Genomic DNA, 57,671 nt, shown 5'->3' with positions numbered 1-57,671 from the left:
TTTTCCTCTACGGCACGGCTGCCGCCCTGATCTTCAACAAGATTTTTTTCCCTGCACTGGACCCGATCATCGGGGTGCTGGCGGCGTTCGCCACCTACGCCGTGGGCTTTCTCGGCCGGCCGCTGGGCGGCATCGTGTTCGGCCATTTCGGCGACAAGATCGGGCGCAAGTCCATGCTCTTGTTTACCCTGATGCTGATGGGCATTCCGACCATCATCATCGGCCTGATTCCCACCTACGAACAGATTGGCTACTGGGCCGCGGTGCTGCTCGTAGCGATGCGGTTTCTGCAGGGCATGGCCGTCGGCGGTGAATGGGGCGGGGCGGTGTTGATGGCGGTCGAACATGCGCCCGAAGGCCGTAAAGGTTTCTACGGCAGCCTGCCGCAAACCGGCGTTGGGGCAGGGCTGGTGCTGGCCTCGTTGGCCATGGGCATGGTCGCCAAATTGCCGGAGGCCGACATGCTCAGTTGGGGCTGGCGGATTCCGTTTCTCGCCAGCGTCGTGCTGTTGGGCGTGGGCTGGCTGATTCGCCTGAAAGTCCCGGAGTCGCCCGATTTCGAGAAGCTCAAGAAAGACAACATCGCCGTCAAAGTGCCGCTGTTCAAAGTCTTCCGCGACCATCCGAAAGAAACCCTGACCATCATCGGCGCGCGCACTGCCGAGAACGCCTGGTTCTACATGTCGGTGACCTTCGCGTTGGCGTACGCCGCCAATCAGTTGCTCATCCCCCGCGCTGACGTGCTGAGCGCGATCACCGCCGGCGCTGCGCTTTCTCTGGTGACCATGCCGCTGTGTGGGCACCTGTCCGACAAGGTCGGTCAGAAACGTCTGTATTTCGCCGGGCTTCTGCTGCTCTGCGCGTTCGTTTATCCCTTCTTCGCCATGCTTGGCACCCGCGAACCGCAGATGGTGTGGTGGGCGATGGTGCTGGCAGTAGGCGTGGTCTTCCCGATCCTGTATGCGCCGGAATCCCTGTTGTTCGCCCGGCAGTTTCCGGCGGAAATTCGATACAGCGGCATCTCCGTCTCGGTGCAGTTGGCGGGTGTTCTGGGCGGCGGATTTGCGCCGATGATCGCCACGCAATTGCTGGCCATGGGCGGCGGCAGTCCGCGCTACGTGATCGCGTACCTGATCGGCATGGCGCTGGTCGCACTGGTCTGCACCGCGCTGATGAAGCGTGATCCCCCTCGCCATCGCGCGGCCTGAAATCGACTTTTTTCAGCGCGCCCACGCCGGCGCGCTGCCTTGAATGGAGCAATGGGCAATGAACGTGTCGCTGAACAAAAACAACACCACCGTGGCCCGCGTGAAGCTGCTGATCGGTGGTGAATGGGTTGAGTCGCAAACCACCGAATGGCTGGACGTGGTGAACCCTGCCACGCAGGAAGTGCTGGCCCACGTGCCGTTCGCGACGGCCGCTGAGGTCGATGCCGCTGTCGCCGCCGCGCAGAAGGCGTTCACCACTTGGCGGCACACGCCGATTGGCGCCCGCATGCGCATCATGCTCAAGTTGCAGGCGCTGATCCGCGAACACTCCAAACGCATCGCCGTCGTGCTCAGCGCCGAACAGGGCAAGACGATTGCGGACGCCGAGGGCGATATCTTCCGCGGCCTGGAAGTGGTCGAGCACGCGTGCTCCATCGGCACCTTGCAGATGGGCGAATTCGCCGAAAACGTGGCCGGTGGCGTTGACACCTACACGCTGCGTCAGCCCATCGGCGTCTGCGCAGGCATCACGCCTTTCAACTTCCCGGCGATGATCCCGCTGTGGATGTTCCCGATGGCCATCGCCTGCGGCAACACCTTCGTGCTCAAACCGTCCGAGCAGGACCCGATGTCGACCATGCTGCTGGTGGAACTGGCGGTCGAGGCCGGCGTGCCGGCGGGCGTGCTCAACGTCGTGCACGGCGGCAAAGAGGTGGTCGACGGGATCTGCACCCACAAAGACATCAAGGCGGTCTCCTTCGTCGGCTCTACGGCGGTAGGCACTCACGTTTACGACCTGGCGGGCAAACATGGCAAGCGCGTGCAGTCGATGATGGGCGCTAAGAACCATGCCGTCGTGCTGCCGGATGCCAATCGCGAACAAACCCTCAACGCGCTGGTCGGTGCCGGTTTCGGTGCCGCGGGTCAGCGCTGCATGGCGACGTCGGCGGTGGTGATGGTCGGCGCGTCGAAGCAGTGGATTCCCGATCTGAAAGCGCTGGCGCAGCAGCTCAAGGTGAATGCGGGAAGCGAGGCAGGGACCGATGTCGGCCCGGTGATTTCGAAGCGCGCGAAGCAGCGAATTCTTGATTTGATTGAAAGCGGCGTTCGGGAAGGCGCCACCCTCGAGCTGGACGGGCGCGACATCACGGTGGCGGGTTTTGAGGAAGGCAACTTCGTCGGGCCGACGCTGTTCACGGGCGTGACTACTGAAATGCAGATCTACACTCAGGAAATCTTCGGGCCGGTGCTCGTGGTGCTGGAAGTCGACACGCTGGATCAGGCCATCGCGCTGGTCAACGCCAACCCGTTCGGCAACGGCGTCGGGCTGTTCACCCAGAGCGGTGCGGCGGCGCGCAAATTTCAGAGCGAAATCGACGTGGGGCAGGTCGGCATCAACATCCCGATTCCGGTGCCGGTGCCGTTCTTCAGCTTCACCGGCTCACGTGGTTCGAAGCTGGGGGACCTGGGGCCGTACGGCAAACAGGTGGTGCAGTTCTACACTCAGACCAAGACCGTTACCAGCCGCTGGTTCGATGACGACAGCGTGAATGACGGGGTGAATACGACGATCAATTTGCGTTGAGTTCGACGCCCTGTTTTAGGAGCGCGCTTGCCCGTGAAAACGATCTGCCTGTGACGGGTGGGTTGAGAGACATGACGCCATCGCGGGCAAGCGCGCTCCTACAAAGATCGTATTCCGTCAGTTGGTTTGAGCTGAGTTTTGAACAAGGAGAACAACCATGAAAATCGCATTCATCGGTCTGGGCAACATGGGTGCGCCGATGGCGCGGAACCTGATCCGTGCCGGGCATCAGTTGCATTTGTTCGACGTCAACCAACAGGTCTTGGCCGAGCTGGCCGAATTGGGCAGCCGCATCAGTGAGTCGCCCAAACATGCTGCTCAGGGTGCCGACCTGGTCATCACCATGCTCCCGGCGGCGGCTCATGTTCGCGCGGTGTACCTGAATGACGACGGCGTGCTGGCGGGCATCAGCGCAGGGGTGCCGGCGGTGGATTGCAGCACGATTGATCCACAGACCATCCGCGATGTGGCGGCGGCAGCGGCGAAACAGGGCGTGATGGTGGGCGACGCGCCGGTGTCGGGCGGCACTGGCGGGGCGCAGGCCGGGACGCTGACGTTTATGGTCGGTGCGAGTGTTGAACACTTCACGGTGCTCAAGCCGGTCCTCGCGCAGATGGGCCGCAACATCGTCCATTGCGGCGACGTCGGCACCGGTCAGATCGCGAAGATCTGCAACAACATGCTGTTGGGCATTTCCATGATCGGCGTGGCAGAAGCCATGGCACTGGGCAACAGCCTGGGCATCGACACCGGCGTGCTGGCGACCATCATCAACAGCTCGACCGGGCGCTGCTGGAGCTCGGAAATGTACAACCCGTGGCCCGGCGTCGTGGAAACCGCCCCGGCGTCGCGCGGCTACACCGGAGGGTTTGGCGCGGAGCTGATGCTCAAGGACCTGGGCCTGGCAACCGAGGCTGCCAAGGCCGCCCGCCAACCCGTGATTATGGGCGCGCTGGCGCAGCAGCTGTATCAGGCAATGAGCCTGCGCGGCGATGGCGGCAAGGACTTTTCGGCGGTGGTTGAGGGATACATCAAGAAGGAAAACTGATGGCGCACACCCCGGCCTCTTCCCGGCTAAAGCCGGTCCTACAATGTGCGCGCGGTCAGTCAGTGGGACTGGCTTTAGCCGGGAAGAGACCAGCGCGAACACTCGCGATTTCGCGGCGTGACATCCGACGCCTTCCCGGCTAAAGCCGGTCCCACAATGTGCGCGCGGTCAGTCAGTGGGACTGGCTTTAGCCGGGAAGAGGCCAGCACGAACACCCGCGATTTCACGTCGTGACATCCGACGCCTTCCCGGCTAAAGCCGGTCCCACGATGTGCACGCGGTCAGTCAGTGGGACTGGCTGCGCGCAATTAACCCCGCGGGCCGTTGTAGTCCTTGGCCCATTGCTCTTGCGCCACCAAGTGCTGTTTAAACCGCGCGATTTGCTCGGCCACCCGTACCGGCGACGTGCCGCCCCAACCGCTGCGCGCCGCCAGTGCGGCTTCCAGCGTCAGGCTCTCCAGCACCTCCGGCGTCAGGCGCGGGTCGGTGTCAGCGAGCATCTTCGGCGTCAGCTCTGGCAGCCCGATGTCCTGCGCCTCACACAGCTGAACCAGCTGCCCGGTGATCTCGTGGGCTTCCTTGAACGGCACACCGCGAACGGCCAGCCAGTCCGCAATTTCTGTCGCCAGGGTGAAACCCAATGGGGCCTGACGCAGCAACTCGTCCTTGCGTACCTTCATCGTGCGGACCATGCCGGCAAAGGCGGGCAGCACCAGATTCAGCGTGTCCAGGGCGTCGAAGATGGCGTGTTTGTCTTCGCTCAAATCCCGGTTGTACGACAGCGGCTGTGCCTTGAGCACCGACAGAATCGCTGTCAGCGAACCGATCAAACGACCGGATTTACCCCGGGCCAGTTCGGCGATGTCCGGATTCTTCTTCTGCGGCATGATCGAGCTGCCCGTGGCGTACGCATCGTCCAGCTCGACCCAGCGAAACTGCCGCGACGTCCAGATGCAGAACTCCTCGGCCATGCGCGAAATATTGATCCCCAGCATGCTCGCGCAGAACAGAAACTCGGCCACGTGATCGCGGCTGGCGACGGCGTCGATGGAGTTCTCACACGGCCCGGCGTAGCCCATTTCCGCCGCCGAACGTTGAGGGTCGCGGGCGATGGCTGAACCCGCTATGGCGGCGGCGCCGAGGGGCGATAGATTGAAACGCTGATCCCAATCCTGCAGGCGCTGGATGTCACGATGAATCGCCTGGGCATGGGCCATCAAATGGTGACCAAACACAATCGGCTGCGCCTGTTGCAGGTGAGTAAAGCCGGGCGCGATGGTCTCGATATGCGCTTCGGCCTGACTGACCAATGCCTGCTGCAGATCGAGAATTGACAGGGTCAGCACGCGAATCCTGTCACGGAGAAACAGCCGCATGTCATTGGCGGTCTGATCGTTGCGCGAACGTCCGGCGCGCAGCTTGCCGCCCAGTGTGCCGAGGCGTTCGGTGAGCAGGCGCTCGATGAATGTGTGCACGTCCTCATCGGCGGGAATGGGCTGAATGCTGCCGGCGGCAAAGTCCTCGTCGATCGATTGCAGCGCCTCGATGATGCGGCGGGTTTCGTCGGCATCCAGCAAACCGGCGCGCTCAAGCTCGTGGGCGTGGGCCTTGGACCCTGCGACGTCATAAGGCGTCATGCGGAAATAGACGGCGGGCGAGCGTGACAGGTTGGCCATCGCTTCAGCCGGCGCTGACTTGAAGCGCGCCCCCCACAGACGATCCGTTGCATCGGACATATGCATTCCCCCTCAAACACGTGATTGCTGGCGAGCCAGGCGTCGACGACGTCAGGGGATCCTAGAAAAAACCGGCTGCCGGTGAAACGTTACAAATGGCAAGTCGGGTTGGCAGAAATGGAAAGCTGCCTGGTTCGGCCTGCTGAGCAGAAGCGTGGTAGCGACTATTTTTCTGTTACCCCAGGTGCCTGAATGTGGTGAAGTGGCGCCGATTGCACAATCCGATGTTCCCCTCGTCGACCTATCGCAGGATGCGCCCATGGATGGTTTCCTATCGCTTTATCAACACCTCGGCTGGACCTTGTCAGTGCTGGTGATGCTGACGTTTCTGTTGGCGGGGACGGTCAAGGGCGTCATCGGCATGGGGTTGCCGACCGTGGCGATGGGCTTGCTCGGCGCGATGATGCTGCCGACCCAGGCGGCGGCGCTGCTGCTGATTCCCTCGACACTGACCAATCTCTGGCAGCTGGCAACCGGCGGGCATCTGCGGGGGCTGTGCGCGCGATTGTGGCCGCTGCTGCTGACCATCGTCATCGGCACAATACTTGGCTCCTACGCGCTGGGGCTTGGCAACGGGCACGGCATGGCGAAGGCGCTGGGCGGCGCGCTGTTTGTGTACGCGCTCTGCGGCCTGTTTCTGCCGACGCTCAAAGTACCGCCCGCTGCCGAGGGCTGGCTCGGGCCGTTGTGCGGATTTATCACCGGCCTGGTCACCTCGGCCACCGGCGTTTTCGTCATTCCGGCGGTGCCCTACATTCAGAGCCTGGGGCTGGATCGCAACGAATTGGTGCAGGCATTGGGGCTGTCGTTCACTGTCTCGACCCTGGCACTGGGTGCTGGTCTGTTCTGGAACGGCGCAGTCGGCAGCGCCGAAATGGGCGCCTCGCTGCTGGCGCTGGTTCCGGCATTGCTCGGCATGATGTTCGGCCAGTGGCTGCGTCAACGCATCAGCGCCATTGCGTTCAAGCGGATGTTCTTCATTGGCATGGCGCTGCTGGGCGCGCACTTGATGATTGCTGGCTGATTACGCGGTGTCCGGCCCGCATTCACGCGTTAGGCCAATCAACGTAAATTCATCAATAGCCGCCTGACTCGTGATTCAGGCGCAAATGTATTTTGCCCCTCTGCGGCTTATTCCCCTCTCGCCTGATCGATATTCTGCCGTCCATTCCAATTGAAGATCCTCAATCCGGCACCGCTAAACAGCGGGCTGCATTGACGACGGACGAGGCTTGATATGAAAAAAGTACTGTTTCTCAACGGCGGCAAACAATTCGCCCACTCCGACGGCCGCTACAACACCACGCTGCATGAAGCCGGCCTGGCGCTTCTGGATCGCGCCGGGTTCGACGTGCAGCAGACCTTCATCGACGGTGGCTACGACGTGGCCGAGGAAGTGCAGAAGTTTCTCTGGGCGGACGTGATCATCTGGCAGATGCCAGGCTGGTGGATGGGCGCGCCGTGGACGGTGAAAAAGTACGTCGACGAAGTCTTCACCGAAGGGCACGGCAGCCTGTACGCCAACGACGGTCGCACCCGTTCCGATGCCTCCCAACGGTACGGCAGCGGCGGCTTGCTGCACGGCAAGCAGTACATGATTTCCGCTACCTGGAACGCGCCCCAGCAAGCCTTCGACGACCCGGCGGATTTCTTCGAAGCCAAGGGCGTGGATGCCGTGTACTTACCGTTCCACAAGGCTAACCAATTCCTGGGCATGACCGGCCTGCCGACCTTTCTGGCGGTGGACGTGATGAAGATGCCGAACGTGGCCGCGGACGTTAAGCGGTATGAGGCGCACTTGGCCTCGGTGTTCGGGATCTGAGCGCGAGGAGCGAGTTACTAGCTTCAAGCGGCAAGCGGCAAGCGGCAAGCGGCAAGTTTAAAGCTCAATGCTGGCCGCTTGTGACTTGCAGCTTGCAGCTTGCAGCTTGCAGCTTATAGCTTGCTCCCAAGAGCGCTAATATCCGGTCTCTTGTGAGCGGGAGACAACAGTGAAAGCCAGGTCGGATGAGTTGCAGGTGTTTGTCACGGTGATCGAAAGCGGCTCGATTTCCGCTGCGGCCGAGCAGGTCGGGCAGACGCCCTCGGCGATCAGCCGCACCTTGTCGCGACTCGAAGGCAAGCTGGGCACGACGTTGATCAACCGCACCACGCGGCGCATGGACCTGACCGAGGAGGGCAAGTATTTCCTCGAGCGGGCCAGGCAGATTCTGGATCAGATGGAAGAGCTGGAAGAGCGCATGTCGGTGCGCCAGCAGACGCCGTCCGGTCGTTTGCGGATCAATGCGGCCTCGCCCTTCATGCTGCATTCCATCGTCCCGTACGTCGCCGAGTTTCGTGCGCAGTACCCGGACATCCAGCTGGAGCTGAACAGCAACGATCTGATCATTGATCTGCTGGAACAGAGCACCGATGTGGCGATCCGCATTGGCGTGCTGGCCGATTCCACCCTGCATGCCCGGCCCCTCGGCAGCAGTCCGCTGAACATCCTCGCCAGCCCGGAATACCTCAAAAAACACGGTACGCCGAAAACCGTGGAGGCGCTGAGCGGACATTCACTGCTCGGCTTCACCCAGACAGAAACGCTCAATCACTGGCCGTTGCGCCACGCCGACGGGGATCGGTTGTTCATTCAGCCGACGGTCTCGGCATCCAGCGGCGAGACGTTGCGCCAGTTGGCGTTGGCGGGTGAGGGCATCGTTTGCCTGTCGCACTTTATGACTCACGAAGACATCCGCCAGGGCCGCCTCAACGTCATCCTGCCCCAGGCCAACAGCGGCTATCGCCAGCCGATCCACGCCGTCTACTACCGCAACTCGCAGCTGGCATTGAGGATTCAGTGCTTTCTGGATTTCATTCAGAAAAAGCTGGCGGTGTACGCGGCTTGAGGCTGCTTACTTGGCACTGCATCTTTCGCACTCACTTCCTACCGCAGAAGTTTGCTCGCGCACGTCCATTGTAGGAGCGCGCTTGCCCGCGAACGCAGTGTGTCTATGACGAAAATGCAATCTGACCCACCGCCTTCGCGGGCAAGCGCGCTCCTACAGTGTGTCGTGTGAACCTTCAAGATTTCGGAAACACCCGAGGCATTCGACGTCTTGTTCATCCAGCTGGATGCGCGTGGTCGATTGGGTTTCGGTGCGCCGTCAATCTTGGGCCACCCCGCTGAATTCCGCCCGCAACATCTCCACAAACGCCTCCCGCGCCGGGTGATGCTCGGCGTTCTCGTGCCAGTAAAACAGGTTATCGATGGAGGTCAGTTCAGGGAATTCATAACCGACCCAGCCCGAGCCTTTCCGGTACTGCTCGTAAACCCCTTTGGGCACCAGCGCCACGCCTGCCCCGGCGCTGACGCAGCCGACGATGGTGCCGTAGTTGGCAATGCTGACGATGGGCTGAGTCTGGCCGTCGTGCTGCAACCAGCGCTCCAGCGCCGCGCGATAAGGGCAGCCTTCGGGCCACATGAAAATCGATTTGCCCTGCAGATCCGCGGCGCTGCGAATCGGCCCCATCGACTCGGCGGCAATCAGTACCAGATCCTCCCGGTACATCGATGTGCGCTTGAGCCGTGGGCGTTTGACGTCGATGGCAACAATGGCGCCATCGAGCTTCTGGTTGAGCGTCGCGTCGAGCAGTTGCGTGCCGGTGCCCGTCGTCAGCTCCAGTGACACCTGCGGATAACGCGCATGAAAGCGCGCCAGCAGTCGGGGTAGCCGCGCGGTGGCCGAGGATTCAATGGCGCCGATACGCAATGGCCCGGAGGGCGCGGCATCGGGATGCACCGCGCGCTTGGCTTCGTCGGCCAGGCTGAGCATCTTGCCGGCGTAGGTGAGGAAGATTTCCCCCGCCGGGCTGATGCGCAACCCGCGCCCCTGACGGTAGAACAGGTCGGTGCCCAGTTCCGCCTCAAGCGCCTTGATCCGCGCGGTGATGTTCGACGGCACGCAATGCAGAACTTCAGCAGCGCGGGCAATGCTGCCGGTGTCGACCACGGTCTTGAACATGCGAATCTGGGCCAGTTCCATGCATCACCAAAAGTGAGTGTTTACGTCATTATTGTTCGGTTGTGGTGAGCATAAGTTGTTTCGATACTCGCAGCCATGGGCAGGCGTCGGGCCTGTCCGCAGGAGTTATCGAAATGAGCGTGGTGGCAGAGCCAGTTTGCAGTTCGGATACACCGGTGAGTGCTGCGGTGCCGTGGGAAGGGATGAAAGTTGCCCTCGCCACGTTCTTCGTGGTCGCCTGCTGGGGCTTTTCGCCCACCGGCATTCGTATCGGTTTGCAGGCCTATGAGCCGGGGCATCTGGCGCTACTGCGCTTCCTGATTGCATCGGTGTTCATGCTGTTGATCGCCTCATCGCAACGCATCGCGTTACCGCGCCTGAAAGACGTGCCGTTGCTCGCGGTGCTGGGTTTCTTCGCCGTCAGCCTGCACCACATCGCGCTGAATTTCGGCCAGGCTGGCGTGAGTGCCGGGGCGTCCAGCGTGCTGGTGCAATCAACGCCTTTGTTTACCGCGCTGCTGGCGCATTTCGTGTTCAAGGAGCGGGTCAGCGCCTGGCGTTGGGGCTGTGTTGCGCTCGGGCTGGTGGGCGCGGCGATTGTCGTCACCGGTGATCGGGGCATTGGCCACATGGACGCGCGCGGGCTGCTGATTCTGCTGGCGGCGTTTTCATGGAGCGTTTATTTCTCGCTGCAGAAGCGTCACAGCCATCGGTACGACGGCCTGACCATGGTCTGTTATACGGTCTGGGCGGGCACGGTGTTCCTGCTGATTTACTTGCCGGGTCTGATTGGGGAAGTCTTCAACGCGCCGCTGAGGGTCAATGTGGCAGTGGGTGTGCTGGGGCTGTTCCCCAGCGCACTGGCGTATCTGGCTTGGGCCTACGTTCTGAAGCACATGGACGTCAGCCGCGCGTCCATGAGTTTGTACCTGACACCGCCGATGGCCATCGCCATTGCCTCGGTGATGCTGGGCGAGATGCCTTCCCCGCAGGTCATCCTCGGGTCGATTGTGGTGCTGGCGAGCGTCCTGGCCCTGAACCTGCGGCGGGAGCGGGTAAAGCTGATCGAGGCGAGCTGATCGTACCCGGCTGATCGTACGAAGCTTAGGGCTGAAACCTGGTGCCGCTATTGGCTGTAGTATTTTGAAATGCTCTGCTTAGTCAGCTCCAGCACGCGGCGGTTGTCAGCGCTCTGAGCGTCGCCCATAGGGACGCCGTTGTAGCGCAGATCGGGATTGGACCAGGCGTTCAGGACTGGGCAACCACTCGACCATGGCACGCAGGGATAAGCCATGAGTGTTCTCCATTGTGCAGCGTCAACTGTGTAGCGATATCCATGGGCATAGGAATACGGGCCCTGTCCTGAGTCGTTTTCAGGGTTGTGGCGAGCAGACTGTAAATGACCCAGCTCATGGGCGAATGTCTGGTTGAAGATGCATCGATAGTTCACGGCAGCGACTGCTGTAGCGGCAGTCGAGCCTACCTGTTTTGCCAGGCCGCAAAGATAATCGCCCTCAATAACGCGGCCGTAATCATCAATCAGCATGACCACGTCGCTGAAGGACTCCTCCCTGATGACCATACTGTCGTCCATGTACCCATCCTTGGGATCCATCAGGCGATTCATGTCCAAATCCAAAAAGTTGGATGAGCTGTAGTTCGTCACTTGGTATGCACTCAACCTGAGGCTGATGCCGATATCACTGTTGATATAGCTTTGGTTCGCCTGAGCGACTGCCAGCTGCATCAAGGCGAGCATGTCGCCGTCATAGGCGTCCACGGCTCTCTGCATGATGACGGTGAATACGTCTATAACCACATTACCCGCCGATTCGGTCGGTGATGATTTTTCCAGGACAGCCCCAGATCCAGATGGCATGGGGGCATTACCCTCATCGGGCATTTTCGACTCGTCCAGTTCCACGATGAGGTGCTTGCCATCTTTCATAGGCCGTAGCCAGAAGAGTCTGGCGCCATGACGAATGACGCCCGTTACACCGGTCTTAGACTTAACCAGCGTGATTGAATTGAGAGGATCCTGTCGTGCTGCGTTGAACGGCTCAATGTTGATATGCGGCTCTAGATTTCCGTACCAGACAGTCATGTCTGACACGTCCTTTTCGCGCGCTTCATCACGCGGAACAGACACTTTGGAAGGCTGGTTCAGTTGTTCACTGCGAACGAATGTGGCCAGCAGCGTTGCTCCATCCATCTCCAGCGCCAGAATCGAATGATCTTTAATCTGACTGGCGTCGATATCCGCTTCGCTTATCTTGATGGTCCCTGGGAATGAATGCTGCGCTTTCAACGTCGCTGATGCGTCGAAATCTCGCTCATCAAGTGGCCGGCCTGATTTCAGAAATGGCGTCTCAGCGGCCGTTGCCGGTGTGGCCGCCGCCAGGGGGATTAGGAATACTAACCAGGCCAATATCCTTATCACGGTGGTGCTCCGTTCTGGTTAAACGCCCAGTGGCTTTAATTGATGGTAGGTATTTCAAGACGCTGTATTAGATTCGTTGGCGATGCAGACAAGGGCTGTTATTGCGATTAATTTCGGACCGCAGGGATGATGTGGGGCAGGTTGAATCAGGTATCGAGTGCTTCAGGTCAGACCACGAACGGCGTTACACCACAGGACTGGCCAAACTCATCACGGGGCAAGCCGGTTACCCGCGTGTGGCCGTTTGCGTTTGCGGCAAGTTTCATCATTAATGTGCAGCGGGACCGTTAGTCTCTTCAGCCTCCAGACAGCACATCAGTAACAAGCTGTCGTATTTGTCATCAAGGAAGCCCCATGCGTGCAGTGATCCTCAAAACCCTTGCCCTGTCGGTGATCTTCGCCGCGAGTTCGCCGGTGTATGCGGTAGTGCTTGAAGGCGGCGCCGTCGCGTCTCCCGATCAATACGGTGCTCAGGTCGCTGCACAGATTCTCAAGAAGGGCGGCAACGCCGTCGATGCCGCTGTCGCCACGGCGTTCACGCTGGCGGTCACCTACCCCGAAGCGGGCAACATCGGCGGCGGTGGCTTCATGACCCTGTTCATGAACGGCCGGCCTTACTTTCTCGACTACCGCGAAGCCGCGCCGAAAGCGGCCACCCGCAACATGTACCTGGACGACAAGGGCGAGGTCATTCCGGGCATGAGCCTGGTCGGCGCGCGTGCATCGGGGGTGCCCGGCACCGTCATGGGGCTGTGGGAAGCCCATGAGAAATTCGGCAAGCTGCCGTGGGCCGAGCTGCTGACGCCGGCCATTGGTTATGCCAAAAACGGCTTCAAGGTCGCCGACAAGCAATACATGTATGGCGCTGAAGCGATCAAACAGCTCAACGGCAAGACCAATTTCGCGGATTACTTCGGCGACATGAAGACCGGTGAGACCTTCCGGCAACCGGAGCTGGCCAAGACCCTGGAACGCATCGCCAACAAAGGCGCCAACGAGTTTTATCAGGGCCAGACGGCCGACCTGCTGGTGGCGCAGATGCAACACGACAACGGCCTGATCACCAAAGAGGATCTGAAGGATTACAAGGCGATCTGGCGCAAGCCGTTGCACGTCAACTTCAACGGCAACACGCTCTACACCGCCCCGCTGCCCAGCTCCGGCGGCATCGCGCTGGCGCAGTTGATTGGCATGAAGCAGCAGCTGGCTGATGACTTCAAGGACGTGCCTCTTAATTCGGCGAGATATATCCATCTGGTGGCAGAAATCGAAAAACGGGTGTTCGCCGATCGCGCCAACTACCTGGGCGATCCGGACTTTTCCGTGCCGCCGGTGAGCCAACTGACTGACAACGCCTATCTGGCCAAGCGCGCCCATGAGGTCAACCCGACGGCGATTTCACCCACGGAAAACGTGAAGGCCGGGCTTGAATCGCACCAGACCACGCACTTCTCCATCGTCGATGCCAAGGGCAACGCCGTCAGCAACACCTACACCCTGAACTGGGATTACGGCAGCGGCGTGGTGGTGAAGGGCGCAGGCTTTTTGATGAACGACGAGATGGATGATTTCAGTTCCAAGCCGGGCGTTGCCAACGCGTTCGGTGTGGTGGGCGGGGATGCCAACGCCATCCAGCCCGGCAAGCGCATGTTGTCGTCGATGAGCCCGAGCCTGGTCACCCGCGACGGCGCGGTCACACTGGTGCTGGGCACGCCGGGCGGCTCACGGATTTTCACCACGGTGTTTCAGGTGCTGAACAATATCTATGACTTCCACATGCCGCTGAAAGACGCAGTTGCCGCCCAGCGGGTCCATCACCAGTTGCTGCCGAAAGACACGATCTACACCGAGAAATTCGCACCGCTGGCGACCCCGGTGGCTGACGAGCTGACCAGCATGGGTTACACGCTGAAGGACCAGGGCTGGTCGATGGGCAATGTGCAAGCGATCAAGATCGACGGCACGAAAGTCGAAACCGCGTCCGATCCGCGTGGGCGGGGTGTGGGGATGGTGGTGAAATAGGGGGGTAACTGATCGTTCCCACGCTCCGCGTGGGAATGCATCTCTGGACGCTCCGCGTCCGCAGTCCAATCGCGCGGAGCGTCAGCAGCGGCGCTCCCACGCAGAGCGTGGGAACGATCACTCGGAGGAGTGAGCCTTAGTGATGCTCCCGCGTTGCGCGGAATTTCACGTCAGGCCAGCGCTCTTCCATCAAGGCCAGGTTGACCCGGGTTGGCGCGAGGTAGGTCAGGTGACCGCCGCCGTCCACTGCCAGGTTTTCCACCGCCTTGTTCTCGAATTCTTCGAGCTTCTTCTTGTCGCTGCAATCGATCCAGCGGGCTGACCACACAGTGATCGGCTCGTAGGCGCATTCGACTTTGTATTCTTCCTTCAAACGGCTGGCGACCACATCGAACTGCAGCACACCGACGGCGCCGAGGATGATGTCGTTGCTGCGCTGCGGGAAGAACACCTGAGTGGCGCCTTCCTCGGCCAGTTGCTGCAGACCCTGGCGCAGCTGCTTGGATTTCAGCGGATCCTTCAGGCGTACGCGGCGGAACAGCTCCGGGGCGAAGTGCGGGATGCCGGTGAAACCCAAGGCTTCGCCTTCGCTGAAGGTGTCGCCGATCTGAATTGTGCCGTGGTTATGCAGGCCGATGATATCGCCGGCGTAGGCTTCTTCCAGCTGTTCACGCTCGCTGGAAAAGAAGGTCAGCGCGTCACCGATTCGCACGTCCTTGCCAGTGCGCACATGGCGCATTTTCATGCCTTTATCGTACTTGCCCGAACAGATGCGCATGAACGCGATGCGGTCGCGGTGCTTGGGGTCCATGTTCGCCTGGATCTTGAACACGAAGCCGGTGAATTTCTCCTCGACCGGCTCCACCGTGCGCTCGTTGGCGACGCGGGCCAGGGGCTCCGGCGCCCAGTTCACCACCGCATCAAGTACGTGGTCGACACCGAAGTTGCCCAGCGCTGTACCGAAGAACACTGGCGTCAGTTGGCCGTCGAGGAATTCCTGCTGGTTGAATTCATGACAGGCGCCTTGCACCAGTTCCAGCTGATCGACAAAGCGATCGTACTCATCACCCAGGTGGGCGCGCGCTTCATCGGAGTCCAGCTTCTCGATGATTTTTACCTCGGTGCGCTCATGACCGTGACCGGCGGTGTAAACGATGATGTAGTCGTCGGCGAGGTGATAAACGCCCTTGAAGTCGCGGTAGCAACCGATCGGCCAGGTAATAGGCGCGGCCTTGATCTTCAGGACCGCTTCGATCTCGTCGAGCAGCTCGATCGGGTCGCGAATGTCGCGGTCGAGCTTGTTGATGAAGCTCACGATCGGCGTGTCGCGCAGGCGGCAGACATCCATCAGTGCGATGGTGCGGGGCTCAACGCCTTTACCGCCATCGAGCACCATCAGCGCCGAGTCGACAGCGGTCAACGTGCGGTAGGTATCTTCGGAAAAGTCTTCGTGGCCCGGGGTGTCGAGCAGGTTGATCATGTGATCGCGATACGGGAACTGCATCACCGAGGTGGTGATGGAAATGCCGCGTTGCTTCTCCATTTCCATCCAGTCGGAAGTGGCGTGACGGTCGGATTTACGCGACTTCACCGTGCCGGCGACGGAAATGGCCTTGCCCATCAGCAACAGCTTTTCGGTGATGGTGGTCTTACCCGCATCGGGGTGGGAAATGATGGCGAAAGTGCGGCGTTTCGCGACTTCGGCGGCCTGTCTGGTCATGGGAAATCGCCCGAGAGGTGATTCAAAAAAAGGGCGGCGATTATAGCCCAAACCAGAGCAATAACCGAACCGTTCAGTCAATAAAGGGTGGCCAGATACCATCGCACGTGGGAACCTTTGCGGTTAAGGAGACGTCCATTCCCTGGTATCGCTACATGCCAAGGGTTGCAAAATCAGCAAGTTAGCTTGACGAAGCTGCGCTCATGGCTTGTGTTTTCGCCGAGGTATCAACCTTTCCGGCGACCCACCCGCTGCTCTTCGCGAACGTTCGCGTGCTGCCTGAAAAGGCCGGTTCCACGCCAGACGTTTGCCGACTGAAATAAGGAGTCCGCCCGTGGCAAATCGCTATGGCAAGGGGCTGTTGGGAGGTGTGATTGTCATCGCACTCCTGGCCCTGCTGGTCCAATGGATCGGCATCAGTACCATCAGGCAATATCAGGACGATCTGCTGTTTTATCTGCAAGCCCACGTCTGGCTTGTGCTGGCTTCGATGCTGGCGGCACTGGTAGTCGGGATCCCGACCGGCATTGTCCTCAGCCGACCTAACATGGTTGGCCGCGCCGAACGCTTCATGCAGATCTTCAACATCGGTAACACCGTTCCTCCTCTCGCCGTATTGGCCATCGCTCTGGGCATCCTGGGCATCGGCAGCGGTCCGGCGATCTTCGCTTTGTTCCTCGCTTCGTTATTGCCCATCGTGCGCAACACCTACGAAGGCCTGAAAAACGTTCAGGGTTCCCTTAAAGAAGCCGCGCGCGGCATCGGCATGACACCGCGTCAGGTGCTCTGGCGTGTCGAATTGCCCAACGCCGTGCCGATCATCATCGGCGGTGTGCGCGTGGCGTTGGCGATCAACGTCGGGACCGCGCCACTGGCGTTCCTCATTGGCGCGAACAGCCTGGGCAGCCTGATTTTCCCCGGCATCGCCCTGAACAATCAGCCGCAACTGGTGCTGGGCGCCGCGTGTACCGCGTTGCTTGCGCTGCTGCTCGATGGCGCCGTGACCCTGGCAAGCCGTCTCTGGCTGGAACGCGGCCTGGCTCGATAAGTCGAGCCCCGCTGAGAAAGGAATTGGTATGAAGAAGTTATGCACATTAATCATGGGCGTCGGGATGTTGCTGTCCGGTTTCGCCCAGGCCGCGGATGCTCCGGCTGAAATGCCGGTGCTGCGCATCGGCGCGCGGGTGTTCACCGAGCAGACCATGCTGGCCGAACTGACGGCGCAATACCTGCGCGACAAGGGCTATCAGGTTCAGATCACCGGCGGCCTTGGCAGTAACCTGGCGCGCAGTGCTCAGGAAAGCGGCCAGCTGGATCTGCTGTGGGAGTACACCGGCGTGTCGCTGGTTGCCTACAACCATGTTGATGAGAAGCTCGACAGCGAGCAGACCTATCAGCGCGTCAAGGAGCTGGACGCCAAGAAGGGGCTGGTCTGGCTATCCCCCTCCAAGTTCAACAACACCTACGCGCTGGCGCTGCCGGACAAGATTGCCCAGCAGTATCCGCAGGTCAACACCATGTCTGACCTGACCACGGTGCTCAAGGCCGAGGCCGACAAGGGCCACATCGTGGCGCTGGACACCGAGTTCGCCAACCGTTCCGACGGTCTGGTGGGCATGGTCAAGCATTACGGCATGAACCTGGGGCGTGAAAACACCCGTCAGATGGACGCGGGCCTGGTCTACACCGCGCTGCGCAACGGGCAGGTTTTTGCAGGGCTCGTTTACACCACCGATGGCCGCTTGAACGCGTTCAAGCTCAAGGTGCTAGCGGACGACAAGCACTACTTCCCGGACTACACCGCTGCGCCGGTGATCCGCAAGGAGTACCTGGACAAGCACCCGGAACTGGCCGATTTGCTCAAGCCGCTCGCCGCGCTGCTGGATAACCAGACCATGCGTACGCTGAACGCGCGCATCGACGTCGACCACGAAAGTCCTACCGTAGTGGCGGCTGAATTCCTGCGCGAGCATCCGATCAACCCTTCCGCCGACAGCGTGCCGGTCCCGCCGACGCCGGCGGCAAAACAGGAGGAGAAACCATGAGTTTCCTCAGCGCTTTCTCCCATCTGGACTGGAATCAGGTCATGCACCTGACCCTGCAACACATCACTCTGGTCGGTATCGCAGTGACATTGGCAATTGTCGTCGGCGTTCCACTGGGCGTGTTGATGACGCGCTTTCCGACCCTTGCCGGGCCGTTGCAGGCCAGCGCCACCGTGCTGCTGACCATTCCGTCGATTGCCTTATTTGGCTTGCTGCTGCCGTTTTATTCGAAGTTCGGACAGGGCCTTGGCCCATTGCCAGCGATCACAGCGGTGTTCCTCTATTCGCTGTTGCCGATCATGCGTAACACCTATCTGGCCCTCACGGGCGTTGATCCAGGTATCCGCGAAGCCGCGAAAGGCATCGGCATGACTTTCGGCCAGCGTCTGCGCATGGTTGAACTGCCGATCGCCGTGCCGGTGATCCTCGCCGGTGTACGCACCGCCGTGGTCATGAACATCGGTGTCATGACCATCGCCGCGACCATCGGTGCCGGTGGTCTGGGTGTACTTATTCTTGCTTCTATCAGCCGCAGCGATATGTCGATGCTGATCGTCGGCGCCGTACTGGTCAGCATTCTGGCCATCTTCGCCGACCTGCTTCTGCAATGGCTGCAACGCTCGCTGACTCCAAAAGGATTGCTCAAATGACTGTCAAAACCATGATCGAACTGCAAAACCTGTCCAAGACCTTCCAGAGCAACGGCAAGGAAGTGAAGGCCGTCGATTCCGTGAGCCTGACCGTCAATGAAGGCGAGATCTGTGTGTTCCTGGGTCCGTCGGGCTGCGGCAAAAGTACGACGCTGAAAATGATCAACCGCCTGATCATGCCGACCTCCGGCAAAGTGCTGATCAATGGCGAGGACACTACAGGCCTGGACGAAGTGACCCTGCGCCGCAACATCGGTTACGTGATTCAGCAGATCGGCCTGTTCCCCAACATGACCATCGAAGAAAACATCGTGGTCGTGCCCAAGCTCCTCGGTTGGGACAAGCAGAAATGCCACGACCGCGCCCGCGAACTGATGAGCATGATCAAGCTGGAACCCAAGCAGTATTTGCATCGCTACCCGCGCGAGTTGTCGGGCGGTCAGCAACAGCGGATCGGCGTGATCCGTGCGCTGGCCGCAGACGCGCCGCTGCTGCTGATGGACGAGCCGTTCGGTGCGGTCGACCCGATCAACCGCGAGATGATCCAGAACGAGTTTTTCGAGATGCAGCGCGCGCTGAACAAGACCGTGATCATGGTCAGCCACGACATCGACGAAGCCATCAAGCTGGGCGACAAGATCGCCATCTTCCGCGCCGGCAAACTGCTGCAGATCGACCACCCGGACACGCTGCTCGCGCACCCGGCGGATGATTTCGTCAGTAACTTTGTGGGCCAGGACAGCACGCTCAAGCGTCTGCTGCTGGTCAAGGCCGAAGACGCGGCGGACAACGCACCGTCCGTGAGCCCGGAAACGCCCGTCGCCGATGCGCTGGAAATCATGGACGAAAACGACCGCCGCTATGTTGTGGTCACCGATGCTGAAAACAAGGCAATGGGCTACGTCCGCCGCCGCGACCTGCACCGTCAGGCCGGCACGTGCGACCAGTACCTGCGCCCGTTCAACGCCACCGCCGCCTACGACGAACACCTGCGCATCCTGTTGTCGCGCATGTACGAGTTCAACCGCTCGTGGCTGCCGGTGCTGGATGCCGAAAACGTGTTCCTGGGTGAAGTGACGCAGGAATCCATCGCGGCTTACCTGAGTTCCGGCCAGTCGCGCGGGATGAAGACCAGCATTGTCTCGCCGGCGGATTTGGTGGAGCAGGCTGCGCTGAGTTGATGTGAAGGGCCCGGGCGCTTTGGTGCCCGGGCTGGCTCTGCGTCAATGAACTCGCTTCTACAGGTAAAATGCACTGTCCTGTGGAAGCGGTTATACACGGTGGGGGCAAGCAATTGTGGTGGGATTTATACTAGTCCCTCGTTGCGCTACCAAGTTGCGTCAGCGTAATCCGATAACTTCTTAACTGATCTCCTTCAGTAACATACTCTTCACTGAAATAGAGGTAGACCGCACCTTTCAGCGTTATGGCTACGCCATCGGGTGTTTCTTGAATTACTACGTTTTCCAAAGCGCTGTCCGTGATCAGGAATTCACCCCCTTTATTAAGTTTTTTGAGTAAGTCTGCATCATTACCGTCAAGCGGCTTGCTGATAAAGAATCGTAAAGTGTCCATGTCAGTGACCATCGCACCGTAACGGGTGATATATAGCCAGTCGCCCTGAGGGAGCTGCCGTTTCAAAACCACCTCATCAGCGTCGCTTCCGAATTCAAAAAAGTCGCCGAACGATGCATTGAAAATCAAAACCGCTACAAGCAACCAGAATGCATGTTTGTAGGTGAACCCAAGATTCGTATCGCTTACGGTATTCATAGATTTTTAAGGGGGCGTAGCAACGGATTCGCCCGAGATTGGTTAGGCGGGTTGCAGGTCAATGGCGACGCACTCGTCATGATTATGATTCAGTAGATTCGCACTGATACCGGAGAATCATGCGTTTCGGTGAGTTCGTAAATTTGCTTGCACTTGTGAAAGTCGTCCATCGTATTTATGGGAGTATCGAAACCTACGTAATATTTGCAAAAATCGATGGCGTACTGTCGCTCCTTGGTCTCCAGATATCCATTCCAGTTATCCTCATGATCACTGCGAAATACATTGATAAAGCTGATTTTGTAGGTTGGGCGTTTTTTAATGAAAAATGTCAACTGATCGTCTTCTATCCATCGTGTTTGGTAAAAGCCCAAAAAAAAGGAGTGGTGGAATTAATAACGCGATTATGAGCGAGATTTTTTTCATGCTTCAGGGGGGCTGTTCAAGGAAGTTTTGAGTCTAATTAAATTGACGAGAATCATCCCAACATTTCCCGGACAGATTTTCCCATTGGCTTTCTGGCGTGGAAATTCTTTATGACCACCCAGTCGGGTGATGTTGAAAACGCTTTTCAACGCATTGACGAGATTTAGGGTCGCATCAGCCTGTTGGAGCGGGATTTCATTGGTGGTACTAAACCCGATGGCGTCCAGCACGCTTCTTCCCCATGCAGTGGAGCCTCCTCCTTCTTCGGTCGTGGTCAGGTTGTTGAGCAATACAATGCTGATCACGGCAGTGTTGTATAACTCAACACCCGATGCTTTAAATCGAATATCTCTACCCTCATAAACAATGCCCGAGCAGTCGATTCCAAAGTGATAGCCGATGTCATCGAATTTTTTCTCCTCAAGATGTGTTCTTAGCGCTTCTTGCATTTGGTTCGCACCCTCCCCGCAGGAATAACTCCTCCCTGCGTGATGAAGCGCGATCATTGTGTAGTCCCAGTCTCGAACCAAAGCCTTTTTAGGCGGCTGCGCATGCCACTCCGACCGCTCAACAAACCCATGCCCCAACTCACGCACCTTCCGAATGATCGCCTCGCGCGTCGCGGCCCGATCATTCACGGTGATCACCATGGGCTTGGGCGTGTCCCCGTGGATCAACGTCTCGACCCGCGTCGTAGTGGTCACTTCCCGCGTCGTCATTCCCGCAAGCTCGTTCAACTCGCGCGCAGGCGAACGGAACATGACGTGGAGGGAAACGACAGAATCTGCTGAAGAACCCTCAACGCGCGCCATTCCGTTGCTGTCGGTAGTCCCTGACTTTTGCTGACCATCCACCGTCGCCGTGAATGTCCGGTTCGCGAGGGGCTGCCCCGTTTCGCTGTCGCGGATGGCGAACGCACGGGCGAAGATTTTCCCCGGCGCCGGAGTGGTGTGTGGATAAAGAGAAGACGGGGTATTCGGCGTGGGCATAATGGGGTGTGGCGCCGCAGCGGCGTCCGGTGTCGCTCGACTGGCCCCCGCGCGTTCTGACCGCGAGGCAATCAATCGATTGGTGCCCGGCGGACATGCGCACAACACAAGCGCGTCGTGCACGGCGGTCGGAATGCCATCCCACGTGAAGCTGTCGTCCCCTTCGACAATTTCGCCAACTTGCCCACACACGCCGCAGGAGCTGGTCTTGTCGCCGAGCCGCAATGCCATGCGGCCATCTTCCAGCGAAGTTTGAACAAGGCTGGCGTGGCAGATGGCGCCGGTGGTGGTTAGGTCACCGTCGAGGCCTTGCTCCCGGCCGTTGATGTCGAAGATTGTCATGCTTCAACTCTCCACGTCGGACAGAAAGTCATCCGGCCAGGCGACATCCTTGCGCTGGAGCAGAAGAAGAGAACCCTGCGGCGTATTGATGATCTCGTCGCCGTTGCTCAAGCGGCTGCCCACCAGCGCCATTTGGCTGTTCGCCTTTCCTGCACCCGTGACGACCTGGGCCATGGTGCCGTCGGGATAAACGGCGCAGTCACCGACGCTAGCACCTGCGACCTTGCTTCCGTCCGCCAGTCTGAACTCCACGCCAAGGGCGCCTCTCACGATCACACCGCCATCGCGGGTCTGGCTGCCTTCCGCCGCCACCCGGAAAATGCCGGTGCAGGGGTGGGCTTGCTAGTAAGCCTCACTCTCTCTCACCTGAGCCAGCGCTGCCGGACTGAACGTGGTCAGCGCCTCTTCCGAAAAGGGTGGTCGATCCAGATCACGCAGGTACTCGAAGGTGACGTCATTGTTGTACGGCGGGGAATAGGCAGTCTTGTTCATGACTTTGATCCTTGGTCAGGTTGATTCAGCGCCTCGTACAGTTCGAGCGAAGCGAATGGACGCCAACCCTAGTGATCATGATCAGTGGGATACGTGGGGGAGAGAGATCCGGTGCGTAGGGCATTTCGGGTGATCAGGTAGCCGACGTCTGACGGACAGGTGGCTTTCGTGACGGATTGCCCATTTGCCGCCCACCGGGAACATCACCCTGTCACATCGGTCGGTTACTACGGGTTGATTGAACGCGCGTGGATTCCCGTCTGGCAAAAACGGGCAGAAACGCGACATTTTTAGTTGATCTCCGGCCCCTCAGGTCCTACAGTTCGCGCCGAACGTCCATGCTGGAAACGATCCATCCGGCTCAAGTACTGACGACGAGACAGCAAGGCCAACCGTGGTGTGTCACCGGATGGCCTTTTTGCTTTCGGCCGAGCAGCCTTGGGAAGTAGGCGAACCAAAGTGGGGATACGGAGGACGTTCACGAGCCGCGCGCTCACACCCATTGTTTTTTACCGTTTGCCAACAGGAGTCCCCGCATGTCGATCCAGGTCGAAGACTATTTCGAGAAAAGCACCTTCGAAAAAATGAAGGCGTTTGCCGACAAGCAAGAAACCCCATTTGTGGTCATCGACACCGCGATGATCGGCAAGGCCTACGACGACCTGCGTGCAGGCTTCGAATTTGCCAGCATCTACTACGCCGTGAAAGCCAACCCGGCCGTTGAAGTCATTGACCTGCTCAAGGAAAAAGGCTCCAGCTTCGACATCGCCTCGATCTACGAGCTGGACAAAGTGATGGATCGCGGTGTCAGCCCGGATCGCATCAGCTACGGCAACACCATCAAGAAATCCAAGGACATCCGCTACTTCTACGAGAAGGGCGTGCGTCTGTTCTCCACCGACTCCGAAGCGGACCTGCGCAACATCGCCAAGGCCGCGCCGGGCTCGAAAGTCTACGTGCGTATCCTCACCGAAGGCTCGACCACGGCTGACTGGCCGCTGTCACGCAAGTTCGGCTGCCAGACCGACATGGCGATGGACCTTTTGATCCTCGCCCGCGAACTGGGCCTGGTGCCTTACGGCATCTCGTTCCACGTCGGTTCGCAGCAGCGTGACATCAGCGTCTGGGACGCCGCGATCGCCAAAGTAAAAGTGATCTTCGAGCGTCTGAAAGAAGAAGACGGCATCGTTCTCAAGCTGATCAACATGGGTGGCGGCTTTCCGGCCAACTACATCACCCGCACCAACAGCCTGGAAACCTACGCCGAGGAAATCATTCGCTACCTGAAAGAAGACTTCGGTGACGACCTGCCGGAAATCATTCTGGAGCCGGGCCGTTCGTTGATCTCCAACGCCGGCATTCTGGTCAGCGAAGTGGTGCTGGTGTCGCGTAAATCCCGCACTGCCGTCGAGCGTTGGGTGTACACGGACGTGGGCAAGTTCTCCGGCCTGATCGAAACCATGGACGAAGCCATCAAGTTCCCGATCTGGACCGAGAAGAAAGGCGAAATGGAAGAAGTGGTCATTGCAGGCCCGACCTGCGACAGCGCCGACATCATGTACGAAAACTACAAGTACGGCCTGCCACTGAACCTGGCTATCGGTGACCGCCTGTACTGGCTGTCCACCGGTGCGTACACCACCAGTTACAGCGCTGTTGAATTCAACGGTTTCCCGCCGCTGAAATCGTTCTACGTTTAAGCGTTTGCTGTAGCAATAAGCGGCTCCCGGTAGGGTGCCGCTTTTCTTGCGCTTCAAATACTGAATCGAAGAATGTTGTCGAAGGTGTAATCAATCAGGCGCTGGGCCTCGCGTGCCGAGCTGGCCGCTGATTGACTCGACACAGTCATGCGCCGCGCGGGTTGATTGGCCTTCAGCATGCGGATCTCCAGGACGGTGGCGTTCAAGAGGCCGGAGAGCCGCGAGCAATAGGCCCCCATATTCCCCGCCGAGAGGATCGCCGTGTTGTAGGCGCGACGATGCCATTCAAGGCTGCTTCTTGCCGAAGCGAGGCTGCTCTCGTCGGTCACCGCGCTGTTAAACGTTCCCGGTACGTTACTGGATTTTCCTTTAACCAGCAGCCCTTTGCGTTCCGCGTATTCATAGGCCCTCACGTGCATGAAGTCCATGAACCGGGGAATGGTCTGCGTGGCGCATTCGATGATGCGGTCGCATTCTGCCTGTTGCCGCTTGAACTCTGCTTCGTGGCGCAGCATATCCTGCGTGAGCTGCGCGATTTGGCTGTCAAAGGGATTGCTGTCCAGCAGTGCGATCATGTCGGTCAGTGTCTTTTGGGTGTCCTGATGGAGCGCGCGAATCTGCTTCGCGCCAGTGCGCCACAGCGAGCTGCCTTGCCGCGCGGTGGCAACGACCTGATCCATCACGGGTTCTTTGTATTTACCGTACTCGGCCTCAGGCACCAAACCGAGTTTGATTTTGAAGGCTTCAATATGTTGGGGAAGCTCTTCCAGGTAGCCGATGTTGAATCCCAGATAAGCGACGTCGTCGTATTCGATGAGATGTGTTGTCATTTTCCGCCCTCCATGGCGTTACAGCGCGAACCCGATGCGTTGCCACTGCAAGGTGGCCTGGCATTTTGCGTGATCCTGAATATTCGAATTCGCTAGGTCATTGATGTCCATGATTCTTGCGGAAGTCACGGTCTGCTTCTTTGAACACCTTGAGTAAGGTGTCTGCGTCGCGTTTTATTTGAGCCCAGGGTTGGGCCACGAGGTTGAAAGCATTCAAGAGGCGACGCAGGGACAGTGCGCTGTCGATTCTTCCTGCTTCCTGAACCGAATGAGTCAGGTAGGTATGTAGGCCGTTCCACACAACAACCATGTTTTGAGTAGCGATGTCTGCATCCAGAATGACCCGTGTCAAGTCATGCCAATCACTGCGAACGCGATGAAGTGAGCCGTGAATCCTGTTTTTCTGCTCAAGCAGAATAACGCTGGCCTCCTGTTGCTGACGCAGTGCGCTTATCTGTTTGCGCACTTTATCTGCCTCGCTGCTGCGATAAAGCCCCAATGCGGGTACAGAGATACTGTCACCGGCGGACTTTTGGACCAGCGCCGTGTATTCACGCTGCTTCTCTTCAATGTCAGCACTCCGTCTATCGACGACGTCTATCAGCGCTTTAATGTCGGTTGGCAACTGACTGGTGTCGATGCTCCGTAGCTTGAGCCGTACCTCGGGCATCACTTCGGCCGACAATTCTTGAGCGAAGGCATTGAGCCGGCGCTTGAGTAACTCGGTTACATTTCGACGCTGCAGAACGAGCGATGCGACCTGCAGGATGTACTGCAGAAACTCCGCCTGATCTTCCGGATCAAGCTTTTCAGACGACTTGGCCTTGATCTCGTTATAGAGGTGTCGTACGCCGTTTGCGTACACCAGCATCTGATCGGCGAAAACCCAGAGTTCGCTGCCGACATTCATCAGATCGGTGCGAAGCGGGTTCCATTGCAACGCATGTTGATGAATACGATTGAAAGTCGTCTGGAAGTCCCGGGCTTCCAGATGCGGGCCCGCGCCGGTCTCGTAGCCAAGGTAAAAAATGACATCGTTGAGTGCCGTTGGAAGTGCGAGACCGCGGCTTTCATAACGCTTCAAATCAATCAATTGCTCTTTCGTGAGAATGAGCCCAGGCGCACGAACGGTGCCTTCTGACGTGCCCGCTGCAGCGGAAATCAACGTGCCGGGCAGCCGCTCTGCCAAGTCAAGTCTCTCATCGCGAATGGGGGCGTTATCCAGTGGTTCGGATGATTTCATGTCGTTAATCCTTTAAAGAAATGAGGTGCGCCGGAGAGCGCTGTTATGACCAGCACACTCCGGGCATGAGGCCGGGATGAACATCCTTGAACCTCCCGGCCGCAGTGTTGCGCATTATCGGGGATGAAATCAGGCCATGACCTTCAAATGTTTCGCCAGCGACAGTACGTCCGCGGCAAATTGAGCGACCCCGTCCTGATCGGCGCCATTGACGTTGCTATGGGTACTCAGGAAGGAGCGGGAAGCCGTGACGCACTTTTCGTATTCGGCAACGTACTGCGCTCGGTGGTCGTCGAAACGATGGGATTCGGTCACCAGATCTTTTTTCCACGAGACCAGACGCAGCTCTTCTTCCTTCGCAAGCGCGCGCTCGATCAGGTCATTGATCTGTTTGCGCAGCCTGTCACGAGCTTCAATCATGCCCACATAATTGATCAGGCTCTCGGCCCTTTCCAATACCTGCAAAGCCACATTAATAGCCGCCTCTACCGCCATCACTTCGGGCGTGGCCATTCCCAGTTTGGTGATTTCCTGAGCGCTCAGCGCTGTATCTTTGGCGATCTGGGTGAAGCCTTTGGCTTCGATCAGCGCCATCGCTTCCGTCAGCGCCTTGCGTTTTGCGTCCAGCGCGTTCTGACGTTCTGTGATTTCAAGTACTTCTGTCGGCAGGCGTGCCAGATCCGCTTCGAACTGAGTGATGTATTTGTCCGTGGCCGTGCGATCAATCGGGGCGGCCATGGCAGGAATCAAGCTTTTGAGTACCCGCTCTTTTTCGCTTACGTACCCTATGATGGTCTGGACCCGTTGACCAATGTCTTCGATGATGTCTCCATGGTCGGACTCAGGTGGGTTGCGTAACTCGGATTGCAGGTATCGAAGCGCATCAACCTGCCTGTTTGTTTCGCTTTCCAGTGAGTTGACGGTCTCACGCAGCTGGAAATCAGCAGTCCGCAGCGCCTGGTCCTGGCCAGAGATTCGGCTGTGCAAAGACGGGAGGTACTGTGTCTGAATGAACAACCTTTTAACTTCAATGGTTGCATCATTGGCCTTGGCTTTCGCCTGTCGAAACGCTTGCGGGTTCAGCATTGGGTATTCGATGCTGCCTGGGAATTGAGCAATAGTGTTCATTTTAAACTCCGTATTCTTCTTTGAATTCGCGGTCGGCTGCTGCAAACACGTCTTCTAATTTTTTGGCATCGACTTTGATGGTTTCCCAAGGTTTGACCACCAGGTTGAATTGGTTACGGAATCTGCGCATGGAGAGCCCATCGTGGATACCCTTGATTTCGGTGGCGGAAGCAGCGATGAATGTGTGAAGCGAGTTCCAGACGGTGATCAGGTTTTTGGTGGCGATGTCGGCATCGATCACAACCAGATCCAGGTTTTGAAAGTCCATTCGTACACGACCCAGCGACGCCAGAATCCTGTTTTTCTGGTCCATCAGCGCGATGTCCTTCTCCTGTTCATTGGAGAGCCTGTTACGTTCCTTTCGGATTTTCTCAGCCTCGACGCTGGAGTAGATCAGCATGGCCAAATTGCCGAAGACAGAGCCGACGGCTTGCATCACAAGTTCTTTGTATTCTTTGTTCTTCTCGTCGATGGTCATTGAGCGTTCATCAATTTTTACCTGCAGCGCTTTGATTTCGCTGCCCACGGAATGGTTGTCCATGAGAGACAGTTTTTGCTTGATGTCACCGAGCACTTCCCCGTCTAATGCCTCGCCGAATTTTTTCAGACGCTCTTTGATTCGAGTTGCTTCGATTGCCTGCTCCTTTATTTTTTCAAGTATTTGATCCAGGAAATAACCGAGATCACTGCGGTCTAGTGCTTTGATATCGGGGAATGTTATCCCCGAGTTGATTTCGAATTTGCGCAGATCTTCAAGTGTGTTGATACCGTGTTCGTCGACCAGTTCCAATGCCTTTATGCTTTTGAAAACGTCCTCCATGGCCTCGTGATAGGTTCCAACTGAGCCGGCGAACACCGCCAGTTTGGTGTTGACGGTCAGCATATCCGTGCGCAATGGATTCCACAGTCTGGCGTGACCATTGACGAGTTGGAACGTCTCCTGAAAGTCCGTGGCCTCCAGGCCCTTACCAGCACCGCTTTCATAGCCCAGATAGGCGATGACGTCTTTTAGTTCGGTCGGAAGGGCCAGTCCGGCGATTTCATATTTCTTGAGACTTTTGATCTGATCTTTGGTCAAGATCAGACCGGTGTCCCGAGTATCGGTTTCAGGTGTTGCAACGGATGAACTGAAAAGTGCCTCAGGCGCCGTCGCTGCGACGGTGATAAGGTCTTGTTCTGATTGAGACATATCATTATTCCTTTAATGATGTCGCGTTACTGTTCCGGGGCTTCTTGCACTCCGGATGCAGGCGGGTAAGTTACCTGCACGAAGAAGAGAGTAAGTTGTACTCTTGGGGAGGTCAAAGTGGAAAAGTAGTTTGAATCTGTAGGAAGATTCCAGCGGCTCACAGGTTACTACTGACTAACTCCCTGAAACCAGCACGTTCGAAGCGTTGCGAGGGTTTCATTGGGCTGTATTAGAAAGCAGAACTTACAATTGCCCACTAAAGAGCGTTCAAGAGGTCACGATAGGTCGCAGCGTCCGTTTCGTCCCCAAGGTGTGCCGCTTTGGCATGGTAATCCAGCGCCAACCTGTGAATTTCCGGGTGGACTGCGTGCAAGAGGACCTGGCGACTGACGCGCAGGAATTTAAGATTGCCAATGCTCAACGCGGTTTGGAGCCATTTGACGGCCTCCTGGATACGACCTTGTTCGGCCAATACTGCGGCGTAACTGAACTGCCCGCGAAAGTCGCCGCCTTCGGCCGAACGCTGGTACCAGTCGTAAGCGCCAGCCAGATCCTGATCGCAGCAAAGACCCTCTTCCAGATAACGCCCCACCAGGTTCATCGACTTGGCATGGCCCAGTTCTGCCGCCTTGCGATAGCACGCCAGCGCGCGAGCCTGGTCTTTATTGACCCCACGGCCGGTCGCCAGAAGATTGCCGTAGTTATAAAAGCCCCAATCCAGACCATCCTCGGCGGCGAGGCGATAATGCTCGGCTGCCTTTGCGGCATCCGGCTCACAGCCCCACCCATGCTCGTGGCAACGGCCGGCCATGTTCTGCGCCATGGCGTGTCCGCGACGGGCCGCAATCTGAAACCAGACCAGCGCCAGCGCCGGATCGCATTCGATGCCGCTACCGTCGAGCAATATCTGTCCGAGCAGCGCCTGGGCGTCGACGATATTGGCCTGCGCCGCAATCAGAATCGCCCGTGCGGCACTGGCCGGGCTGTCTTCAAGCATGGCGCGCAACTGGTCGCCATCGAGCACCTCTTCACGTCGCAGATTCCAGGTCATGACTCAGACCTCGACCCACTGCCGCAGCAGGTTGTGATAGGTGCCGGTCAGCTGAAGCAGCGAGGGGTGATCAGGCACATCGCGGCCGAGTTGCTGGATGGCCGCGTCCATTTCGAACAGCAGCGTGCGGTGGCCATCGTCACGCACCAGGCTCTGGGTCCAGAAGAACGAGGCGTACCGCGCGCCCCGTGTCACGGGGTTGACCTTGTGCAGACTGCTGGCCGGATACAGCAGCAGGTCACCCGCCGGCAGCTTGACCTGACGGGTGCCGAAGGTGTCCTGGATCACCAGTTCGCCACCGTCGTAATCCTCTGGATCGCTGAAGAACAGCGTCGATGACAGATCGGTGCGCACACGCTCGGCGCTGCCCTTGGCCTGACGCACGGCGTTGTCGATGTGGAAGTCGAAACTGCCCCCGCCGGTGTAGCAATTCACCAAGGGCGGGAAGACTTTGTGGGGCAGGGCGGCGGACATGAACAGCGGGTTCTGCCACAAGCGTTCGAGCATCGCCGCGCCAATCTCCACGGCAAGCGGATGGCCTTCCGGCAATTGCAGGTTGTGCTTGGCTTTCGCCGACTGGTGCCCGGCGGTGATCTTGCCGTCAGCCCATTCAGTTTCTTCCAGCGCCTGACGGATGCGTCGCACCTCCTCGGGTGAAAACAGACCGGGGATATGTAGGAGCATGAATCGCGACCTGCGAGAAGAATGAGGCGGCGGATGATAGTGATTCTTATTGATCGTGTAAAACACCATCCGCGCGCGTGAATGGGTGGATGTGAAAATTGAGTAATGGGAAAGTGTAAAGAATGTAAGTTTTCTGCGAATGCGAAACAGTCTCAACTATATTCCGCCGCCTTATTGTTTCCTTGGGGAAGGAAAATGTCGCGCCAAGCACAACCGGTTACCGCTCATTCACAGCGTTCCATCGTCAGCGCCGTCAGCGTCGCCCTTGCCGCGATGTCAGCCGCCCATGTGGCGCAGGCTGCGGAACCTGCATCGGATGCTCTGAATCTGGGGGCCACCAACATTGACGGAGAGCGAGCCGACACGGCTTACAAGACCGAAGAGTCTGCCTCGAAAAAGTACACCGCGCCCCTGCGCGAGACGCCGAAAAGCGTCACGGTGATCCCGCAGCAAGTCATCCGCGACACCGCGGCCACGAGCCTGGCCGACGCTTTGCGCACCACCCCCGGCATTACGTTTGGCGCGGGCGAGGGCGGTAACCCGAATGCGGATCGCCCGATCATTCGTGGCTTCAACGCAGAGAGCGACGTGTTCATCGACGGCATGCGCGACGTGGCGGCGCAGAGCCGGGAGATTTTCAACGTCGAATCGGTCGAGGTCAGCAAGGGCCCGGGCTCGGCGTTCACCGGCGCAGGCTCCACGGGTGGCAGCTTGAACCTCGTCACCAAAGGCGCCCATCTGGGCGATGACTTCAACGGCGGCTACACCTTCGGTTCGGACCAGACCCAGCGCTACACCCTCGACGTCAATAAGCAGATGACTGACACCTCGGCCTTCCGCCTGAACCTGATGAAGCATGACTCCAACGTCGCTGGCCGCAACTATGTCGACAACAGCCGTTGGGGCGTTGCGCCTTCGTTCGCATTCGGTCTGGGCACCGACACGCGGCTCAAAGTCGATTACTACCATTTGTCCACGGACGACATGCCTGACTACGGCATCCCGCTGACCAGCACCCCCGGTCGCAGCAAGTACTTGGTCGACAAGCCGGCCCACGTCAACGAAAACAACTTTTACGGCCTGACCGACCGTGACTACCGCAAGAGCGTCAACGACAGCGGCACGATCCGCCTCGAACACGACCTCAACGATAACCTGACGATCTCCAACAGCTTCCGCATGTCACGCTCGACGCTGGACTACATCGTCACCAACCCGGACGACAGCCGCGGCAACGTCGCCAGGGGCCTCGTCTCGCGCTCGGCGAAGAGCCGCAATTCCACCTCCAGCGGCTTCGTCAACCAGACCGACCTGCAGGCGAAATTCGACACCGGTTTCGTTCAGCACAGCTTGGTCACCGGTCTTGAGTTTTCCTATCAGGACACCCACAACCGCGGCTACAACGTGCTCAGCGCCAGCGGCGGGACCATCGGATCGACCTGTAATGCAGCGCTGCTGGCGTCGGGTGACTGCACCAGCCTGGCCAACCCGTCGCCGAAAGACGACTGGAACGGCACCATCACCGACAGCCTGGCGTACACCGATACCGACACCAAGACCAGTGCGGCGTATGTGTTCGACACGCTGAAATTCAACGAGCAGTGGTCGTTGAACCTGGGCCTGCGTTATGACGATTACGACGTGCGCTCCAGCGGTTTCAGCACCGGTGGCCGAGGCTCGGTCGCGGGCAGCTTCAAGCGTGAGAACACCAGTCAGCTGTGGAACTACCAGGTCGGCGTGACCTACAAGCCGCTGCCGAACGGCAGCATCTACGCGGCATGGTCGACGTCCAGCAACCCGTCGGGTGAAACCAGCGGCAATGGCGGTCTGGAAATCGCGGCGAACAACGCCAACCTCGATCCGGAGAAGAACCGCAACTATGAACTGGGCACCAAGTGGGACTTCTTCGACGACAACCTGTCGCTGACGGCTGCGCTGTTCCGCACCGAGAAGACCAACGCACGGGTGACCGATCCTGACAACGCGACGTTCCAGGTGCTGGACGGCGAGCAGCGTGTCGATGGCCTGGAGCTGACCTACAGCGGCAACATCACCGGCAAATGGAAAGTCTACGGCGGCTACACCTACATGGAGAGCGAGATCGTCAGCGCGACCAGCAAGGCGGACGAGGGCAATCACATGCCGAGCACGCCGCGTAACAGCTTCAACTTCTGGTCGACCTACGAGCTGATGCCGAAGCTGACCGTGGGCGGTGGCGCAACCTTCGTCGATTCCCGTTTCGGCAACGAAGCCAACTCGGTGGAAGTGCCGTCCTACTGGCGCTACGACGCCATGGCCACGTACGCGCTGACCAAGAACGTCGACCTGCAGCTGAACGTGCAGAACCTGACCGACAAGCGTTATTACGACCAAGTCTTCACCACCCACTACGCGCACATGGCAGCAGGCCGTACCGCGCTGATGAGTGCCAGCTTCCACTTCTGATCCGGATGCGGCACGTCACTCCTACAGAATTTGCGCTGGCCGCACAGTGGTGGCGTGTCAGTACCGGTAGGAGTGAGCTTGCTCGCGAAGGCGGACGCTCGGCCGCTGGATATCCAGTGGATGTACCAACCTCTTCGAGCAAGGTGGAGCGCCATCCCGGTCGCTCCCACGGATTTTGCATTAAGAATCAGCCACAGATGAGAATGCATGCCGTTTGTGCGCATAATGCGCGCCGTAGCGGGTGAGTGAGGTGTCGAGGGTGTTGAAGAAAGTCCTGTTTCAAGTGCACTGGTTCTTCGGAATCACGGCCGGTCTGGTGCTTGCCCTGATGGGGATCACGGGCGCGCTGTATTCCTTCGAGGACGAAATACTCGACGTGCTCAACCCCGATGTGCTGTTCGTGCAGCCCCAAGGCCGTCAACTGTCACTGGCCGAAATGGTCAGCAAGGTGGAAGCCCAGGGCAAAGACAAGGTAGCGATGTTCCGCATCGATGTCGGCGGCGACCGGATCGCCCAGGTCTGGTTCACACCGCCGCCGGGCCAGCGTCGCGGCGAGATGCACAACTTCAACCCCTACACCGGCGCGTTCACCGAGGACGCGATGGGTCAGGACTTCTTCGGCTTCATCCTCAACCTGCACCGATTCCTTGCCGCAGGGGAGTACGGCAAGCAAGTCACCGCGGCCTGTACACTGATCCTCGTGTTCTTCTGCCTGTCCGGACTGTATCTGCGCTGGCCGCGCAAGCCGCTGAACTGGCGCGTCTGGCTGACCATGGACTGGGCGAAGAAGGGACGCAGTTTTAATTGGGACCTGCATTCGGTGTTCGGCACCTGGTGCCTGATCATCTATTTGCTGCTGGCGATCACCGGGCTGATGTGGTCCTACGACTGGTTCAGCAACGGCATGACCAAGCTGATTGGCGATCCTCCCGTGGCGGGCGAACAGCGCCGTGGCGCAGGGCCGCGTCCTGGCCCGGCCGTGAAAGAGGCACCCAAGGCAATCACGGCCTCGGCGCCGGACTATGACGCCATCTGGCAGACCATCCAGAGCGCTGCCGGCCCGGATCTCAAGACCTACAACCTGCGCATGCCCCAGGCCCCGGGCCAGATGGCGACGGTGTTTTACCTCCTTAAAACAGGGCCGCACCCCCGTGCGTTGAACCAGATGACTCTCGATCCGGCCGACGGCGCGCTCAAGGCGGTGTCGCGCTATTCCGAAAAAAGCTTCGGCGCGCAGTTGTTGGTCAGCAACTACGCGCTGCACACCGGGAGCTATTTTGGTCTGATCGGGCGCATCGTCGTGACCGTTGCCGCGCTGCTGATGCCGCTGTTTTTCATCACCGGCTGGTTGCTGTACCTGGACCGTCGTCGCAAGAAACGCGAGATTCGCAACGCTCGCGGTGAAGTGTCAGCAACGACCGGCGAGCAGGGCGCGGCTTGGTTGATCGGCTTCGCCAGCCAGAGCGGGTTCGCCGAGCAACTGGCCTGGCAAACCGCCGGCCAGCTGCAAACTGCCGGTGTGCCGGTGAAGGTGCAGCGTCTGGGTGACATCACCGAGCACGACCTGCATCAGAGCCGCAACGCGCTGTTCGTCGTCAGCACCTTTGGTGACGGCGAGGCACCGGACAGTGCCCGTGGTTTCGAGCGCAAGGTATTGGGTCGGCCGCTGGCGCTGGAGAACCTCAACTACGCGGTGCTTGGGCTGGGCGATCGTCAGTATCAGCAGTTCTGCGGTTTCGCTCAGCGGTTGCACGGCTGGCTGGCCGAGCGCGGCGGACGCACGCTGTTCGCACCGGTGGAAGTGGACAGCGGCGACGGTGCGGCGCTGCAACACTGGCAACAGCAACTGGGCCAGTTGACGGGCTCGACGCCAGCAACGGTCTGGCAAGCGCCGGAGTATCAGAACTGGACGCTGGTGGCCCGGGAATGGCTGAACCCCGGAAGCGCAGGATCGAAGGTGTTCTTGCTTGGGCTGACGTGCGATTCGGCAATCCGTTGGGAGGCCGGCGATCTGGTGGAGGTGTTGCCGCGCAACCCGGCCTCTGCGGTCGAGCAGTTCCTGTCCGGTCTGGGCATTGCTGCTGACACCCAGGTCACCGTCGATGGCTTGAGCGAGACACTCGGCCAAGCCTTGTCGACGCGTCAGTTGCCGGTCAATCGGAGTCATCTGGTGGGCTTGCACGCGCAAGCGCTGATCGATGCGCTGGTGCCGCTGGCGATGCGCGAATATTCGATCGCGTCGATTCCCGAGGACGGTGTGCTGCAGCTGATCGTGCGCCAGGAGCTGCACCCCGATGGCAGCCTTGGGCTGTGTTCGGGCTGGTTGACGGAGCATGTCGCGGTGGGCGGGGCGATCAGTCTGCGGGTGCGTCGCAACAGTGGTTTCCACCTGCCGACCGAGTCGGTGCCGATGATTTTGATCGGCAACGGTACGGGAATGGCAGGCCTGCGCAGCTTGCTCAAGGCGCGCGTCGCAGCAGGTGAGCCGCGCAACTGGTTGCTGTTTGGCGAGCGCAACAGTGCGCACGATTTCCACTGCGCCGATGAGCTCAAAGGGTGGTTGGCCAGTGGCGATCTGGCCCGGCTGGACCTGGCGTTTTCCCGGGATCAGGCGGAAAAAATCTATGTGCAGGACCGGTTGCGTGAGGCGGCTGTTGAGCTGCGTCGGTGGCTCGCTGAGGGCGCTGTGATTTACATCTGCGGCAGCCTGGAAGGCATGGCAGCCGGGGTGGATGCGACGCTGAACGCGTTGTTGGGTGAGGACGCGGTGCGGGATTTGATCGAGCAGGGTCGGTATCGGCGGGATGTTTATTGAGGTGGTTCTTTCTACGATGGAAGCGTTTCATTCCCGGCTAAAGGCGGTCCCGCTAAATGCACGCGATTCCCTGTAGGAGTCAGCAAGCCGGCTCCTACAGTGAAGTGGCGTGCATTCAGTAGGACCGGGTTCAGCCGGGAACAACTCATCCGTTATCGCGAAGCCGTGGTTCAGACGCCACAAAATCAAGCCACAAAAAAAGGCCGTTGCGCTCACACGCAACGGCCTTTTGCTTACTCAACCATCACGCCACAAACTGTTCCGCGTAATGGCAGGCGACCTGACGGTTGTCGACCCAGCGCAGCTCCGGCACTTCGGCGGCGCAGCGTTCGGTTGCGTACGGGCAGCGCTTGTGGAACGCGCAGCCCGACGGCGGGTTCAGCGGGTTGGGCAGCTCGCCGACGATTTTGATCTTCGGCTTCGACGGGTCAGGGTGGATCGTCGGAGTCGCCGACAGCAGCGCCTGGGTGTACGGGTGCAGCGGACGGTTGTAGATCTCGTCCTTGGGACCCATTTCGGCCGGGCGACCGAGGTACATCACCAACACCGTGTCGGCGACGTGACGCACCACCGCCAGGTTATGGGAGATGAACACGTAACCGGTGTTGAACTCCTGCTGCAGGTCCATGAACAGGTTCAGCACCTGAGCCTGAATCGACACGTCGAGGGCAGACGTCGGTTCGTCCGCCACCAGCACTTTAGGCTGCAGCATCATCGCCCGGGCCAGCGCGATACGTTGACGCTGACCGCCGGAGAACATGTGCGGGTAGCGCTGGTAGTGCTCAGGACGCAGACCCACCTGAGCCATCATCGCCTGCACTTTCTCGCGACGTTCGGCGGCGGAAAGGCTGGTGTTGATCAGCAGGGGCTCGCCCAGTTGATCGCCGACTTTCTGCCGTGGATTGAGCGACGCATACGGGCTCTGAAACACCATCTGCACGTCTTTGCGCAGCTGCTTGCGTTGCGCTTTGGTCGCGCCGGTGACTTCCTGACCGGCGATTTTCAGCGATCCCGAAGAAGGCTCTTCGATCAGCGTCAGCGCGCGGGCCAGCGTCGACTTGCCGCAGCCGGACTCACCGACCACCGCCAGCGTCTTGCCAGCTTCGAGTTCGAACGACACGCCATTGAGCGCGCGCACGGTTGCATGGGGCTTGAATAGCCCACGGGACACATCGTAGTGACGAGTAAGGTCACGAGCGGTCAGTACGATTTCGCTCATCACGCCACCTCCTGATTCAGCGGAAAGAAGCAACGCGCCAGACTATGGGCTTTCGGGTCGAGGCCCGGGCGTTGCTGGCGGCATTTGTCCTGGACGTAAGGGCAGCGCGGCGACAGCAGGCAACCACTTGGGCGGTCGTAGCGACCCGGAACGATGCCCGGCAGCGTCGACAGGCGCGCGGCGCCCATGCTGTGCTCGGGAATCGCCGCCAGCAGTGCTTCGCTGTACGGGTGCGCCGGGACGTCGAACAACCCCGGCACCTGACCCACTTCCACGGCTTGGCCGGCGTACATCACGCAGACCCGCTGGGCGGTTTCGGCCACCACGGCGAGGTCGTGAGTAATGAGCACCAGCGCCATGTCCTGCTCTTTTTGCAGGGCCAGCAGCAGATCCATGATCTGCGCCTGAATGGTCACGTCCAGCGCGGTGGTCGGTTCGTCGGCGATCAGCAGCTTTGGCTCGCCGGCGATGGCCATGGCGATTGCAACACGCTGGCTCATGCCGCCCGAGAGCTGGTGCGGGTAAGCGTCCAGACGCTGTGCGGCGCCCGGGATTTCCACCTTCTGCAACAGCTCCAGTGCGCGCTGATGGGCAGCACGGCCGGACAGGCCCAAGTGCTGCTTGAGCACTTCCTTGATCTGGAAGCCCACGGTGTAGCTCGGGTTCAGCGCGGTCATCGGGTCCTGGAAGACCATCGACATGTCTTTGCCGACGATCTTGCGACGCTGGCGCGCATTGAGCGTCAGCATGTCCTTGCCGTCGAAGACCAGAGCGTCGGCGGTGACGATGCCGGGGTGCTCGATCAGGCCCATGAGCGCCATCATGGTCACGGATTTACCCGAGCCCGATTCGCCCACGATCGCCAGCACTTCGCCCTTGTCGACGGCCAGATCCAGGCCGTCGACCACCGGGGTGGCCGTGGCGTCGCCAAAGCGCACGTTGAGGTTCTTGATGTTTAAAAGAGACATTCGGACGTCCTCAGGCGGCGTTCTTGAGTTTCGGGTCCAGCGCATCGCGCAGACCGTCGCCCATCAGGTTGATTGCCAGCACGCTGAGCAAAATGGTCAGACCCGGGAGGCTTACCACCCACCAGGCACGTTCGATGTAGTCCCGGGCCGAAGCGAGCATGGTGCCCCACTCAGGCGTCGGCGGTTGTACACCCAGACCCAGGAAGCCCAGCGCCGCAGCGTCGAGGATTGCCGAGGAGAAGCTCAAGGTGGCCTGAACGATCAGCGGCGCCATGCAGTTGGGCAGCACGGTGATGAACATCAGGCGCGGCAGCGTTGCGCCGGCCAGACGCGCGGCGGTCACGTAGTCACGGTTCAGTTCGCCCATGACCGCTGCACGGGTCAGACGCACATACGACGGCAGGGAAACGATGGCGATGGCAATGACGGTGTTGATCAGGCCAGGGCCGAGGATCGCGACGATGGCCACAGCCAGCAGCAGCGACGGCAACGCCAGCATGATGTCCATCAGACGCATGATGGTCGGGCCGAGGATTTTCGGGAAGAAACCGGCCAGCAGACCCATGAGGATCCCCGGAATCAGCGACATCACTACGGACGACAAACCGATCAGCAGCGACAGGCGCGAACCCTGTATCAGACGCGACAGCAGGTCGCGGCCCAGTTCATCGGTGCCGAGCAGGAACTGCCATTGACCGCCTTCAAGCCAGACCGGCGGGGTCAGCAGGAAATCGCGGTATTGCTCGCTCGGGTCATGGGGGGCTACCCACGGCGCGAACAGGGCGCAGAACACGATCACCAGCATGAAGGCCAGGCCTGCGACGGCGCCTTTGTTCTTGGCGAAGTGCTGCCAGAACTCTTTGTAAACGGACGGGTAGAGCAGGCTTGGATCGACTGCTACTACGGGAGTAGGTGTGCTCATAAAAAGGGATCTCAGCGCTGATGACGAATGCGTGGGTTGGCAAAGCCGTAGAGGATGTCCACCACGAAGTTGACCAGAATCACCAGGCAGGCGATTAGCAGGATGCCGTTCTGCACGACAGGGTAGTCACGGGCGCCGATGGCTTCGATCAGCCACTTGCCGATGCCCGGCCAGGAGAAGATCGTTTCGGTCAGAACCGCACCGGCCAGCAGCGTGCCCACTTGCAGACCAAACACCGTCAGTACCGGGATCAGCGCGTTGCGCAGGCCGTGAACGAACACCACGCGAGCCGGCGACAGGCCTTTGGCACGGGCGGTGCGCACGTAGTCTTCACGCAGGACTTCGAGCATCGAGGAGCGGGTCATCCGGGCGATGACCGCCAGCGGGATGGTGCCCAGCACGATGGCCGGCAGAATCAGGTGACGCAGAGCGTCCATGAACGAACCTTCTTCATCGCTGAGCAGCGTGTCGATCAGCATGAAACCGGTTTTGGGGGGAATGTCGTAGAGCAGATCGATACGACCCGATACCGGGGTCCAGCCCAGCGATACCGAGAAGAACATGATCAGGATCAGGCCCCACCAGAAGATCGGCATCGAGTACCCCGCCAGGGAGATACCCATGACCCCATGGTCGAACAGGGACCCTCGCTTCAATGCCGCAATCACACCGGCGAGCAGCCCGAGGATGCCTGCGAAGATCAGCGCCGCAATCGACAGTTCCAGGGTTGCCGGGAACAGCGAAGTGAATTCGGACCACACGCTCGTGCGCGTACGCAGCGATTCGCCCAGGTCGCCATGGGCGAGCTTGCCGACGTAATCGATGTATTGCGCATAAAGGGGTTTGTTCAGGCCAAGACGTTCCATGGCTTGGGCGTGCATTTCCGGATCGACCCGGCGTTCACCCATCATGACTTCGACAGGGTCGCCAGGAATCAGGCGAATCAGGGCGAAGGTCAGCAAGGTGATGCCGAAGAAGGTGGGTATGAGCAACCCCACTCGGCGAGCGATAAAACTAAACATCTTCTCGTGTACCTCATCAGGTACCGGCGGGTCTCTGGGTAGCAGAGCCCGCCGGATTCTTCTTCTACTTCACTTGGGTGGTAGCGAAGTTATTAGTGGTGAGAGGGCTGATGTGGTAACCCTCCACGTTGTTGCGCATTGCGGTGAACATCTTGGTGTGGGCCATGCTGATCCACGGCAGGTCCTGATTGAAGATCACTTGAGCCTGCTCGTAGAGCGACGCGCGTTCGGCCGGGTCGGTTTTTTCCCGAGCCTGATCGATCAACGTCTGGAACTTCTGATTACACCAGCGCGCGTAGTTTTCGCCGTTTTTGGCGGCCTCGCAACTGAGGTTCGGGGTCAGGAAGTTATCAGGGTCGCCATTGTCACCTGCCCAGCCGGCCGACACCATGTCGTGTTCGCCGTTTTTGGCACGTTTGAGCATTTCGCCCCATTCCATGACGCGTATATCTAACTTAATGCCGACTTTGGCCAGGTCGGCCTGCATCATTTGTGCGCCGAGCATCGGGTTCGGGTTGGTCGGACCGCCGCCGTTGCGTGTGAACAGCGTCAGCACGGTGCCTTCAGGAACGCCGGCTTCCTTGAGCAAGGCGCGGGCCTTGTCCAGATCATGGGCAGGGTTTTTCAGGTCTTTGTTGTAACCCAGCAGGGTGTCCGGGTACGGGTTCACCGCGACGGTGGCGTTGCCTTTGCCGAATAGCGCGTTGACGTAGGCTTCTTTGTCAAACGCGATCTCGATCGCCTTACGCACCCGCACGTCGCTCATGTATTTGTGCGTGGTGTTCATGGCGATGTACGCGGTGGTCATCGCGTTCAGCTCATCAACCTTGAGGTTGGTGTCTTTCTTGATGCTCGGGATGTCGTCCGGCTTTGGATACAGGGCGATCTGACACTCGTTGGCCTTTAGCTTCTGCAGGCGCACGTTGTTGTCCGTGGCGATTGCGAAGATCAGGGTGTCAGCCGGCGGCTTGCCACGGAAATAATCCGGGTTGGCCTTGAAGCGAACCTGAGCGTCCTTGGCATAGCGCTGGAAGACGAACGGACCAGTGCCGATGGGCTGGCTGTTGAGGTTGTCGGTCTTGTTGGCCTTGAGCAACTGATCGGCGTATTCCGCCGAGTACACCGAGGCGAAAGCCATGGCGACGTCCGCCAGGAATGGCGCTTCGCGGCGAGTCAGGGTGAACTTGACGGTGCTGTCGTCGACTTTCTCGACGTTCTTGAGCAGCTCTTTGAAACCCATGCTCTCGAAGTACGGATAGCCGACCATCGATTGTTTGTGCCAAGGGTGGTTGGGGTCCAGTTGACGCTGGAAGCTCCAGACCACGTCATCGGCATTCATGTCACGGGTCGGTTTGAAGTATTCGGTGGTGTGAAACTTTACGCCTTTGCGCAGATGGAACGTGTAGGTCAGTCCGTCATCGCTGATCTCCCACGTCTCAGCCAGCGCCGGAACGATGTCTGTGGTGCCCGGCTTGAAATCCACCAGACGGTTGTAAATGGTTTCCGCCGACGCATCGGCGGTCACGGCGGTGGTGTAGAGCGCCGTGTCGAAACCTTCCGGGCTGGCTTCGGTGCAGACCACCAGAGGCTTGGCCGATACGCCGACCGCAACGCTGAATACCGCCAGTGCGATCGCGCTGCGCAATGTTGCGAGTTTGAATGTTGATTTCAAGTAACACACTCCGCAAGTGATGAAGCCATTAGTGAGTCGGTATCGGGCCCCGAAGTTCGGTCTAAACCGCACCTTGGGGCCCGATCGTGCTGATTACATGATGTTGAACGGAATCGTGGTGACCACACGGAACTCGTTGATGTTGCCATCAGCCTGGTTTTCGCTCGCGCGGTGGGTGGTGTAGGTCGCACGCATGGTCGAGGCTTTCAGCGGGCCGGACTGCAGGGTGTACGACGTGCCGACACCGTATTCGTAGTGCTTCTCGCCGTCCATTCCGCGGACATCGTAAGCGGTGCCTTTGTAATGAGTGCCGTCGATGTCGAACCCGCGAGCCTGGTAGATGTTGAACTTCAAGCCCGGCACGCCATAGTCGGCCATGTTCAACAGGTAGCCCAATTGCACCGACTTCTCGTTAGGTCCGTTGAAGTCCGACAGAAGGGAGTTGGACAGGAAGATGGCGTTGGTGTCGTGCAGGTAATCGAAATACGTGTCGCCGAAGACTTGCTGGTACGCCACGCTGAAGCTGTGGGCTTTGTGAGTGGCGGTCAACGACAGACTGTACGTGTCGTTGTCGATCTTGCCCATTTTAGCCTGACCGGAATCCTTGGTCTTGTAGTAGTTCAGGTTGGTGCTCAGGCCCAGTACGTCGGTATCGCCTATTTCGTGCAAAGCCGAGAAGTAGTACTGATGCCAGAAGTCCTGGACATTGGAGCCGTAGAAGCTGGTGGTCAGGCTTTTGAACGGTTTGTAATCCACACCTGCGATGTCAACGCGGTCAGCGGTGGCGGTGTTGTTGGTGTACTCGGAGCGGAACTTGGTCAGGCTCTGCTCGGTACGTGGCGACACGCGATCAAAGCTGCCGGCCTGGAAAGAGATGTTGTTGAACTCTTCGCTCAGAATGCTCACACCTTCGAAGCTCGAAGGCAGCGCACGGTTGCCGATGTAAGCCAGCACCGGGGTGTTCATCGACTGGCGGCCGGCGGTCAGGGTCGTGTTGGAAACGCGCGCCTTGATGTTGGCCAGGCCCATCTTGCTCCACTGCCCGACAGGGTCGCCGTTGTTCTCGGTCAGCGTACGGTTGGCGCCGCCCATCAGGTCGTCTTTGTCACGGTCCAGCGCAACGGCGTTGTAGACCGCCATTTGCGTGGCAAAACCGACAGTGCCCTGGGTGAAGCCCGAGCTGTAGTCAACGATGGTGCCCTGAACCCAGTTGATCCGGCGCGGGTCGCTGTCGACCACGACGCCGTTCTCTTTGCGGGTGAACTCGCCGCCACGACGCAACAGTTCGTTGGCGTACCAGTTCTTGGTCGAACCGGTCAGTTTCGAGTCTTCCAGAAAGCCCTTGGCTTCGCCCTGAAGGTTGCTGGTGGCCAGTGTGGTCGGAACGAATTCCTGACTGGTCGGCTCTGCCTGGGCCGCGACGCTGATGGCGAGGACGGATAAGGCGAATACAGCGGTGCTGGCTTTTTTCACGTTTGAAGCTCCCGATTGCTGCTTTTTTAGAGGCGGGCTTTTTATGGTGTAGCCCGCTCGGTGGTGCGGCCCATGGGCCAGTTTCTTGCCTATCCGGCGAAACGCGGATAAAGCAATGCCAAAGGGCGTGGTTGCGCCCCCAGGCATGTTTTTGAATCAGTCGGCGATGCTGACGCCCGAGAAGTTGTTGCGGTTGAACGGGCTTACCAGGAAACCTTGCACTTCCTTACGCATCGGCTGGATCACCGTCGAGTGGGCAATCGGCGTAATGGGTACCTGTTCTTTCAGGTAATGCTGAGCTTGTTTGTACAGCGCAATGCGCTGGTCCTTGTTGGTGTTCGAGACGGCGGCCTTGACCAGTGCGTCGTATTTTTCGTCGCACCACATCGAGTAGTTATTGCCGCCGATGGAAGCGCAGCTGTACAGCGTGCCCATCCAGTTGTCCGGGTCGCCGTTGTCACCGGTCCAGCCGATGAGCGAAATGTCATGTTCGCCATTCTTGCTGCGTTTGAGGTACTCGCCCCACTCGTAGCTGACGATGGTCGCCTTGATGCCCACTTTGGCCCAGTCGGCCTGAAGCATCTGGGCCATCAGCTTGGCGTTGGGATTGTAGGGGCGCTGGACCGGCATGGCCCAGAGGGTCAGCTCGGTGCCTTCCTTGACGCCGGCGGCGCGCAGCAACTCGCGGGCTTTTTCCGGGTTGTAGGGTGCGTCCTTGACCGTGTCGTCATAGGACCACTGCGTGGGCGGCATGGAGTTCTGGGCCAGTTGCCCGGCGCCTTGATACACCGCGGCGATGATCGCTTTTTTATCCACCGCCATGTCCAGCGCCTGGCGAACCTGCAAGTTGTCCAGCGGGGCGTGGCGTACGTTGTAACTGATATAACCGAGGTTGAAACCGGGCTTCTCGATGACCCGCAGGTTTTTGTCCGCCTTGATCGACTCAACGTCCGCAGGGCGCGGATTCAAGGTGACCTGACACTCGTTCTTTTTGAGTTTTTGAACGCGCACCGACGCGTCTGTATTGATCGCAAAGATCAACTGATCAATCTTGACCCGACTCGGGTCCCAGAACTGTTTGTTTTTTACGTAGCGAATTTGCGAGTCTTTTTGATAACGCTGAAAGACGAACGGGCCGGTGCCGATGGGCGCCTGATTAATATCGCGCGCGTCGCCCGAGGCCATCAGTTTGTCAGCGTATTCAGCAGACAGGATGGACGCGAAGTTCATGGAAACATTCTGGATGAACGCCGCATCAACGTTGTTGAGGGTGAACACCACGGTCATCGGGTCGGTTTTTTCCACCGACTTGATGTTCTTGTCCAGACCCATGCTGGTGAAGAACGGAAACTCCGTCGGATAAGCAACGCGGAAAGGGTGGTCCTTGTGCAGCATGCGATTGAACGTGAACAGCACGTCGTCGGCATTGAAATCGCGCGTGGGCGTGAAGAGCTTGTTGCTGTGGAATTTGACGCCTTCGCGCAGATGGAACGTGTACGTCAGGTTGTCAGGGGAGATGTCCCAGCTCGTTGCGAGAGCAGGCACCACGCTGGTCTCACCGCGTGCGAACTCGGCGAGACGGTTGTAGATCGGCTCGGCGGCATCGTTGTCAGTGCCGGAGGTGTACTGACCGATATCAAACCCGGCCGGGCTGCCTTCTGAACAAAAGACCAGACTTTTACTGTCGGCCTGAACAACGGGCGTCATCGCCAGAAGGCTGACGGCGATAAGCGATGGCACAACGATATTCGAACGCATGATATTCCTTATCGTGAGAAGCGCATTAAATGCGACTGCCTGCGCAATCCATGGCAATCGTTTGCGCAAATGGAGAGTCAACGCCTGATACATCTCACTGTTCAAGATAAACAACGGACTGTATTTACGGCTTGTCAGAAGGTATGTCTCTGGCGCCGCACAGTCCATAGTTACGCGTGCTTCAAAGTTTGTAGGAAAAGTGCTTATCGTTAGTAGGCAGAGACTTTCAGGCAGGCGCTAACGGCCAGTCGCTACGCATCTAACGATAGTCAATTTCATTTAACGATCGAGCACATGACAACGCGATCGCGTCGCCCTTGGGCAACGCGACCGAGTGGTCATCTGGAAGTATTACTTGCCGCTGACGCTGACGCCGTAGAACGAGTTCAGACCGAACGGGCTGATCTTGAAGTCCTGAACTTCCTTGCGCATCGGCTGATAAACAGTCGAGTGGGCAATTGGAGTCATAGGCACGGCATCTTTGAGCAGGTGTTGGGCCTGCTTGTACAGCTCGGTGCGCTTGGCCTGATCGGTGGTTTCCTTGGCCTGGTGGATCAAGGTATCGAACGGCTTGTCACACCATTTGGCGAAGTTGTTGCCGTTGAGGGCGTCGCAGCCAAACAGAGTACCCAGCCAGTTGTCCGGGTCACCGTTGTCGCCGCTCCAGCCAATCAGCATTGCGCCGTTTTCGCCGGCCTTGGCGCGCTTGATGTACTCGCCCCACTCGTAGGAAACGATCTTGGCGTTGATGCCGATCTTCTTCCAGTCGTTCTGGAGCATCTCGGCCATCAGCTTGGCGTTCGGGTTGTAAGGACGCTGAACCGGCATCGCCCACAGGGTGATCTCGGTGCCTTCCTTCACGCCTGCCTGTTTGAGCAGCTCCTTGGCCTTGGTGATGTCGAACGGTGCATCTTTGATCGTGGTGTCATAAGACCATTGGGTCGGAGGCATGGCATTGACTGCCAGTTGGCCTGCGCCCTGGTACACGGCGTCGATGATGGCTTTCTTGTCGACAGCCATGTCCAGCGCCTGACGTACTTTCAGGTCAGCCAGTGGGTTCGGCTTGTCTTCGCCCTTGATCTTCGGCATCACGTTGTAGGCGATGTAACCCAGGTTGAAGCCGGCCTGATCAGGCATTTTCAACGCAGGGTCGGCTTTCAGCGTAGCGAGGTCAGCCGGACGCGGATAAGCAGTGATCTGGCATTCGCCCTTCTTCAGCTTCTGCACTCGAACCGAGGCGTCAGTGGTGATGGCAAAAATCAGGTTGTCGACTTTGACGTCTTCAGGCTTCCAGTAGTCCTTGTTCCCGGTGAAGCGGATGTTGGAGTCTTTCTGGTAGCTCTTGAACACGAACGGGCCAGTGCCGATCGGCTTCTGGTTGATGTCTTCCGGCTTGCCTTCTTTGAGCAACTGCGCAGCGTATTCAGCGGACTGAATGGACGCGAAGCTCATTGCCAGGTTCTGGATGAACGCAGCATCAACGGTGCCGAGGGTCATCTTGACGGTGTGATCGTCGACCTTCTCGATCTTGGTGATGTTGGTGTCCATCGCCATGTCGGTGAAGTACGGGAATTCGGTCGGGTACGCCTTACGGAACGGGTCGTCCTTGTTGATCATGCGGTTGAACGTGAACAGCACGTCATCGGCATTGAAGGTACGCGTCGGCTTGAAGTAAGGGGTGGTGTGGAATTTCACACCTTCACGCAGGTGGAAGGTGTAGGTCAGGCCATCCGGAGCAACGTCCCAGCGGGTGGCAAGGCCTGGAATGACAGCAGTGCCGCCACGTTCGAACTGGCTCAAACGGTTGAAAACGGTCTCGGCCGAAGCATCGAAGTCGGTACCGGTGGTGTATTGACCTGGATCGAAACCAGCAGGGCTGCCTTCGGAGCAGAACACCAGATTCGATGCTGCATGGGCGAAGGGAGCGCTGGCGATCAAACCTGCGCCGAGTAGAAACGGAATGACCGCTTTTTTGAGCATGGTGGCCTCAGTTGTTGTCATTTTTTGATTGAGGGTACGGCCTTTTGGGCCTGTCCCACGGATACTTATGCAGGCGCCATACCCAAAGCAAGATGTTGGCGCCAGCAAGGCGACAAACAGTGGCACGAACGTACACGAATGTCGCATAAGTGTAATTTCTGACGCTGTTGAACGTTTGCGTGTCGCATATCGATATCTTTGCAGCACCAAAAGGGTGCATCGCAACGTGACGATTGCACCCGCTTCGGTCAACAAGTGTTACTTCGCTGTTGGTTTGAGCTGATTATTTGGAAAGGCTCACGCCGTAGAAGGGGGTCAAGCCAAACGGGCTGAGTTTGAAATCCTGAACCTCTTTGCGCATCGGCTGAAACACTTTGGAATTGGCGATCGGGGTGATCGGCACGTCGTTTTTCAGAATGTTTTGCGCCTGCTTGTACAGCTTGATGCGCTCATCGCGGTTGCTGGTCAGCTTGGCCTGGGTCACCAGCTTGTCGTAGGCCGGGTTACACCACTTCGCGTAGTTGCTGCCCTTCACCGCCCCACAGCTGTACAGCACGCCGAGCCAGTTGTCGGGGTCGCCATTGTCACCGGTCCAGCCGTAGATCATCACGTCATGCTCGCCGGCCTTGGCGCGCTTGATGTACTCGCCCCATTCATAGCTGACGATGTTCGCCTTGATGCCGATCTTCGCCCAGTCCGCCTGGATCATCTGCGCCGACATGCGCGCATTCGGGTTGGAGGCGCGCTGAACGGTCATCGCCCAGAGGTTGATCTGAGTACCTGGCGCAACGCCCGCTTCCTTGAGCAGCTGCTTTGCCTTCGCTGGATCGTGGGGCGCGTCCTTGATGTTCGGATCAAAGCTCCATTGCGCCGGTGGCAGAGCGTTCTGTGCCAGCTGCCCGGCGCCCTGATAAACCGCCTTGATGATGGCCGGCTTGTCGATGGCCATGTCCAGCGCCTGACGCACCTTCAACTGATCGAGGGGTGGATGGGTCACGTTGTAAGCGAGAAACCCCAGGTTGAAACCGGCCTGGCTCAGCACCTTGAGGTTCGGGTCCTTCTGCGCTTCTTCGATGTCCTGCGGGCGCGGGTATCCGCTGATCTGGCATTCGCCGGTCTTGAGCTTCTGCAGGCGGGTGGCGGCGTCGGTGTTGATCGAGAAGATCAGGTTGTCGAGCTTCACGTCCTCCGGCTTCCAGTATTGCGTGTTGCCGACGTAACGAATCTGCGCGTCTTTCTGATAGCGCTTGAACACGAAGGGCCCGGTACCGATCGGCTTCAGGTTGATGTCGCCGGCCTTGCCCTGCTTGATCAGTTGCGCGGCGTATTCAGCCGATTGAATCGAGGCGAAGCTCATCGCCAGATTCTGGATGAACGCGGCATCGATGTTGTTCAGCTTGAAGCGGACGGTCTGATCGTCGACCTTTTCGACCTGCTTGATGGTGGTGTTCATGCCCATGTCGGTGAAGTACGGCGACTCCGACGGGTACGCCTGGCGGAACGGGTCGTCCGGGTTAAGCAGGCGGTTGAAGGTGAACAGCACGTCATCGGCGTTGAAGTCGCGGGTCGGTTTGAAATAGTCCGTGGTGTGGAATTTCACGCCTGGCCGCAAGTGAAAGGTGTAGGTCAAACCGTCGTCAGACACGTCCCATTTGGTTGCAAGGCCGGGCTCGACGTCCGTGCCGCCGCGCTTGAACTGAGTCAGGCGATTGAAGACGGTCTCTGCTGACGCATCGAACTCGGTGCCGCTGGTGTACTGGCTGGGATCGAAACCGGCAGGGCTGGCTTCCGAGCAGTAGACAAGGGTGCTGGCCGCCTGCACCGAGGGAACGCACAGCGCCATTGCGGCCGCCAGGAGCAGGGGTTTGAAGGTGGTGTCCATGTGAACCTCATAAAGTGCGGCACTCATGCCTGAATTCATCGACGGGATGATAGACCGTCAAGAATGCCGCACAGCTCACTTGAGCAACAAGCCACGGAAATTCATAAGCTTATTACTTGATGAGCGTTTGCAGCTCTTTCCACCAGGGTGTGTTGGCAACCAGCTTAATGAATGCTTGCTCAAGATAGCCCTGAAAGTCTGACGGCTGCGGATCCTTGCTGTTAAAAACGTAGTCCAGATAACGCTGACTGTCCTTGAAGAGTGTGGTCTGGATGGCGCGAAGTTCGTCGATCGCCTCCTGCTGGGTCTTGTCCAGCTCGCTCTTCGATTCACTGCGGGCGATTTCCGCCGGATTGCTGTCCGCCCATGCCGTGACGATCGGGTACTGCCATTCGCTGTCGGCGGGATGGCAGAAGAATGCCGACGCGACGGCGACCGGATCGGCCCCGGGTTTGCCAGCCCAGTAATCGACCATGGACTGGGCAACCTTGCGCACTGCCTCGGTAGCGAGCAGCGCCGCCAGATCGTGAAGCGGGTGTTCGGCGTGATCTTTGGAAAGTTGCGAATGGCTCGGTTCAAGGTCCGCATCGACGTTCGGGTCACTGCCCAGCAGCGTTTGCGCGTCGTCGACACTGTTGCCGATCCAGGTCAGAACACCTTGCGCCGCACTGTTGTAGGCGTTCAGCAGAATGCCCGCCGGGGTATTGATCAGCCAGCGATAGAACTTGAGGGTGTCTACGCCCATTTTCTTCGCAAGCGTCACCAGGCCGTCCCTGGCCGTCAGCAGCGCGTTGAATGCATTTAAGTAATCCTGATCAGGATGTTCGCTCAGTAACACCAGCATTACTTTATCCCGGTCCGAACGATAGCCTGGCTGAGTGAGCTCGAACTCGAGCTCCCGGGTGGAAAAGAGGATTTTGCCCAGCGGTCCCGCCAGACTGGCGATCACGTCGGTGGCCCCGAACGTGCCCGTGACCAGCGGCAGATTCCATTTGACGTGTGTAGGCGTTGTCCAGGGCAGAACCCTGACATGCCCGGCTTTTATCAGGCTCAGCTCTGCAAAGTTTGAATGGGCGAACAGGTCTTCGAGCACATGCAGCGCGGCGCCGAAGCTGCGCAGTCCGTCAAGGGAACGGCCCTGCTTCATCGCCAGACGCAGCTCCTTTTCCATGTAGCCCACTGCGTTGCCGATGTAACGCTTCATCGACGTGTCTCGGTCCGCACCCAGGGATGGGTCGCCGGGAAGCACCCAGGCTTCGAAGTCCGGGTCGCGCACTTTCGGGTCCGGGAAAGGCGGGTCGATGGCCAACGGATTGTCGATGTGCTCCGCCGGACGATAAACACCAAGCTTGTGCGGCGTGACCTTCATTTCGTTCGGATAGCGCATCCGCAGGTCGAAGAATTTTTTAGCGGCCAGCACATCGACGAGGTCGGTCCAGCTCTCGCGGGACAGGGTCGCGGGAAATTCTTTTGGCATGTCCGCTGCGCGGGTGATCTTGGGATCGACGACCTGGGAGTAGTCCCGCAGCCAGTTGCCGAAGTAAACCGCGTCTATCTCGTTCTGACTGAAGTTGAAATCCCGAAGGACCCATTCAATCGTCTGGTGAGTGCTGCCCTTTGCCTCAGCGTTGCCGGCTTCGAAGGCTTCACGATCGCAATGGCTGTGGGATGGCTCGAAGCGCAGATCGGTCGAGGCCAGATAATCGCGAATGGCTTGGCAGGCTTGCTGCCAGGAAATCGCGTAATGATTGACCGGGCCTGTAGAGGTCACTTCGGAATAGGTGGCGAAGGTCAGATCGTCCTGGCTCGGGCGGGCAGCTTCGGTGAGCCACAAGGTGAACAGATGGCCTTCTTCGAAGGGCGCGTCGGTTGCGGCGGACGGTTGCTCTTTGCTCAGTTCTCGACGCAGAACATTATCGATGTGGTGGCCGAACTCGTGGATCAGCGCGGTCGCCAACCACCAGTAGTGCTGCGGATCGACGGTCGTGCGTGCGAAAAATGCCCAATCGACGCGGATGACCCGCTCGCGGTTGTCATAGTCGGCTTCGAAGCCCAGCTCCCATGCCAGCAGTATCTCAGGGTTGACCACTTCACCGGCCTGCAGCTTGTCCTGCAGTTTCAGGTAGAGGTGAGGCGGGATGTCGTTGCCGAAGACGTTGCTCATTTCCAGGGCAAAAGCGTCTGGGGCAAGGTTTTCGGCCACTTGGGTCAGCAGGTCCAGCGCGAAGGTACTGCATAGGGTGCGGGCGGTCATATCGACCGGCATTACGGGTTGTGCTTGAAAAGGCATGATTGGATTCTTCCTTGAATCATTAGCTGCGCACGGCCGTGCACTTAAATTACAGGCGGCCTTGAGTGCGCGTTAAGTGTGTGTTTCCGAGGACAATTCTATTTATTCCGGCCAGCGTGAAAATCGGGCGAATCGCCCTGAGCCGTAGGAGAAGGGTGCCGCGCTGATGGGGAAGGGGCGACGGGATCGCCGGAAAAAGCGGGGGGAGGGGGAGGGAGAGAGCGGCAGCCATCGGCTGCCGCCGTGTACATCAAGGGATAGCGACTTCGATGACACCGTCGGCTGCCACGCTGACCTGACTGGTGCCAGCTTCGACATCCGGAGTCGGCGCGGCGTCGGCACGCTCGGCCTTCATCATCATGACCGGCGCTCGCAGGTAAGGCTGCGGGAAACCTGAGGTGTTGAGGTTCAGGTTGACCAATTTGTAGCCAGTGCCGCCCAGGGCGTCGGTGACCAGTTTCGCGCGGGCGCGGAACGCGGTGACGGCATCCTTGAGCAGCGTGTCCTCGCTGGTCTTGCGCGCAGGGTTGGAAATGGAGAAGTCCATGCCGCCCATCTTCATGTCGCCACCCAGCAGGTCGCCGGTCAACTTCGACAGTGCGGCGAAGTCAGCGCTTTCCAGGCGGATTTCGGCATGCTCACGCCAGCCGGTGATCTTCTGGCCCTTATCGTCGTAGATCGGGTAGCTGTTGCGGCTGCCCTGACGAATGTTGATGTCCTTGACCTGACGCGCTTCGCCCAGGGCCTTGTTCAGGGTTTCAGTAACGCCGGCCGCCAGTTTGGCAGGGTCGGTGTTCTGCGCTTCGGTGTAGAGGGTGACGGTCATCAGGTCGCGCTGCACCTCCTGGCTGACCTCGGCGCGGACCGAAACCTGGTTGTAGTGAACGTCGTCGGCGAGGGCGGGGGTGCTGGCCAGCGCGAGTGCGCCGAGGGTGAACAATGTGGCAGTAGGGCGAAGGCTGAACATAAAAACTCCTTGTTTGGCGAACCGTCGCGGGGCGTGTTGCAATCCCTTGGCCGACGGATGCCCATGAGACTGTGAACCCGGAGGCTTGTTCCTGAATACGCCTGCGGACCTCAAATGGATGTGGCGCTTTGACGCACTTTGACGGCAACTGTTGTCCCATTGGTTATACTCGCTCCGATTCGCCTGGAGCGCTCATCAGGAGAGCTCATGCTCGCCCCCTTGCAACTGCTTTCCGCTACCCGTCAGAACCTCTGGCGCCTGACGTTCATCCGCATTCTGGTGCTGGGTGCCCAGGCCGGCTCGGTAGGCTTCGCCTATCTGTTCGATCTGCTGCCGCTGCCCTGGCTGCAGCTCGACATCACATTGGGTTTCTCGGCGATCGTCTGCCTGCTGACGGCCATTCGATTGCGCACCTCGTGGCCGGTGACCGAGCTCGAATACGCGGTGCAACTGGCGTTCGACCTGTTTATCCACAGCGCGCTGCTGTACTTCTCCGGCGGCTCGACCAACCCGTTCGTTTCCTATTACCTGGTGCCGCTGACCATCGCCGCCGTGACGCTGCCTTGGCGTTACTCGCTGATCCTGTCGGGCATCGCGCTGGCCTTGTATACCCTGATGCTGGCCAAGTTCTTTCCGCTGAATGCCTTCGTGGCCCGCGAGAACATGCAGATCTACGGCATGTGGCTTAGCTTCGCGCTGGCGGCCGGGGTCATCACTTTTTTTGCTGCGCGCATGGCCGAAGAGCTGCGCCGTCAGGAACACATGCGTGCCTTGCGCCGCGAAGAAGGCGCCCGCGATCAGCAATTGCTGGCGGTGGCGACCGAAGCCGCCGGCGCCGCCCATGAACTTGGCACGCCGCTGGCGACCATGAGCGTGCTGCTCAAGGAAATGCAGCAGGACCACAAGGACCCTGCGTTGCAGGAAGATCTCTCGGTGCTGCAGGATCAGGTCAAGCTGTGCAAGGAAACGCTGCAGCAACTGGTGCGTGCCGCCGAAGCGAATCGTCGGCTTTCGGTCCAGGAACAGACCGTCACACACTGGCTCGATCAGGCGCTCAATCGCTGGCACCTGATGCGCCCGGAAGCCACTTACCGCTTTCAACGACTGGGGCAGGGCGACGTGCCGATGCTGGCGCCGCCGCCGGACCTGACCCAGGCACTGCTGAACCTGCTCAATAACGCCGCCGATGCCTGCGCCGAAGGGCTCGAGGTGAATCTGGACTGGACCGCCACCGAGATTCGCCTCAGCATCCGCGATCATGGCGCCGGCGTCCCGTTGGCCATTGCCGAGCAGATCGGCAAACCCTTTTTTACCACCAAGGGCAAAGGCTTCGGCCTTGGCCTGTTCTTGAGTAAGGCCAGCGTGACCCGCGCGGGCGGCTCGGTGAAACTCTATCCTCACGAGGAAGGCGGCACGCTTACCGAGCTGCGCCTGCCCCGTGACGCACGAGGAGATGAAGCATGACTGACGAAATCCAGGTTGAAGGCGAAGAATTGCCGCACCTGCTGCTGGTGGACGACGATGCCACTTTTACCCGCGTGATGGCACGGGCCATGGCGCGCCGTGGCTTTCGCGTGAGCACCGCCGGTTCCGCCGACGAGGGCCTGGCCCTCGCGCAGCAGGACATTCCGGACTACGCCGCCGTCGATCTGAAAATGGAAGGCGACTCAGGGCTGGTGCTGTTGCCCAAGTTGCTGGAACTGGACCCGGAAATGCGCGTGCTGATCCTGACCGGTTATTCGAGCATCGCCACGGCGGTCGAAGCGATCAAGCGTGGCGCCTGCAACTACCTGTGCAAACCCGCCGATGCCGATGACGTGCTGGCAGCGCTGCTCTCCGAGCATGCCGACCTGGACACACTGGTGCCGGAAAACCCGATGTCGGTGGACCGCTTGCAGTGGGAGCACATTCAGCGCGTGCTGACCGAGCACGAGGGCAATATCTCCGCCACGGCGCGTGCCTTGGGCATGCATCGGCGCACGTTGCAGCGCAAGTTGCAGAAGCGCCCGGTCCGTCGTTAAGCAGGGACTGCTTCTTAAAGATTTATTCATGGAAGATCGTCTGTGGCGTCTGGCACATTGGCGCCAAACGCCTATAACTGCCCGCTGCCGAGCTTTTTGCCATGAATTTTGATGTAGACGAATCCAGGGTCAATGACGCTGTAAACGGGAATTTCTTTTCCCGGGTCTGGAAGTTGGTGACGCCTTACTGGCGCAGCGAAGAAAAAGGCATGGCCTGGGTGCTGCTGATCGCAGTGATCGTGCTCTCGCTGTTCAGCGTGTTCATCTCGGTACTCGTCAACAGCTGGTACCGCGACTTCTACAACGCGCTGCAGAACAAGGATCTTGGGGCCTTCACGCACCTGATCCTGTACTTCTGCGGCATTGCCGCCATCGCCATTCTCGGCGCGGTGTATCGCCTCTATCTGACCCAGATGCTGACCATCCGCTGGCGTCGCTGGTTGACCGAGCAGCATTTCGCCAAATGGCTCGCGCACAAGAACTACTACCGCTTGGAGCAGGGCGGTTACACCGATAACCCTGACCAGCGTCTGTCCGAAGACCTCAACAACTTCACGTCCGACACCCTCAGCCTGAGCCTGGGCCTGCTGCGTACGGTCGTCAGTCTGGTGTCGTTCTCGGTGATTCTGTGGGGCGTGTCCGGCAGCATCGAGCTGTTTGGCATCACCATTCCTGGCTACATGTTCTGGGCCGCGCTTATTTATGCAGCGGTCGGCAGCTTGCTGACCCACCTGATCGGCAAACGCCTGATCGTCCTGAGCAACCAGCAACAGCGTTACGAAGCCGACATGCGTTTCTCGCTGGTGCGCGTTCGCGAAAACGCCGAAAGCATCGCCCTGTCCGACGGCGAGGCCAACGAAAATCAGCGCCTGAGCGCGCGCTTCGGCATGGTCTGGAGCAACTTCTGGACGATCATGAAGGTGCAGAAGCGCCTGACGTTCTTCACCGCCGGTTACTCGCAGATTGCCATCGTATTCGCCTTTGTCGTGGCCGCGCCGCGTTATTTTGCCGGCAAGATCGAACTGGGCGAGCTGATGCAGATCAACTCGGCGTTCGGCAACGTGCAGGAGAATTTCAGCTGGTTCATCGACGCGTACACCCAGCTGGCGTCGTGGCGCGCCACCTGTGATCGTTTGCTCAGCTTCCGTCAGGCCATGGACGAAAACGAAGCGCGCGTACCGGCCATCAAGGTCAGTCATGACAGCGACGCCTTGCAGCTCCAAGGCCTGGCGCTGTCCCTCGCCGGCGGTCGCCAGCTCCTGAACAACGCCAACATCAGCATTGCAGCCGGCGAGAAGGTCATGCTCAGCGGCCGCTCCGGCAGTGGCAAAAGTACGCTGCTGCGGGCGATGGGCGGGTTGTGGAAAGACGGCCACGGTGCGGTGAAATTACCGTCCAGGCGTGCGTTCTTCCTGCCGCAAAGACCGTATCTGCCCATTGGCACGTTGCGGGAGGCGTTAAGTTATCCACAGGCGCCCGAGGTCTATCCTGCCGAACGCTTTGCGCAAGTGCTGGAAACTTGCCGCCTCGGTCATTTGATCCCTCGACTGGACGAGAGCGAACATTGGCAGCGCATGCTGTCACCGGGTGAGCAACAACGCGTCGCGTTCTCCCGCGCCCTGCTGTTCGCGCCGGACTGGCTGTACCTGGATGAAGCGACTTCAGCGATGGATGAAGAAGATGAAGCCGCGCTGTATCAGGCGTTGCTGGACGAGTTGCCGGGTGTGACCTTGCTCAGTATCGGCCATCGCAGCAGCCTCAAGCGCTTCCATCGTCGGCACGTGCGCATCGACGGCGGTCAGCTGCATGAGCAGCCGCTGACTGAAACGGCACTTTAAGCGTAAAGTGCCGTAAAACCCGGCGCCTCATCGGGGTTGTTGTGTGATCACACAACCCGGTGAGCTATCATCAGCGTTCAGCGTATTTAGAGATGCATGTTGGATATGGAAAATCAGAGCGCTCCGCCTCGCGCCCGCCGAAAGCACCGCAGTCTTGCGCAGGAATTGGTCACCGAACTCTCCGAGCGCATCCGTAGTGGCGGACTCAAGCGCGGCGATAAGTTGCCCACCGAATCTGCCATCATGGAAGAGCAGGGCGTCAGCCGTACCGTCGTACGCGAAGCCATCTCGCGTCTGCAGGCGTCCGGGCTGGTGGAAACCCGGCATGGCATCGGTACCTTCGTCCTCGACACGCCAAGCCCGAGCGGTTTCCGTATCGATCCCGCGACCATCGTGACACTGCGTGATGTTCTGGCGATTCTTGAGCTGCGCATCAGCCTGGAAGTCGAGTCGGCCGGCCTTGCCGCTCAGCGCCGATCCGCCGAACAACTGGCCGACATGCGCGCCGCCCTCGATGCGCTCAACGAAAGCGCGGCCCATGCCAGCGATGCCGTTGGTGCTGATTTCCAGTTCCACATGGCAATCGCCCTGTCGACCGGCAACCGCTACTTCACCGACATCATGAATCACCTGGGCACCAGCATCATTCCCCGCACCCGTCTGAACTCAGCGCGCCTGGCCCACGACGACAACCAGCATTACATGAGCCGCCTGAGCCGCGAGCACGAGGAAATCTACGACGCCATCGCGCGTCAGGACTCCGATGCCGCCCGCGCCGCCATGCGCCTGCACCTGACCAACAGCCGCGAACGCCTGCGCCATGCCCATGAAGAGGCTGAATCGCAGCGGGCTTGAGGTGGATTGATTGATAGGGGATCGCATTGCTGCGGTGCCCTTGATCGAACAAGGTTATGGCTGGGTTATTCGACGTTTGGATCGATCGGTGCGCGTCTCCATTTTCGCAGGGCCTTGGTGAGCGCTACGCATGTCAGCGTTGAAGCGATAAGCGTCACGCTGAGCGTCAAGAGAATGAGCATGTCTTCGCCGTCCTCCAGACCCTCCAAATTGAAGAGCGTTAGTAGCCATACATAAGCATTCATCCCGGTTTCAGTGTGAAGTATCCATTTCATCGGTCCGCCAATCATCACCCAGCGTTCGAGGAATATTGAAAGCGTAAGTGTGAAGATGATTTGCAGGAATATCGCCAGCATTCTAATCATTTGGCCCCCTGAGAGTTTTCCAGCACATCCAACACTCCGAAGTATTTGATTCCTGTGCTAGGCAAGATTTCCCCTGGCAGATTTCTCAAGGATCGACGTAGCTCATCGAATGCCAACTTCGATGTCATGGTCACGCAGCCCTGGCTAATTCCCTGTGGTCCAAGCGGATGAATCCGGAACGCGCTTCGCTGAATGTTGTTGATAGCCGTCTGGTCGTCTACTTCGCCGTCGTCTCGGTAAAGGCTGAACCACTCGCTCCTGTCAGTTCCTGCAAATACGTCTTTAACTGGTTGTCTGATCCAGCCCAGCATGCCACCAGATTCTCGGTCTAATATGTAATACCTGCCGAGGGGCAAAGGCCCCTCCTTAACTACATCCTGATAGCGTGCATTATTAACGTACGTCGCAACATCTCCGGAAAACGCTTCGTAACTTCTTCCCTCACACGTCAACTCACTCAACGGCTCGCCGTTGAGTACACAGGTGCAGTAAGCAATATTCGGGTTCCGCTCATTTTTACCAGCCATGTCAGCTATCCTCCAACGGGTCGGCGTTACGCGTATACCTTGTTCGCAACACCATCCCAGCCCCCGACTATCTGGCCGCCGCCTGATCCATCGGAGCGCTTCTGCTGTATGTAGGGCATCTTGATCCGTGCGTAATTCAAACGGACTGTTTCAGTGGGGAAACCGGTTTCTTTGCTGCCGTTGCCATTCAGCGAGACTGACGAAACAATCACTTCCTCAAGCTTTATTTCCAAGTACTTGATCTTGTCGTTGCCCGCCCGATTTAACGCGATGGTCACTTCTTTGAAGTGCCTGCCACTGCAGCAGGCTTCGTGCAGCTTAGGTGTTGCTTTATCGACAGCTTTTCG

General features: G+C 59.0%; 48 protein-coding genes (2 of these 48 cut by a window edge). 20 read left to right on the top strand and 28 right to left on the bottom strand.

The annotated features are described in order from the left end of the window. The 3 genes from BMY98_RS07115 to mmsB form a co-directional block, all read left to right on the top strand. On the top strand, positions 1-1,208 hold the 3' portion of the coding sequence (locus tag BMY98_RS07115; protein ID WP_074886621.1) for an MFS transporter. 121 nt of this gene lie to the left of the window's left edge; 1,208 of the gene's 1,329 nt are visible here — the last part of the coding sequence; its start codon lies beyond the left edge, outside the window; its stop codon occupies positions 1,206-1,208. Between the two features lie 58 nt (positions 1,209-1,266). Next, a complete protein-coding gene (locus BMY98_RS07110) occupies positions 1,267-2,793 on the top strand; it encodes a CoA-acylating methylmalonate-semialdehyde dehydrogenase (RefSeq protein ID WP_074886618.1) in 1,527 nt (508 codons plus the stop codon). Between the two features lie 157 nt (positions 2,794-2,950). Further along, positions 2,951-3,841, top strand: a complete 891-nt coding sequence (gene mmsB, locus BMY98_RS07105) for a 3-hydroxyisobutyrate dehydrogenase (protein ID WP_074886616.1) — start codon at positions 2,951-2,953, stop codon at positions 3,839-3,841. 308 nt (positions 3,842-4,149) lie between these two features. On the opposite strand, the gene argH is transcribed toward mmsB, so the two are convergent. Then, the gene (argH, locus tag BMY98_RS07100) at positions 4,150-5,577 is read right to left on the bottom strand and encodes an argininosuccinate lyase (RefSeq protein ID WP_074886613.1); all 1,428 of its coding nucleotides are present in this window, start codon (positions 5,575-5,577) and stop codon (positions 4,150-4,152) included. Positions 5,578-5,836: 259 nt separating this feature from the next. On the opposite strand from argH, the gene BMY98_RS07095 reads away from it, so the two are divergent. The 3 genes from BMY98_RS07095 (at position 5,837) to BMY98_RS07085 (ending at position 8,465) form a co-directional block, all read left to right on the top strand. Continuing rightward, the gene (locus tag BMY98_RS07095; RefSeq protein WP_074886610.1) at positions 5,837-6,601 is read left to right on the top strand and encodes a sulfite exporter TauE/SafE family protein; all 765 of its coding nucleotides are present in this window, start codon (positions 5,837-5,839) and stop codon (positions 6,599-6,601) included. Positions 6,602-6,814: 213 nt separating this feature from the next. Continuing rightward, positions 6,815-7,399 (top strand): NADPH:quinone oxidoreductase MdaB, encoded by a 585-nt coding sequence (gene mdaB / locus BMY98_RS07090; RefSeq protein ID WP_074886607.1) that lies wholly within the window; start codon positions 6,815-6,817, stop codon positions 7,397-7,399. Positions 7,400-7,568: 169 nt separating this feature from the next. Beyond that, the gene (locus BMY98_RS07085; RefSeq protein ID WP_074886604.1) at positions 7,569-8,465 is read left to right on the top strand and encodes a LysR family transcriptional regulator; all 897 of its coding nucleotides are present in this window, start codon (positions 7,569-7,571) and stop codon (positions 8,463-8,465) included. Between the two features lie 258 nt (positions 8,466-8,723). On the opposite strand, the gene BMY98_RS07080 is transcribed toward BMY98_RS07085, so the two are convergent. After that, positions 8,724-9,602, bottom strand: coding sequence for a LysR family transcriptional regulator (locus BMY98_RS07080; protein WP_074886601.1), 879 nt, complete (start codon positions 9,600-9,602; stop codon positions 8,724-8,726). A 182-nt stretch (positions 9,603-9,784) separates the two neighbouring features. Here BMY98_RS07080 and BMY98_RS07075 point away from each other — a divergent pair, with 182 nt between their 5' ends. After that, positions 9,785-10,660, top strand: a complete 876-nt coding sequence (locus BMY98_RS07075) for a DMT family transporter (RefSeq protein ID WP_074886663.1) — start codon at positions 9,785-9,787, stop codon at positions 10,658-10,660. Positions 10,661-10,707: 47 nt separating this feature from the next. Here the strand turns inward: BMY98_RS07075 and BMY98_RS07070 are convergent, their stop codons facing one another. Next, on the bottom strand, positions 10,708-12,021 hold the full coding sequence (locus BMY98_RS07070; protein ID WP_074886598.1) for a M12 family metallo-peptidase: 1,314 nt from the start codon (positions 12,019-12,021) through the stop codon (positions 10,708-10,710). A 354-nt stretch (positions 12,022-12,375) separates the two neighbouring features. Here BMY98_RS07070 and ggt point away from each other — a divergent pair, with 354 nt between their 5' ends. Then, positions 12,376-14,043, top strand: coding sequence for a gamma-glutamyltransferase (gene ggt, locus BMY98_RS07065; RefSeq protein WP_074886595.1), 1,668 nt, complete (start codon positions 12,376-12,378; stop codon positions 14,041-14,043). A 136-nt stretch (positions 14,044-14,179) separates the two neighbouring features. On the opposite strand, the gene BMY98_RS07060 is transcribed toward ggt, so the two are convergent. Further along, a complete protein-coding gene (locus BMY98_RS07060) occupies positions 14,180-15,763 on the bottom strand; it encodes a peptide chain release factor 3 (RefSeq protein WP_074886592.1) in 1,584 nt (527 codons plus the stop codon). A 334-nt stretch (positions 15,764-16,097) separates the two neighbouring features. Here BMY98_RS07060 and BMY98_RS07050 point away from each other — a divergent pair, with 334 nt between their 5' ends. Genes BMY98_RS07050 through BMY98_RS07035 form a run of 4 tightly spaced genes read left to right on the top strand, consistent with a single transcriptional unit; the run spans position 16,098 to position 19,639 of the window. Then, positions 16,098-16,811: an ABC transporter permease gene (locus tag BMY98_RS07050; protein WP_074886589.1), complete on the top strand. Its 714-nt coding sequence runs from the start codon at positions 16,098-16,100 to the stop codon at positions 16,809-16,811. A gap of 28 nt (positions 16,812-16,839) precedes the next feature. Beyond that, positions 16,840-17,808, top strand: a complete 969-nt coding sequence (locus BMY98_RS07045) for a glycine betaine ABC transporter substrate-binding protein (RefSeq protein WP_083398737.1) — start codon at positions 16,840-16,842, stop codon at positions 17,806-17,808. After that, positions 17,805-18,458, top strand: a complete 654-nt coding sequence (locus BMY98_RS07040; RefSeq protein WP_074886586.1) for an ABC transporter permease — start codon at positions 17,805-17,807, stop codon at positions 18,456-18,458. The genes BMY98_RS07045 and BMY98_RS07040 overlap by 4 nt, the downstream gene beginning before the upstream one ends. Before the next feature lie 11 nt (positions 18,459-18,469). Next, positions 18,470-19,639 carry an osmoprotectant ABC transporter ATP-binding protein OsmV gene (locus tag BMY98_RS07035; RefSeq protein ID WP_074886660.1) on the top strand — a complete coding sequence of 390 codons (1,170 nt, stop codon included), beginning with the start codon at positions 18,470-18,472 and terminating at the stop codon, positions 19,637-19,639. Between the two features lie 130 nt (positions 19,640-19,769). On the opposite strand, the gene BMY98_RS07030 is transcribed toward BMY98_RS07035, so the two are convergent. Continuing rightward, positions 19,770-20,231 (bottom strand): hypothetical protein, encoded by a 462-nt coding sequence (locus BMY98_RS07030; RefSeq protein WP_074886583.1) that lies wholly within the window; start codon positions 20,229-20,231, stop codon positions 19,770-19,772. 119 nt (positions 20,232-20,350) lie between these two features. On the opposite strand from BMY98_RS07030, the gene BMY98_RS07025 reads away from it, so the two are divergent. Next, the gene (locus BMY98_RS07025) at positions 20,351-20,641 is read left to right on the top strand and encodes a hypothetical protein (RefSeq protein WP_074886580.1); all 291 of its coding nucleotides are present in this window, start codon (positions 20,351-20,353) and stop codon (positions 20,639-20,641) included. A gap of 12 nt (positions 20,642-20,653) precedes the next feature. On the opposite strand, the gene BMY98_RS07020 is transcribed toward BMY98_RS07025, so the two are convergent. From BMY98_RS07020 to BMY98_RS27570, 3 genes are all read right to left on the bottom strand, one after another. Further along, positions 20,654-21,988: an N-acetylmuramoyl-L-alanine amidase gene (locus tag BMY98_RS07020; protein WP_083398736.1), complete on the bottom strand. Its 1,335-nt coding sequence runs from the start codon at positions 21,986-21,988 to the stop codon at positions 20,654-20,656. A gap of 3 nt (positions 21,989-21,991) precedes the next feature. After that, positions 21,992-22,240 carry a hypothetical protein gene (locus BMY98_RS27575; protein WP_245760030.1) on the bottom strand — a complete coding sequence of 83 codons (249 nt, stop codon included), beginning with the start codon at positions 22,238-22,240 and terminating at the stop codon, positions 21,992-21,994. Between the two features lie 90 nt (positions 22,241-22,330). Further along, complete coding sequence (locus BMY98_RS27570) at positions 22,331-22,480, bottom strand: hypothetical protein (RefSeq protein WP_245760029.1); 150 nt, start codon at positions 22,478-22,480, stop codon at positions 22,331-22,333. Positions 22,481-23,016: 536 nt separating this feature from the next. Here BMY98_RS27570 and BMY98_RS07010 point away from each other — a divergent pair. Continuing rightward, positions 23,017-24,180 carry a type III PLP-dependent enzyme gene (locus BMY98_RS07010; protein ID WP_074886578.1) on the top strand — a complete coding sequence of 388 codons (1,164 nt, stop codon included), beginning with the start codon at positions 23,017-23,019 and terminating at the stop codon, positions 24,178-24,180. Between the two features lie 53 nt (positions 24,181-24,233). Here the strand turns inward: BMY98_RS07010 and BMY98_RS07005 are convergent, their stop codons facing one another. From BMY98_RS07005 to BMY98_RS06980, 6 genes are all read right to left on the bottom strand, one after another. Then, positions 24,234-25,010, bottom strand: coding sequence for a hypothetical protein (locus tag BMY98_RS07005; protein ID WP_074886575.1), 777 nt, complete (start codon positions 25,008-25,010; stop codon positions 24,234-24,236). A 97-nt stretch (positions 25,011-25,107) separates the two neighbouring features. After that, positions 25,108-26,253, bottom strand: coding sequence for an alpha-xenorhabdolysin family binary toxin subunit A (locus tag BMY98_RS07000; RefSeq protein WP_074886572.1), 1,146 nt, complete (start codon positions 26,251-26,253; stop codon positions 25,108-25,110). 129 nt (positions 26,254-26,382) lie between these two features. Further along, complete coding sequence (locus BMY98_RS06995) at positions 26,383-27,381, bottom strand: alpha-xenorhabdolysin family binary toxin subunit B (protein WP_074886569.1); 999 nt, start codon at positions 27,379-27,381, stop codon at positions 26,383-26,385. Between the two features lies 1 nt (position 27,382). After that, positions 27,383-28,570, bottom strand: a complete 1,188-nt coding sequence (locus tag BMY98_RS06990; protein ID WP_074886566.1) for an alpha-xenorhabdolysin family binary toxin subunit A — start codon at positions 28,568-28,570, stop codon at positions 27,383-27,385. 256 nt (positions 28,571-28,826) lie between these two features. Beyond that, positions 28,827-29,621, bottom strand: a complete 795-nt coding sequence (locus tag BMY98_RS06985; protein WP_074886563.1) for a tetratricopeptide repeat protein — start codon at positions 29,619-29,621, stop codon at positions 28,827-28,829. A 3-nt stretch (positions 29,622-29,624) separates the two neighbouring features. After that, on the bottom strand, positions 29,625-30,305 hold the full coding sequence (locus tag BMY98_RS06980; protein ID WP_074886560.1) for a Fe2+-dependent dioxygenase: 681 nt from the start codon (positions 30,303-30,305) through the stop codon (positions 29,625-29,627). 195 nt (positions 30,306-30,500) lie between these two features. Here BMY98_RS06980 and BMY98_RS06975 point away from each other — a divergent pair, with 195 nt between their 5' ends. Together BMY98_RS06975 and BMY98_RS06970 are read left to right on the top strand one after the other, a co-directional pair. Next, complete coding sequence (locus BMY98_RS06975; protein ID WP_074886557.1) at positions 30,501-32,750, top strand: TonB-dependent receptor; 2,250 nt, start codon at positions 30,501-30,503, stop codon at positions 32,748-32,750. 262 nt (positions 32,751-33,012) lie between these two features. After that, the gene (locus tag BMY98_RS06970; RefSeq protein ID WP_074886654.1) at positions 33,013-35,565 is read left to right on the top strand and encodes a sulfite reductase flavoprotein subunit alpha; all 2,553 of its coding nucleotides are present in this window, start codon (positions 33,013-33,015) and stop codon (positions 35,563-35,565) included. A 244-nt stretch (positions 35,566-35,809) separates the two neighbouring features. On the opposite strand, the gene BMY98_RS06965 is transcribed toward BMY98_RS06970, so the two are convergent. From BMY98_RS06965 to BMY98_RS06915, 11 genes are all read right to left on the bottom strand, one after another. Continuing rightward, positions 35,810-36,784, bottom strand: a complete 975-nt coding sequence (locus BMY98_RS06965; protein WP_065990188.1) for a peptide ABC transporter ATP-binding protein — start codon at positions 36,782-36,784, stop codon at positions 35,810-35,812. Beyond that, positions 36,784-37,752, bottom strand: coding sequence for an ABC transporter ATP-binding protein (locus tag BMY98_RS06960; protein WP_065990186.1), 969 nt, complete (start codon positions 37,750-37,752; stop codon positions 36,784-36,786). The genes BMY98_RS06965 and BMY98_RS06960 overlap by 1 nt, the downstream gene beginning before the upstream one ends. A gap of 10 nt (positions 37,753-37,762) precedes the next feature. Continuing rightward, on the bottom strand, positions 37,763-38,674 hold the full coding sequence (locus tag BMY98_RS06955) for an ABC transporter permease subunit (RefSeq protein ID WP_074886554.1): 912 nt from the start codon (positions 38,672-38,674) through the stop codon (positions 37,763-37,765). Between the two features lie 11 nt (positions 38,675-38,685). Continuing rightward, complete coding sequence (locus BMY98_RS06950) at positions 38,686-39,696, bottom strand: ABC transporter permease subunit (RefSeq protein WP_065990182.1); 1,011 nt, start codon at positions 39,694-39,696, stop codon at positions 38,686-38,688. A 64-nt stretch (positions 39,697-39,760) separates the two neighbouring features. Then, positions 39,761-41,368, bottom strand: a complete 1,608-nt coding sequence (locus tag BMY98_RS06945) for an ABC transporter substrate-binding protein (protein ID WP_074886551.1) — start codon at positions 41,366-41,368, stop codon at positions 39,761-39,763. Between the two features lie 93 nt (positions 41,369-41,461). Further along, a complete protein-coding gene (locus BMY98_RS06940; RefSeq protein ID WP_074886549.1) occupies positions 41,462-42,841 on the bottom strand; it encodes an OprD family porin in 1,380 nt (459 codons plus the stop codon). Between the two features lie 156 nt (positions 42,842-42,997). Further along, positions 42,998-44,599: an ABC transporter substrate-binding protein gene (locus tag BMY98_RS06935; protein ID WP_074886546.1), complete on the bottom strand. Its 1,602-nt coding sequence runs from the start codon at positions 44,597-44,599 to the stop codon at positions 42,998-43,000. Positions 44,600-44,950: 351 nt separating this feature from the next. After that, positions 44,951-46,579, bottom strand: a complete 1,629-nt coding sequence (locus BMY98_RS06930; protein WP_074886543.1) for an ABC transporter substrate-binding protein — start codon at positions 46,577-46,579, stop codon at positions 44,951-44,953. Positions 46,580-46,862: 283 nt separating this feature from the next. Then, positions 46,863-48,461 carry an ABC transporter substrate-binding protein gene (locus tag BMY98_RS06925; protein ID WP_074886653.1) on the bottom strand — a complete coding sequence of 533 codons (1,599 nt, stop codon included), beginning with the start codon at positions 48,459-48,461 and terminating at the stop codon, positions 46,863-46,865. A gap of 112 nt (positions 48,462-48,573) precedes the next feature. After that, positions 48,574-50,751 carry an HET-C-related protein gene (locus tag BMY98_RS06920; RefSeq protein WP_083398734.1) on the bottom strand — a complete coding sequence of 726 codons (2,178 nt, stop codon included), beginning with the start codon at positions 50,749-50,751 and terminating at the stop codon, positions 48,574-48,576. Between the two features lie 250 nt (positions 50,752-51,001). Next, positions 51,002-51,718 (bottom strand): SIMPL domain-containing protein, encoded by a 717-nt coding sequence (locus tag BMY98_RS06915; protein ID WP_074886537.1) that lies wholly within the window; start codon positions 51,716-51,718, stop codon positions 51,002-51,004. Positions 51,719-51,925: 207 nt separating this feature from the next. On the opposite strand from BMY98_RS06915, the gene BMY98_RS06910 reads away from it, so the two are divergent. From BMY98_RS06910 to BMY98_RS06895, 4 genes are all read left to right on the top strand, one after another. Continuing rightward, positions 51,926-53,182 carry an ATP-binding protein gene (locus BMY98_RS06910; RefSeq protein WP_074886534.1) on the top strand — a complete coding sequence of 419 codons (1,257 nt, stop codon included), beginning with the start codon at positions 51,926-51,928 and terminating at the stop codon, positions 53,180-53,182. Beyond that, positions 53,179-53,739: a response regulator transcription factor gene (locus BMY98_RS06905; protein WP_065990162.1), complete on the top strand. Its 561-nt coding sequence runs from the start codon at positions 53,179-53,181 to the stop codon at positions 53,737-53,739. Before BMY98_RS06910 ends, BMY98_RS06905 begins: the two co-directional genes overlap by 4 nt. Positions 53,740-53,840: 101 nt before the next feature. Further along, entirely contained in the window at positions 53,841-55,577 is a 1,737-nt protein-coding gene (locus BMY98_RS06900; RefSeq protein ID WP_074886531.1) for an ABC transporter ATP-binding protein/permease, read from the top strand. A gap of 105 nt (positions 55,578-55,682) precedes the next feature. Beyond that, positions 55,683-56,432 (top strand): FadR/GntR family transcriptional regulator, encoded by a 750-nt coding sequence (locus BMY98_RS06895; RefSeq protein WP_074886528.1) that lies wholly within the window; start codon positions 55,683-55,685, stop codon positions 56,430-56,432. 65 nt (positions 56,433-56,497) lie between these two features. On the opposite strand, the gene BMY98_RS06890 is transcribed toward BMY98_RS06895, so the two are convergent. The 3 genes in view from BMY98_RS06890 to BMY98_RS06880 are tightly spaced (at most 26 nt apart) and all read right to left on the bottom strand, a layout consistent with a single transcriptional unit that may run on beyond the window. Beyond that, on the bottom strand, positions 56,498-56,797 hold the full coding sequence (locus BMY98_RS06890) for a hypothetical protein (protein WP_074886525.1): 300 nt from the start codon (positions 56,795-56,797) through the stop codon (positions 56,498-56,500). Further along, complete coding sequence (locus BMY98_RS06885) at positions 56,794-57,324, bottom strand: DUF2778 domain-containing protein (protein WP_074886522.1); 531 nt, start codon at positions 57,322-57,324, stop codon at positions 56,794-56,796. Before BMY98_RS06885 ends, BMY98_RS06890 begins: the two co-directional genes overlap by 4 nt. A gap of 26 nt (positions 57,325-57,350) precedes the next feature. Further along, positions 57,351-57,671 carry the 3' portion of an Hcp family type VI secretion system effector gene (locus BMY98_RS06880; protein ID WP_074886519.1) on the bottom strand. 180 nt of this gene lie beyond the right edge of the window, so only the last 321 of its 501 coding nucleotides appear in the window; its start codon lies off the right edge, out of view; the stop codon is at positions 57,351-57,353.

The organism is Pseudomonas graminis, from assembly GCF_900111735.1.
GTDB classification, from domain to species: Bacteria; Pseudomonadota; Gammaproteobacteria; order Pseudomonadales; family Pseudomonadaceae; genus Aquipseudomonas; species Aquipseudomonas graminis.
The sequence above is the reverse complement of the archived record's forward strand: the minus strand, read 5'-3'. Positions and strand labels throughout refer to the sequence as shown.

Excerpts from the sequence above, each read along its gene's own strand:
- BMY98_RS07110 (WP_074886618.1), top strand. The coding sequence starts at position 1,267 with ATGAACGTGTCGCTGAACAAAAACAACACCACCGTGGCCCGCGTGAAG.
- mmsB (WP_074886616.1), top strand. The coding sequence starts at position 2,951 with ATGAAAATCGCATTCATCGGTCTGGGCAACATGGGTGCGCCGATGGCG.
- argH (WP_074886613.1), bottom strand. The coding sequence starts at position 5,577 with ATGTCCGATGCAACGGATCGTCTGTGGGGGGCGCGCTTCAAGTCAGCG.
- BMY98_RS07095 (WP_074886610.1), top strand. The coding sequence starts at position 5,837 with ATGGATGGTTTCCTATCGCTTTATCAACACCTCGGCTGGACCTTGTCA.
- mdaB (WP_074886607.1), top strand. The coding sequence starts at position 6,815 with ATGAAAAAAGTACTGTTTCTCAACGGCGGCAAACAATTCGCCCACTCC.
- BMY98_RS07080 (WP_074886601.1), bottom strand. The coding sequence starts at position 9,602 with ATGGAACTGGCCCAGATTCGCATGTTCAAGACCGTGGTCGACACCGGC.
- BMY98_RS07075 (WP_074886663.1), top strand. The coding sequence starts at position 9,785 with ATGAAAGTTGCCCTCGCCACGTTCTTCGTGGTCGCCTGCTGGGGCTTT.
- ggt (WP_074886595.1), top strand. The coding sequence starts at position 12,376 with ATGCGTGCAGTGATCCTCAAAACCCTTGCCCTGTCGGTGATCTTCGCC.
- BMY98_RS07060 (WP_074886592.1), bottom strand. The coding sequence starts at position 15,763 with ATGACCAGACAGGCCGCCGAAGTCGCGAAACGCCGCACTTTCGCCATC.
- BMY98_RS07045 (WP_083398737.1), top strand. The coding sequence starts at position 16,840 with ATGAAGAAGTTATGCACATTAATCATGGGCGTCGGGATGTTGCTGTCC.
- BMY98_RS07040 (WP_074886586.1), top strand. The coding sequence starts at position 17,805 with ATGAGTTTCCTCAGCGCTTTCTCCCATCTGGACTGGAATCAGGTCATG.
- BMY98_RS07035 (WP_074886660.1), top strand. The coding sequence starts at position 18,470 with ATGATCGAACTGCAAAACCTGTCCAAGACCTTCCAGAGCAACGGCAAG.
- BMY98_RS07030 (WP_074886583.1), bottom strand. The coding sequence starts at position 20,231 with ATGAATACCGTAAGCGATACGAATCTTGGGTTCACCTACAAACATGCA.
- BMY98_RS07025 (WP_074886580.1), top strand. The coding sequence starts at position 20,351 with ATGCGTTTCGGTGAGTTCGTAAATTTGCTTGCACTTGTGAAAGTCGTC.
- BMY98_RS07020 (WP_083398736.1), bottom strand. The coding sequence starts at position 21,988 with ATGACAATCTTCGACATCAACGGCCGGGAGCAAGGCCTCGACGGTGAC.
- BMY98_RS27570 (WP_245760029.1), bottom strand. The coding sequence starts at position 22,480 with ATGAACAAGACTGCCTATTCCCCGCCGTACAACAATGACGTCACCTTC.
- BMY98_RS07010 (WP_074886578.1), top strand. The coding sequence starts at position 23,017 with ATGTCGATCCAGGTCGAAGACTATTTCGAGAAAAGCACCTTCGAAAAA.
- BMY98_RS07005 (WP_074886575.1), bottom strand. The coding sequence starts at position 25,010 with ATGACAACACATCTCATCGAATACGACGACGTCGCTTATCTGGGATTC.
- BMY98_RS07000 (WP_074886572.1), bottom strand. The coding sequence starts at position 26,253 with ATGAAATCATCCGAACCACTGGATAACGCCCCCATTCGCGATGAGAGA.
- BMY98_RS06995 (WP_074886569.1), bottom strand. The coding sequence starts at position 27,381 with ATGAACACTATTGCTCAATTCCCAGGCAGCATCGAATACCCAATGCTG.
- BMY98_RS06990 (WP_074886566.1), bottom strand. The coding sequence starts at position 28,570 with ATGTCTCAATCAGAACAAGACCTTATCACCGTCGCAGCGACGGCGCCT.
- BMY98_RS06985 (WP_074886563.1), bottom strand. The coding sequence starts at position 29,621 with ATGACCTGGAATCTGCGACGTGAAGAGGTGCTCGATGGCGACCAGTTG.
- BMY98_RS06980 (WP_074886560.1), bottom strand. The coding sequence starts at position 30,305 with ATGCTCCTACATATCCCCGGTCTGTTTTCACCCGAGGAGGTGCGACGC.
- BMY98_RS06975 (WP_074886557.1), top strand. The coding sequence starts at position 30,501 with ATGTCGCGCCAAGCACAACCGGTTACCGCTCATTCACAGCGTTCCATC.
- BMY98_RS06965 (WP_065990188.1), bottom strand. The coding sequence starts at position 36,784 with ATGAGCGAAATCGTACTGACCGCTCGTGACCTTACTCGTCACTACGAT.
- BMY98_RS06960 (WP_065990186.1), bottom strand. The coding sequence starts at position 37,752 with ATGTCTCTTTTAAACATCAAGAACCTCAACGTGCGCTTTGGCGACGCC.
- BMY98_RS06955 (WP_074886554.1), bottom strand. The coding sequence starts at position 38,674 with ATGAGCACACCTACTCCCGTAGTAGCAGTCGATCCAAGCCTGCTCTAC.
- BMY98_RS06950 (WP_065990182.1), bottom strand. The coding sequence starts at position 39,696 with ATGTTTAGTTTTATCGCTCGCCGAGTGGGGTTGCTCATACCCACCTTC.
- BMY98_RS06935 (WP_074886546.1), bottom strand. The coding sequence starts at position 44,599 with ATGCGTTCGAATATCGTTGTGCCATCGCTTATCGCCGTCAGCCTTCTG.
- BMY98_RS06930 (WP_074886543.1), bottom strand. The coding sequence starts at position 46,579 with ATGCTCAAAAAAGCGGTCATTCCGTTTCTACTCGGCGCAGGTTTGATC.
- BMY98_RS06925 (WP_074886653.1), bottom strand. The coding sequence starts at position 48,461 with ATGGACACCACCTTCAAACCCCTGCTCCTGGCGGCCGCAATGGCGCTG.
- BMY98_RS06920 (WP_083398734.1), bottom strand. The coding sequence starts at position 50,751 with ATGCCTTTTCAAGCACAACCCGTAATGCCGGTCGATATGACCGCCCGC.
- BMY98_RS06915 (WP_074886537.1), bottom strand. The coding sequence starts at position 51,718 with ATGTTCAGCCTTCGCCCTACTGCCACATTGTTCACCCTCGGCGCACTC.
- BMY98_RS06910 (WP_074886534.1), top strand. The coding sequence starts at position 51,926 with ATGCTCGCCCCCTTGCAACTGCTTTCCGCTACCCGTCAGAACCTCTGG.
- BMY98_RS06905 (WP_065990162.1), top strand. The coding sequence starts at position 53,179 with ATGACTGACGAAATCCAGGTTGAAGGCGAAGAATTGCCGCACCTGCTG.
- BMY98_RS06900 (WP_074886531.1), top strand. The coding sequence starts at position 53,841 with ATGAATTTTGATGTAGACGAATCCAGGGTCAATGACGCTGTAAACGGG.
- BMY98_RS06895 (WP_074886528.1), top strand. The coding sequence starts at position 55,683 with ATGGAAAATCAGAGCGCTCCGCCTCGCGCCCGCCGAAAGCACCGCAGT.
- BMY98_RS06890 (WP_074886525.1), bottom strand. The coding sequence starts at position 56,797 with ATGATTAGAATGCTGGCGATATTCCTGCAAATCATCTTCACACTTACG.
- BMY98_RS06885 (WP_074886522.1), bottom strand. The coding sequence starts at position 57,324 with ATGGCTGGTAAAAATGAGCGGAACCCGAATATTGCTTACTGCACCTGT.